Genomic DNA, 57189 nt, shown 5'->3' on the forward strand with positions numbered 1-57189 from the left:
GGCCGCGTTCTCCGAGTCGGCGCACCCCAGCACGACGCCCGGGCCGCCGTGCATCGCCTGATCCACCGCGTCGAGGAGAACACCGAGCACACCGACGCGCCACGTTCCGGGATCGAGCAGGAACTCGAGAACGGCTGCACGATCGATGATTCCGCCGGGTGCAGGTGCGTTGTCGGGGAGTTCGGCCGCAGCGACCGCGTCCGCGCCATACGGTGCGAGCCAGTCGTGCGAACCCCACCGCTCGATGGGGCGGACGGACGTGTCCGGGGCACGGTCGACGACGACGTGCGCGAAGACGTTGCCGGGACGCCCCGACGCATCGGCACCGGCGGGCGCCGTGTGCCAGTAACAGCCGCCGGTCTCGGTCGGCGCGTAGACCAGCCGCCGCGGTCGCGCCGCGATGTCGGCCGGTGTCGGGAACTGCGGGAGTGCCTGCACGGAGTCGAACCGTGTCGCGACACCGGCGCGCATGAATTCCTGCTCGGCAGCGCTGACGCCGTCGCTGACGTCCTTGACCTGCCAGCCGCCGCCCGCCCGGCCCCGATCGGGAGCGTCGAACGACGTGTAGGTGAGTTGACCGAACCGCGGCGGTTCGGGTGTCTGCCGCGGTGCGCTCATTCCACCGGTCCGGGCGGAAGGTCGAGCAGGCGAAGCTGATCGACCGGCGGATCGATCAGCGCGAGAGTCCGGTTGGTCTCCGGCCGCACATCGGCGAAGACGCGCAGGAATCCCATCTTGCCGGTCACGTCCGCGGTCCAGGGCTGACCGAATTCCTTGCGCAGACCGCGCGGGTGGAAGCTCCGGGCACCGGCCGTGGTCTGGCCCTCGCCGCGGACCTCGAGGGGCTCGCCGTCGCGGGCGCTGAGCGGGAGCCGCCCGGCGTTGAACACGACGACGAACGGCGGTGCCGTCGGCAGCTCGAGTTCGGACGCGAGCCGGATAACGGCGGTCGCGGCGTTACCGGTCGGTGAGCGCTTGGTCTCCAGCCGGTACTCGATGCGCAGCAGACCCGGGTACTCGACGGTGGCCGGGATCCCGACGATTCGTTCACCCGCCGTGTAGGCGACGGGGACGACGTGGACGGAACATCCCCGCGGCGGCAGCGGTTCGGGCAGATGCAGTCCGCCGTCCCGGTCGTACGTCGAGCGGGAGATCTCGGCCATCGGCCGCTGCTCGATCGCATGCTCGGCGGAAATCTCCGGCGCACTGAGGTATACGGATACCGACGCCGCACCCTCCGGCCACGGGAACGTGAGCACCTGCTCGGAGCAGCGTTCGACGATCCGGACGCCCCGCAGCGGCGGCAGCGGACGCGTCGCGATGAACGTGCGGCCCACCTGAACCTGCCCGTCGAGCGCCGTCACCGGGGTGAAGTACGCGCGCACCCAGCCCCGCGGCCACGACACATCCGTCATCCGGTGCGTGCCGTCCTCGCCCTCGACGGCCGGGTGCACCAGCCGCGCGGAACCGGGCAGTCCACCCGACAATTCGAGAGCGTCCGCGGCGAGCACCGCGCCGTCGAGACCGGCCCGCGGCGCCGACTCCGTGCGATACAGCACCACGGAGCCGATACCGGGCGGGGTCCACTGCAGATCGAACCGCAGGTTGTCGCTGTCCCCGTGGGTGGTGACGTGCAGGTCCTCGACCTCTTCGAGCACCGCCGACACCGCGATCTCGGCCTGCGCGACCGCCGACAGGCGGGTGTGCCCGTCCACCTCCACCTCGCAGATCGCGCGGTAGAGGTAGCGCTGCCCGCGGCGGGCGTCGCGATCGACGAACCCGCCGAGATTCGCCTGGTCCGCGAGGATGCGGTGCCGCTGGTCGTTGTCGACGCGGACGCTGCCGTCCAGCGGGATGCGCAGCACGCGGACGGTGCTGACGGTGGGCCAGGCACTCCACTGGCCGATGACGGCTCCCTCGTCCTCCATCACGACGACATCGGTGACCGGACTGAGGATGTGGCCTTCCGCGATGAGAACGGGTTGCCGTCGGACGGCGTCCCGCTCGTCGCGTCCGACGTGGCACCAGATCTGCAGGTGCCGCACCGCGGCGGCCGGGGGTTCGGTGTCGACGAGGAGTGTGCCCCGGGTGACACCGACGAGCCGGCCCGCCTCCGGCTTGTAGGCGCGATGGTTCTCACCGGATACGACCCGGTAGAGCACGGTCTGCCCCGCCTGCGCCTGCATCGGCTCCCACTCGAGCAGGTGCCCACCGGTGGGCTCGGTGCTGATCGTCACCGCGCCGACGGGGTGATCCGAGTCGGCGTGCAGGAATTCGCAGAAGTCCTCGGTGCGGAACGACACCACGTGCTCGCTGCCCGGTGCGGGTTCGGTGACCGGCGGCGGCGCGGCGGGTGCGGACGCACGGGTGGTCGCCGTGGCCGGGGCGGACGTCAACACGGCGACGACGTCACCGACGAACGGCTTCGCCTGCCGGGGCAGCATCGGTTCGATCTCCTCGGCGGTGCGCCGGTTCGATCGGAGGATCTGCTGCAGATGCGTGTCCTTGACCACACCGGGGCGCAGCCTGCCGCCCTCGATCTGCTGCTGTCGCCACTGCTGTAATGCCGCGAGGGCACCGTCGGACACTGCGGGGGAGGCAACCTCGGTCACGGTTCCACTCGCTTTCAGAAGTTGAGGCCGTCGACGACCGGGACGACGAATGCGGTTCTCACAGCACTGTCGTGGGCGGTCGAGGTCTGCCTGGCCGGACGCAATTCGAACTCGGGGATCTGCCGCATCTCCACCGGATCGGCGCGTCGAACGTGGGTCGCGCGCAGATCTTCGTCCGACAGTCCGTCGGTGTACTGGGTCGTGACGGCCACGAGCCCGCAGCCGACGCGCACGCGGGTCACCGTCTCACCCGACACGGCCGACAGGCCCTTCGTCGACGCCGTGTCACTGAAGATCGACCGGTCGAAGAACGCGACACCATCCGACCTCGTACCGATCCCGGCGACGAACTCGTCGACCCCGACCCGCCTCGGCGCACCACCGTCGAAATACTCGACCGTCTCGAGCAGGCCGTGGGCGAGTTCTTCTCGTGTGCCGGTCAATTCGGCGAGCGCCCGCTGCCACAGCACGGCGGCACCGGTCGCGCGGATCTTGCCCTGATCGAAGCGCAGCGACCACTCGTCGAGCGCCGAACCCGAACCGGCACCGGGCTTCGCGGCCAGCAGTCCCGGGTCCCGGTCGATGTCATGGCCGGCGGTGCCGAGCGCCGTGCCTGCCGAGCCCAGCACCGTGTCCCACGGGTCGGTCAGCCAGCCGACCGTGAACAGGTCGCGGCGAAGGGCCTCGGCCACCCGTTCGACCTGCTCGGGGCTGGGTGTCCCAGATGCGATCGCGGTGTGCCGGGGCAAACCCCAGCCCACGGTCCGGGATGTCGTTCGAGTCTGCTCACTGGCACCGAGCGGCTCGGCGAGGAACGCACCGAGGGCGCGGCTCCACGACAGGAACTGCCGGTAGGCCCCCGTGAGGTGCTCGATCTCCCGCAGTGCGACACGCAGATTGGCCCGATCCGCGGCATCGGCCCGCGCGGCCGCGTCCCGCTCGACCAACAGTCGTTCAAGGAATTGCTGGGTGCGCTGGCACACGATCGCCACCACCGCGGCCCACGCCAGCACACACACGGCGATCGCCGGGCCACCCCACCACCAGGAGATGATCTCGCGCCACGCGAACACTCCGGCGGCGACGGCGAGCAGCAGGAAGAGCACGGTCGCGATACGCACGCGACGGAACATGTGCGCCTGTTGCTCGGCGCACGCCTCGGCGAGGTCCTGACGCTGCTCCGACGTGTCGAGGCGCTCGAGCAGCACCCGGGACTCGTTGACGGTGGCATCGAGGCGGCTCGTCAGGATCGACCCGAACGACACCGCGAAACTGCGCTGCTTCCGGCTCCACCACGCAGCCAGGGCGGAACTCGTCCGGCGGGCGTCGAGACCGATCGTCGGGTCCTGCTCCAGTTCCCGCAGACGATCCCTGGTCTCCGTGACCCCGAGAATGTCTGCCGGCTCGACGGCGTGCAGGCTCAGCGTCGCCGACACCATGCCCGGGATGTCCGTGAACCGATCACCCGGGCCGGGAATGACATCCGCCGCGGTCCGCAGGATGGCCCGATGCGCGCCCACCTGCACCGGCGGCAGGCCCGCGGAACGCTCACTGGCGTCCGACAGCGTGAGGGCGGCGCGGGCGTAGTCGCGCCACAGCGCCGACAGGTCCGGAGTCACCGGCTGCGGGGTGGCACCGGCCGCATCGAGCATCGCACCGATCTGCTTGGACGCCGCCTCGTAGTCGGTCCACGCGACCTTGTGTCCGTCCGCGTCGACGCCGCCCACGACGACGCGATAGGCACCCCGCGTCGAGGATCCGAACAGGGTGGTCTGCGTTGCCGACGCCACCGACGCCGACGCCCGGATGGCCACCCGCGCGACCCACTGGGCCGGCGCATTCCGCAGCACCGCGAACAGGAAGGAGAAGAACATCCGCAGGGCCTGCACGAACCGGATGGTGCGCGGCTCGAGCGCACCCGGTGTGTCCGCGCGTTCACCGCTGAGCAGCGCACTGTGCTTGCGCCACAACGCCCGAGCCATCGTCGACGTCGCCGACGCGACGTCGTCGGCATACAGCACGTTGGTGCCGGAGTCGTGCGGCAGCGGCATCAACCCGCCGAAATCGAGCAGCTCCGAGCGGAGGTCGTGCTCGGCCCGGGCCGTGTCCAGGCGCCGGTAATAGGACCGGACCACCCGCAGCGCGTTGCCGGGGAGCACGGGTTCGTCGTCGAACGGGGCGTGCTGCGCGTCGTTCCACAGACCGGTCACACCCGCGATCACCGGGGCGCCGTGCCGCCCGACGGCGAGGGGATCCGCTGTCGGCGCGAGAGATTCGTGCCCCATGCCCGGTCCACGCGAGTCCTCCGGGGCAATGAGCAGGTTGTGCCAGCCGGCGAGCGCCGTCGCGCCCCCATCCTCGGCCCCGGGTCGGCGCAACAGCAGTCGCAGTCGGCTGGACCGCGCTCCGCCGGAGTTGGACGTGAGCAGCTCGGAGACGAACCGCACCGACTCGGGATCGACCTGGGTGGTGCCGGCCACCAGAACGCAGATCCGTACCCGGTCGATGCGCCGCGAGGCCAGCACGTCCTGCAGGACCACCGCCGTGTCGGTACCCGCGTTGGTCTCCCGCGCGCGCAACCGGGTGCTGTCGGCGACCACCGCGGTGTCGTCGATCCACAGGAACGGCGACACCAGCCCGGCCGCAGACAGATCTCGGAGCACGTCCCGCACACCCTGCGCCGGACCGTCCGCGGCGAGGAACACCGTCAACACGCTCATGTCAGAACTGACCGGCATCGGGGAGGACGAGGGCGTGCGCCATCGCGGTCGGCGCCGCGGCGTGCACCGGAGCGTGGTTCGGCTGCTCCGGTCGCTCCGCGCGCGCCTTGCACTCCTCGATCAGGGCGATCAATTCGCCCGTCGCCCAATACACGTCCGGTGCGATGTCGCGGAAGATCGGTGTCTGCGAGGCGTGTTCGCGCAACCCGACGACCGACAGGGCGCCACCTCCGGGTGCCCCGTCCTGACCGGGCTCCATGTAGTGCTCGCCGACGAGGTCGCGGATCTTGGACAGCCAGGCGACGGCGTTGCCGGCGCGCTCGGCCACGGAAACGTCCGGTCCGGTGTTCTCCACCTGCGACTGCCATCCCGTGACGGGCTCACCCGTCCGCAGCCAGGCGGTCAGCCGTGCCTTCGCGGACACCTCGTGGATGCCGCTGACCGGGTCTTCCGCGGACGAGTCGTAGACCGCCCGCAGCGCCCGGTAGGGCAGCATCGAGTGCATGACCGGCGGCTCGTGCGACTGCGCCATCGCCAGCAGCACCGATTCGAGCACCGCAGGCAGCCAGTCGTTGCTGACCGTGAACCGCGACGGCGGGGTGAGCAGCGGGTTCGGGAAGTCCACCCAGTCACCGATGCCGGCGTCCCACACCCGGACCGGTTCGTCGTACGGGGCCGCGGGCAACCGCACCTGCCCGATCGCCAACCCGAGGAACCAGCCGGCGGTCATCGCGCGCCGTTCGTCGCGGTGCATCGGCAGCGAGGCGGCCAGCGGACGCGACCGGCGCCACCGCCAGAACGACTCCTGCTGCGCCGGGGTCGAATCCGCCCACTGCTTCGCGGCGGGCCCGAGCACGGAGTCGTACGCCAGCGGGGAGTAGTTGGGGTACGAGCCGAAGATGTCGATGCGGGTGAGCCGGTCCTCGTCGGACAGCAGTCGCGCGAACTCCCCCTCCGTCTCGTGATCGATCATCGGGTCCTTCTGCAGCACCTGTGACAGTGTGTCCGCCACCGGCAGGTTGAGGAACGGCACCGACGTGAACTTGTAGCGGTACTCCACCTGCTGTCCCGGGTGCAGCGCCTCGAGCGCCTGCTGGTTGACGCTGGCCAACGGCCGGGCCAGCGAGAGCGCCTCGGTGAACTTGCGCTGCAGTCGTTCCCGCCGCTCCTCGATCGCATACGCGGGCACGGTGTGATCCTCAATGTACTCGCGGAGCGACACCCGGCAGAACCGGTCGAACGATTCGCCGGTGCGTCCGACGAACTTCCGCGCCCGATCGAGCAACTCGACGGGACGGACGTGCACGTCGTAGCGCGCCGAGGACGGCACCAGCGCCTCGCGCGTGTTCGGGTCGATCGGGAACGCCCGCGACCGCCAGGCCGCCGTGCGCTCGACGAGAGAGTGGTCCTCCCCCGGCGCCCGGGTGCCGTCGACCGTCGTCCACAGTCCCGTCACGACGCTCGCGACCGCCTGCTCGACCGCCGCCGCGAACGGCGGCGTCCCGGTCTCGGAGGCCGTGACGGCAAGCGGCAGGTCTCCCCGGTACTGATCCATGAAGTCCGCCGACGGGGTGAGCATCACCTCGTTGTTGGCTTCCGCGAACCGCTTCGGCACCCGATCGGCCTTGTCGGCGGGCCACGCGCCGTACTGGTCCGTCGCCAGCCGGGCCAGCCCGACATCGCTCGCGGGCTTGGTGCGGGCGCGGCGCAGCGCGGTCTGCTCCTCGTTCAACGCGTCGAGCAACGGCTGCAGGACCTCCGGCACCAGAGCCGCGATCACCTCGGCGACCTTGCCGGACAGCGACGCATACAGCTGGCGGTAGACGTTGTCGCGGCAGTCGGCGACGATCCGATCGAGGATCTCCGCGTCACTCTCGATGCTGCCCTTGAGGTTGGTGAGCACCTGCGACACGTCGGCGGTCTGCGCCGTGATGTCCTCGGGCGCCCGGCGAGACAAGTCTTCGGCACCGGTCCGCACCGAATCCTTGCAGTACGTGAGCAGACGGCTGACCAGCGCGGTGGCATACGGGAGACCCAGCTGGGCGATCGACCTGCCGACCGTCCCCTCGATCCGGTCCACCAGACCCTTGTGCCACACGTACGCGTGCGCGACCGCATGCTGTTCGGCCGAACTCGTCAGCGCCTGACGGCGGCGTCCGAGCGCCTGCCGGATCTCCGGAACCCACTGTCCCGCCACCAGACCGGAACCCGACGGAAGGTGCCCGCGCAGTTCGAGTTCCACCGTCTGGCCGGCCATCCGATTGGCATCCGTGGCCGGCAGCACCACGGACGTGAGCCAGGCGCCCACCCCCATCTGCGCGCCTCGCGCGTCGGCATGCGCGATCGGGAATCCCATCGCCGCGAGCAGGCTGTTCCACTGACCGTCGAGAATCGAGTTGACCTGATCCTCGTCGGACACCGGACTACCGGGTGAACGGTGGCCGTCGAGCAGGCGGTCGACGGCGCTGCGAGCCAGCCGCTGCGCGGAGTACTCGGCGTACCGGTCGCGGCCCATGCTCAAGCTGGAGAACCCGTAGGTTCCCCAGGGCAGGTTGTCCCACTGACCGCCCCATCCGATGTTCTCCCGCTGGCCCGGCAGTCCCGCACCGTTGGTGAGGTCGTACTGCACGAACTGACGAGTGGCCGCGCCGCTCATCATCATCCCGGCGAGGCCGCGGGCCAGGCCGCGGTAGATCGCCTTCTGTGAGCCGTCGCCAAACGGTGCGCCCTCCACACCGACCTTGCGGCCCACCGGGAACACCCGCGCGAACGGAACCTTCTCGCCCGCCCCGTGCTGCTGCCCGAGTGCGCGCAGGATCTCCACGTCGTGCTCGCGCGCCGAACCGAGCTGGCTGGCGACGATCTCGCCGAGCATCGCCAGCGCGTTGGCCCGGACACCGGTGGTCGCGCTCTTGCCGAGACCGTCGAAGATGTCCGGGGCCACCATGAACACGCCCATCAGACGCGGGTCGAGTCCCGGAATGAGCGTGAGCAGCCGGCACACGTCGAGGGCCATCGACGCACCGGCGCCGCCGGCCATCGACGACACCACGAGCACGATCGGCGACTCGCCCTGCTCAAAAGAACCGCCGCCGGGCACGTTCAGCGAAGACATCTGGCTGGCCGTCTCGACCGTCGACAGCTGATCCCACGCCCGCTGCAGGGTGTCGCGGATGCCGCCGGCCTTGCTCAGAGTGATCATGCGGCCGAGTGAGCGGTACTGGCCCGCACCCGATCCGATGGGCACCGTCACCGACGACGGGTCACGAGGTGCCCACGTGGCGATCTCGTCGAGGCTCTGCTTCGCGGTGAGCTGGTTGGTCAGCGCATTGTCCAGCACCGCGTACGAATCACCCTGAGGACCGCTACCGAAGTAGAAACCGCCCTGATCGCGGACGTTGTCGAGGCCGTCCGGTCCAGCCTCGGGTGCCGTCGGCACGTCGATGCTGACGAACTGCCACCCGCCGGGGATGCGGTCGATGCCCGCCGCAGCGAGATCCGAGCGGAGCTGATCCATCATGTACGCGAGGGTGACAGCGCCGGAACCACCGCAACCGACTACGAGAAACCGCCTCATTACGGTCCTTTCACAGAAGAGAGAGCTTGAAGTCGAGGACGATCCATGTCAGGAGCCGGGTGGCCGGAACGGATCGAACGGGTCGCCGGCGGGCGAGCGGGCCGGGGCGGCCGAGCCGCTCGGCGCCGTCCCGCCGAACGTCGGAGCCGCGTCCCAGGAGGGTGCCGCACCGAACGTCGGGGCAGACGGAGCACCGAACGGGTCGGACGACGACGGCGCACGCGGGGGCGTCGCGGACGGGGTCGACCCCGGGTGAGCGGCCCTCAGGTCGGCCACCCGGCCCGGCACCTTGCGCACCAGGTCGGCGACCAGTCGGCGGTTGCTGTCGTCCGTCGCGTCGGCGCCGACGAGCAGCAGCACGGTCGCCAAGTTCGCCGGCCCGTCTGGATCGTGCAGCACCACCCAGTTGTTGTGGATGGCCAGCGGAAGTCGCGCGCCACCCGTGCGCCGGTCGACGCCCGGTTCGGCTCCCGAAGCCGCGACGAGGCCGGGCTGCTGCGCGACCACGTATCCCGGCCCGAACGGCGACAGACCGATCCGCGTCCGCAACTCCACACCCTCGACATCCAGGCCGCGAGCGGGTTTGTTGAGCCCCCGCACGAGCTGACTCAGGTCGCTCTCTCGGATCCCGAATTCGACACCGTCCCGCAGAACCTGCCCGCCCTCGATGGTGACGCCGACGCGCATCGCCTTGAGCGTCTTCGCCGGAATCCGGGCGGTCCACCACTTGATGCCGTAGAGCACGAGCGGCGGCAGTGCGATGCTGACCAGGAGCACCAGCACGAACACGAGCCAGAACCGCCCGCTGTTGAGCGGCTTCTGCAGCTCGGCCGTGAACGCGACGGTGATCGGCAGCGCGCGGTCAGGCTCACCGGAAGGGGACATCATCAGCGGAATCGACCCGTTGAGGGAGCCGTTGCCGGGTGCCGGAACAGACAGGTCGACGGGAAGATTCGCCTGCTGGCCCTCACCGATCTCGAGGCAGTCTGCGGCGGACGGTGCGGTGCCGGCGGAGACACCGACGTCACCGACTCCGTCGGGTACGGCGTCGAGCGCGACCGGTGCAGCCTGGTCGAACCACACGCAACCGGGCCCGGTGATCGGGATAGTCGCGGCGAACTGGCCGGCGCCCTCGACGGTGCCGAAATCGACCTTCGACGGCACGGCGGGGTAGCCGATCGGCGGAGACACGGTGAGCGGGACATCGACGAACTGCGGTGTCAACGTCGTGCCCGGGGCGATGACGTCACCGGACGCGGATCGGGCGTCGGCCGTCGTCACATCGAGCGTGAGCCGCAGCGTCGCCGCTCCCGGCGGAACCTCGGTGAAGTCGAGTTCGACGGGATCGCCGATGCGCTCCTTGGCAATCCGATCGACCAACGGGTGATCGACGTTTCCCGCATCGGTCAGCGACACCGACAGGGCGGCGCTACCCAGCAGATCCGAGGGGTCGATCTCGTTCCGGTCGGAGTCGACGATGCCCAGACGGATGGCGGACGTCTTCTCGCCGCTGTGCACGGCCGTCGTATCCATCCCGAGCCAGGCCGGGAACAGATTGCCCGAGATGTGGATGTTCGTCTTGGAGCGTGCCAGCGGGCTGGAGCCGTCCGGATCGACGAACACGAGTGCCCACATGCCCTGCCACTGGGCGGAATCGTTGGACTTGGTCATCGTGAAGCTGACCGAGCGGGGCGACATCCACCGGTACGCCACCTGGGCGCCGTCCAGGGTCGCGGTCGTGGGTGCGCCTTCGCGGTCGAGTGCGAGTTGCGCCCCGCTCGGAGCGACGAGGGTCGGGATCAGCCCCTCCGCGTCGGCCGAGCCGAGCACGGTGACCGAGCTGATCGAGTCGTCGAGCACGAAGCGGTGCCGCGCCTCGTCACACACACTCACGACGCAGACACCCGTCTCACCCTCGATCGGGGCCTGACCGGGTGTGCTGAACGCGTCGAACGCGAACAAGAGGTCGTCGATGTTCTGTGCGAGGTAGAAGTCACCGGGTGACGGTGACGTGGTCTTTCCGCACGCCCCGTCGCCGCCGGTCGCGATCGACCGCATCAGGTCGAAGTCGCTGGGCTGCGCGGTCCCCGCGGCGAGGCCCACCGCGAACGTGACGATCCCCGACGAGCGCAGCTGATCGGCGATGCCGGCGGGACGACAGATCGATTCCCGGGCGGCCGCCACCACCTGTTGGACGCCCTGATCACTACCCAGGGAAACTCCCTGCGCGTAGGGCTTCTCGGCGTCGCGGACGGTGAAGTCGAGCTTTCCGTCGGAGAACCACGCCACCGCCTGGCAGCGGTTTGCCTCCGATTGGCCGTCGCGTTCCGCGAGCGTGCGGCGGGCACCGTCGAGCGCGTTCCAGTAGTCGGTATCGATGCCGTCCGTGCGAGTACGGAACCTCTCGACCTCGCCCTGCAGGGCGGGCAGCGAACCGTTGTCGAGTCGGGTCCACGGTGCGTGGACAATGAATTTTTCGGAGAATCCCGCGATCGCGACGTTGAGCTCCACACCCGCGGAGCCGCCGAACGTGTTGAGCTGTTCGAGCAGGTAGTTGGCCGCAGACACGCGCGCCGCGTCGGGGTCGGAACCCTGGAGGCTGCCGGATTGATCGACCATGAGCAGCAGGTCGCCCTGTTGCTGCGAGGCGAGACAGCCACCGAAGTCTCCGACCGCTGCGGTCGTCGGGGCCGCCGACGCGGACGGGATCGCCAGCATCAGGTGCACGAGCGTCATGGCCGCGAGGGCGGCTACCTTCTTCACAGTCGACCCGCCCATTCCGCAATGCGCCACGCGCTCGCCACGATTCCCGCCCCCGCGAGGGCGACGACCACCCAATACCCCCGCTGGGCGGCCTTCGATCGGGCGTAGACGGGCTTCGCCCGCTGCGCCGTGTCGAGCACGGTGAACCGTGAGAGGAACACGAACGCGAATCCTCCCGCCAGCACCCAGGCGAGGAAGGCGACGGCCGTGAACGAACCCGCCGTGATCGCAAGGATCAACCCCGCCGCGGCCGCCACTGCGGCCAGTGCGAGCCAGATGACAGGGGGCTTACCCTGCGCGATCGCGCCGCCGGGTCGCTGACTCTGTGCTGCAGCGAAGGGCTCCGCCGCCGCGGTCGGCGCGAACGCGGAGGGCTGAGATGCGAAGGGGTCGGCGGACGCCGAGCCGAACTGATTTGCAGCCGGCCACGACGAGGCCGAGTCGGTGGACCCGCGATCACGCGAGGTGTCGTAATCGCTGAAGTCGAAGGGATTGGTCATCGAGGCACGGATTTCTCTCGCGGTAGGGCGCAGACGCACAGGGAAGCAGGTCTGGTGATCGAACATTCCATCGCGACATTGCGACGAGCGTTACAAGAGCGATGATGAAACAATAAGCGGCACAGCGCGTTGCAGATACCACTGCCGAACGCATCGCCCGCGGACGGCACGTCGGCCACATCCGAATCGGCGGCGTCGATCACGCGCGCCCGTCCCCCTCATTTCCTTGAACGTTGAACTATGCTGCTGAAATTACACCCCGCCCCCGACACGTTTCTCGACCGACGCGGGTTAGGCGACGAGATTCATTCAGACGAATGACAAAACCACCCGCTTTCGGTCGACAGTCCACCCCGAGCGCGTTAGTTGAAACTAGTACCAGACAAACCCGACGTAACACATAACCGTGCCCGCGGTGGTGAGCTAGCTAAAAAAACTGCGCCCCAATGAATCCGAGTCAATACACCGTTCAACCGACACCACCAGGGACAAATAGGGACTTCGGACCTAGCGGTGTCGGCATCAGCGCGTCAGCAATTGTTGGGCTCGCCGATCTTCACAACCGACAGCACCGCGTCACCCTCCCCGACCAAGGCACCGGGCGACGGCTGCTGACCCACGACGACCCAGTTCGAGTCGAGCACCTGCTTCCGTCCCGCACCGGTCGCATCGGCACTGCGCGAGAAGAAGACCCCCGCCGCCTGGATCGTGTTCTGTGCCGTCTGCAGGTTCATGCAGACCACAGCCGGCATCGGCACCAGCACAGGCGCGCTCGAGGTCGGCGCCACAGGCGCAGGCTGCACCGGAACCACGGGCGCAACCGCGACCGGTGTGGTCACGGGCACCGTCGTCGTCGGCCGCATGGTCGTGGTCGTCGTCGTGGAAGCGACCGCGGTGGTGGTCGCCGATGCCGTCGACGAGGACTCACCCGAACCGCAGCCGGCAAGACTGGCGGCCACCAGGACGACGCCCGCGCATCCGACGATCGAGGAGAACAACGGCCGTCGCGCGTTCCGCGGCCGGCTCACTGTTTGCGAGTTGGCAGCGGCGGGCTGAATATCGATCGACACGGCAGTGCCCTTTCAGAAATGCAGGCGACCTGCCCGGAAACTTGCTGATTCTCGCCTGGGTAGTCGCATACGAAACTGTGTAGGCGCTCGCGCGTCCGATTTCCTATCCACGCAGCGACAGCACGATGGTTGAAACTAATACCAGACTGCCCGGGCTTTCACACAATTCCGCAACGGGTCGCCAACCAATGCATGGACGTTACGCAATCACCTGCGCGTCAACGTATCCGAGTCAATACACTGTTCGATCGACATCCCCGAATAGGCACCTCGGCTGATTTGTCGGTCCCCCACGACAAGATGTCACCGTCCCCGAGGACACCGACATTCGCCGAACCTTCATCGCCGAGGGACGCCCCTGGAAAGACGCTGTGACCGCGTACCTCGAACCGAGGTCGCCGGGCCGGCCCTGGTTCATCCGCGAACCTATTCGCAGCGGCGACGTGCTCATCACCGTGCTCGACAACGAACCGCGCACTGTCCTGTGCAAGGAGCTCGCGGGTCCGTCATCGCCCGACACCATCGGCGTCACGCAGTCGTGGCCGCTCCCCGAACTCCCGTCTGTTGCTGCCGTCGAAGCCTGCGCGGGCGTCGTTCTTCCCACCATCGCAGGTTGAGTCGACAACGAGGTCGGCGGCCGACTACTGACTCCGCTCCTCGAACATCCTGCGAACTTCGACGACCCGTTCGCCCGACGAGACGAGGCGTCGCACACCACGGCGGCCGCGGCGCGTGTGCTGCTGAAGTCCGCCGGCAAGTGCACAGCCTGCGGAGAGACGATCGACTTGCGTGGCAGTGCCGCACGGGAGCGCGTACACATCCACACTGCCGAGAACGGCGTCGACCACTGGAATTATCACGGGCCGGCGCATGACTGGCCGGCTGCCTTGTGCACTGGGTGCCAGACTGCGATGACCGAGGGCGGATTCTCCACCTTCCTCGACTACCGCTTCTCCTTCCACCCGAGCTGCTCGCGATGCGCGGCATCGCAAACCCGGTCTGCAGTGATCGGCATGCCGATCCCGCGCGAGCCGGTGCCGCCGTGGACCATTCCGTTGGGCTGCATCGTCACCGACCCAGTGCCGGACTGGATGTGCGGCGCATGCGGGTACCGCTGGGCAAACTAACGGGGCGACATCAGATCCCCATCCGTTTGGCCAACTCCGCTCCCCCGACCTCCCGGATGAAGGCCGGATCGCCACACACCACCAGCTGATCCCGGGCACGCGACAGCCCGACGTACAGCCGCTCCCGCGAACGCTCCTGCACCACTTTCTCATTGAGCGCCAGAACGACGGCACGGCGTTCCAGACCCTTGAACCCCAGGACGTGCCCGTAGAACACCTGCTCGGTGTCCCAGAAGCTGTCCCAGTAGGCCACGTTGCCCTCCGCCTGCCGGCCGACCTGCTCCGGATGACGGCTGCCCGTGGCAAGCAACGCCAGATCCTCGGGACGCCACCCCTCGTCCATCAACGAGTCGATCTGATCGTCGGCCACCGTCAGCGCATCCTCTGCGGTGCAGGGCACGAAGAGTACCTCCGGGCCTTCCCCACCGAGCAGACGCATCCGCTGGCCGACCAACGGCGTGAACGAGTCCGCGATCTGACGGGTATTGCGCAGATTGTGGTCGAGCACCAACGGGACCAATTGAATCGGCGGAACACCCTGCCGGTCGAACACCCGCTGCCCCTCGTCGCTGAACACATAGATGCCGCCGGCTTCCTCGTCACGCAGCGCCGCCAGCAACGGCCCCCACCAGTCATCGGCGAAGTCCTGCGCCTCGTCCACGACCACCGCGTCGAACCGGTCCCGCAACGGCAAGTCCGACGCCAACTCCGCCATGTGCCGCGGAAGGTCGTGTTCCCAGAACTGCACGGTGTCGGTGGTGCGGATGCTTTCGTCCGGGCCCTCCGGCGCTCCCCACCGCTGACCGAGCGCATGGAACTCCCCCACATACGCAGGCCGCTCCTCGTAGGACCAGGTGGCGGTCAACCGTTCGAGATACGACGCCAACCCGTGCGAGTAGCAGATGAGCGCCACCCGCTGCCCCTGCTTCGCAAGCCGCCGCGCCTTCTCGACCGCTAGGAATGTCTTGCCGCTTCCGGCGCCGCCCCGCACCTCGACACGGTGCAACAACCGGATCGCGTCGAGAATCACCGACTGCTGGGCAGTGAGTGCGTCCGCCGCGTCTTCGTTCGCGATCGCCCTCGCAACCACGTCGCGTTGCGGGAGGCCCCGTCCGGAGAGGACCGTCGTGAGCTGATCGACCCCGTCGGCGGGCAGGGCCGGGCGGTCCAACTGTTGACCGGACAGCACCTTCTGCAACCGCGACACCACCTCATCCAGGTTGGTGCGATCAATCACCTTCCAGCGCGGGCATTCCGGCAGGGCGAAGTCGTCGGTGATCTCCACGTTGGGGAAGACCACCACGTGGTCCCATCGCAGCCGCCCGTGACTCCACCGCGGGTCGGCCTCCACGTAGCTCCGCAGTGCATACGACGCGTCACGTGCTTGCCGGACCGGGTTGATGACCGTCGGTCCTTTTCGCTGCTCTTGGTACCAATCGGTGCCGTCGTGCCAAATCTGCCCGCCCTTCACCTCCAGGCAGACGATTCCGTACCCCTCGAGCGCCACCACGAAGTCGATCTCGTGATCCTTGAGCCGGTCGGTGACCCGCTGATTTGCCACCACCAGGTCACCGTCGCCGAGCTGACCGAGAAGCGCTTTCCACACCGATTCCTCGGAACCATTCACCAGACGCGGATTCTCGGGAATACGGATCACCATGCCGATACTGTCGCACGCCGACTTCGGTTGAGCGCGGCGATCCCCGGCTGACGTCCACGGTCAGTAGTAGTTTGGCGATGTGGACACTACGTGGCAGGACCCCAAAGCCGTCTCGTCGATGCTCGACGACTGGGAAACGTGGGCAATCGTCGGGCTCTCCGGCAATCCGGACCGGACGGCTTTCCGGATCGCGGAGCTGTTGCAGCGCCGGGGAAAGCGCATCGTCCCGATCCACCCCGACGCCCCGATGGTGCTCGGCGAGCAGGGCTATCCCACTCTCGCGGACGTCCCGTTCCCTATCGACGTCGTCGACGTCTTTCGCCAGTCAAACGCGGCCGGCGAGTTCGCGGACCAGGCCGTCGAGGTGGGCGCGAAGGGCGTCTGGTTTCAGTTGGGAGTCATCGACGAGGCCGCCTTCCAGCGAACGACCGCGAAGGGAGTTGCCATGGTGATGGACACGTGCCCGGCGATCGAGTGGAGTGCACGGGAATCAGCGTGACCGTGGTCGGGCTGAAGTCCGACCACGCGACTACGGCTACTCTGGACCGAAATCGTGCAAATCGGACAACAGTCTGACGCGCTCAGTCAATCGGAAGGTTTCCCACCTGTGGCCATCGACTACACCCGACGCCCGTCCAGTCCTGCCGCCCCGCAGGGCGGAGTCAGTCTGAGCAAAGTGACCTTGTCGAAGGCTGCGCCTTCCGTCAGCCTGACGAAGTCGGGTGAGCGGCAAGGCGCGATGCGCGTCAACCTCAACTGGTCGACGGGCGCGACACCGCAGCCGAAGAAGACCGGCTTCTTCGCGAAGCTCGCCGCCGCCGCGGGCGGCAACAACGGCATCGACCTGGACCTCGGCTGCCTGTACGAACTGGCCGACGGGTCGAAGGGTGTGGTCCAGGCACTCGGCAACAGTTTCGGATCTCTGCAGGCCCCGCCGTTCATCAAGCTCGACGCCGACGACCGCACCGGCACGGTGACCGGGGGCGAGAATTTGCATATCAATCTCGACCGACCGGAGATGTTCAAGCGGATCCTCATCTTCGCGATGATCTACGACGGCGCACCCAACTGGGCGGCCGTGGACGGCGTCGTCACCCTCTACCCCACCAGCGGACCCGAGGTGGAGGTACGACTGGACACGTCGAACAGCTCCGCTCGCATCTGCGCCATCGCGATGCTGCAGAACACCGGGCAGGGCATCACCGTCACCCGCGAGGTGAAGTACATCGAAGGCAGCCAGGCCGATCTCGACAAGACCTACAGCTGGGGCATGAAGTGGGCGGCCGGCCGCAAGTAGTAGAGACGGCGGTCGCGAAACCACATCCGCGACAGTGACGGCGGCGACGCGGCTTCCGGTATACCCGGTCCCCCCTCCGCCAAGGGAATACTTGGACCGGGCTTTGCACCGAAAGGACCCTCCATGCGCACACAGAGTAACCTGTTGCTCCGCACATGATTTCCATCCCGAGGGCGCAACCGCTGCGCGGTAGGGTCCGCCGCTCGAGCCGCGCGTAAATCCGTCGATTGATTCGAGTACCTGACATGGTCGCTCAACTAGTTGGGCCTGTCACCGAGATTGCATCCTTAGTGGTCGACGCCGCTCGATGCGTTGTTGACGATTCCGATCGCGGCAGGGCTTGGTCACATAGCACGTGCGCTGTCACGCACCAGGGCACTAACGTCAGAACTATGTTCAGTACTGAGATCGAGGTGCGGACCGGCGCCGAGCCGGTGGTGCACGACCTGACCCGTGAGATCGAGAAGTTCCTCGCCTCAGCAGGCGCCGGTGACGGCCTGTTGCATGTGTGGGTGCCGCACGCCACTGCTGGACTCGTCGTCATCGAGACCGGCGCGGGAAGCGACGACGACCTTCTGCGGGCGATCGACGAGGTGCTTCCGCGCGACGACCGGTGGATCCATCGCCACGGGAGCCATGGGCACGGCCGCGACCACGTGCTGCCGGCGTTCCTGCCGCCCTACGCGTCCGTGCCCGTCTTCGACGGAGCACTCGCGACGGGCACCTGGCAATCCGTGTGCCTCGTCGACACCAATGTCGACAACCCGGTGCGGCACGTCCGGTTCAGCTTCCTGGAGGGCTGAGCCGACGCCTGCGGACCGTCTCCGATCACGCCTGCGCGAGTCCCCTTGCCAAGGAATAGATTTCGGGCAGGCTCGCCGTCTCATCGGTGGACGATTGGTCCACCCACGTTTCCAACGCCGCACGGAGCACGGCAATCGACACATCGACTGCCAGTCGAACCTGCAAGTCGGCGCAGTCGAACCTCGTCGACACCACATCGACAAGCGCCGCGGTTCGCCGCACACTCTCGCGCGCCAGCTCCGCCCGCAGCGCCGGCTCCTTTTTGATGAGTCGGTTCACCCGCAGCAATCGTCGGCAGGCGATCGACAAACTGTCCGAGTACATCGTCAGAGCAGCAGCGAAGGCCGTTTCCAGCGCGAGCCTCGGTGAAACTTCCGAGTCGAGCTGGTCGAGCCCTCCGGCCAACACCGCCTCGAAGGCCCAGTGATCGCGGAGCGCGGCCTCTTCCTTGGTAGTGAAATATCGGAAGAAGGTTCGCTGCGACACTCCCGCAGTCTGCGCGATCTCGCCGACGGTCGTGCCCTCGACACCCTTGTGCTCGAACAGTGTGAGTGCGGTCTCGCTGATCTCGACATTCGTCTGCTCGCGTCGCCGCTCCCGCAGCCCCAGCGGGCCGGCGGGCAGGTCAGGCGACACGGAGAACGCTTCGAGTCTGGTCATCAACGGCCTTCGCAATCGGTAGGAGCACCCACCAGAGATCGTTCATATCTGGTCAGCAGTTGTCAAGATGGCAGCGTGTGCCATAATGTATGTGAAGGGTAGGTAATCTATGAATCTCAATATCGGTGATATTTTTCTGTACCCGCACCACGGGTCGGTGACTGTCACAAAGCTCACGACCCGGATGTTCAACGATTTGCCCACCGAATACGTACAGTTCGAGGTCGCTCAGAACGGGCTGTCCATCGAGATCCCGGTAGCGAAAGCCGAATCCATCGGCGTGCGAAACGCGATCAACAACGACGAAGTCGGTCGAGTCTTCGACATCCTGCGCGGTCCGACGGTCGACGACCCGTCGAACTGGTCCAGGCGGTTCAAGGCCAACCAGGAAAAGCTGACCGTCGGCGGAATCTTCACGGTGAGTGAAGTCATCCGCGATCTGATGACGCGTTCGCAGGTCAAGCCGCTGTCAGCCGGCGAGAAGCGGCAGCTCGAGCACGCAATGCAGCTCGTCATTTCCGAACTCGTCCTCGCGATGAAGTCCGATCCCGACGAGACTCGGCGCCGCATCGAAGCGATCTATGAACCCGCGTCCGCCTCTACGACGGCGGCTGTCGCAGTCTGAGAACACCATCGGCAGCAGCCCTGAACGAAAGTTCAGGGCTGCTGCCGATTTCGTGTGTCATTTCGCGGCCTGTCACGACTCCAGCGTGGAGTCGAGATCAGCTGCTGCCGAAGAGGTTTCCGAGTGACCCCGTTCCCGAACCGGCCCCGTACGTGATGACTACCGACGAAACAGCATCCGCCCCAGCGACGCTGAAGGTTCCGCCGGGCGCGTAGGACGATCCGCCACCACCTCCGCCACCACCGTAGTTCTCGGCGCCACCTCCGCCGCCGAACCAGCCGCCGCCACCACCGCCGCCCGTGCCTGCACCGGCACCACCGGCACCGGCTTCACCCGGCGAGCCATGCGGGTCAGTGCCACCGTTGCCTCCGACACCACCAGCGACGTCCGTGCCGCCTCCGCCACCGCCGCCCCCGCCGCCGGGTCCGCCAGCAGGTCCCATCAGGTTGCCTGCGCCACCGATATAGGTGTCACCCGCGCCGCCTCCGCCCGCGGCGACGATCTGACGATCCGCCAGCTCACCCGTCCCGGTGCGAACGTCGGAGGCGCCACCTCCGCCGCTCGCGCCGGTGCCGCCGGCTCCACCGCCGTTGTATCCGGCTTGACCATTGCCGTCGCCACCGTTTCCGCCGACCTGGATGTACAGCGCGTCACCGGCGGCGACCGTCAGCTGTCCGGTTGCGACGGCCGCGGCGCCGCCGAGAATGGTCCGGCTGTTTCCACCACGTCCGCCCGTCGCCGTCACCGCCAAGCTGGTAATGCCCTCGGGAACCGTGAACGACTGCGCACTGCCGGTGAATGTGAACGTGCAGGTCACCTGGGTGCCGACGCCTTGCACACAACCGGCAGGTAACGCTGCCGGCGCTGCAACCGCCACGCTGGGGGCAAGCAGTCCCGAGGCACCCACTACGGCGAGGCCACACATTCCGGTCGTGTACCACCGGCGGCGTGATCGAACGAGGTTCGTGGTCAAAGCAGTCTCCTGTCGCAGAGCGAGCATGTGAAAGCTGGTCCGGGTGGAGCATTCCACAGCGTCCGGCTTCCAGTGGGTGTTCCAGTCTCACCGTCGGCTTTCACACCAAAACACCTGGTCACGGGGCATTCCGTTCCGCTAATCGGGACCCGCGGTATCGCAAACCGCGCCGAAAGGTCAGTATGAAGGCAAGTAGAACTAATTTGTTCATCTAGGCAACGAGGTAGGCACATGAGCGACGCAGCGCCCATCGGTGACGGGATCTTCCAGATTCCGGTGCCGATCACGGACAACCCCCTCGGTCACACCCTGGTGTACGCGATGGAATCCCCCGGCGGTCTGATCCTCGTCGACGCCGGTTGGGACGACGACAACGCCTGGAACGGCCTCACCTCCGGACTCGAGGCCATCGGACACTCGGTGAAGGATGTGGAAGGCGTCGTACTCACGCACTTCCACCCCGACCACACCGGTCTGTGCGGTCGCGTCCGGGAGGCCTCCGGGGCATGGATTGCGATGCACGAATCCGATCACGGGATGTTCGAGCACATGTCGACCGGTCACGGCCCCGAGTGGTTGCACTTCCAGAAGGAGAACATGACGCGGGCCGGCGCCGCCCCGGCAGACCTCGAGGCATTCGAGAAGTCCGCGTCGGGGAAGCCGCCTGCGGGTCCCGACTCGGCGCCCGATCGTGTCCTCGTCGACGACGAACTCATTGCCCTCACCGGCCGCAGCCTGCGCGCCGTCTACACCCCCGGCCACACCCCCGGCCACGTCTGCTTCTACCTGGAAGACGCCGACGTGATGTTCACCGGCGACCACGTCCTGCAGAAGACGACGCCGCATGTCGGCAACTTCGTGTACCCACTCGAGGAACGCGACGCGCTGGCCGAGTTCATGGACTCGCTGCGCCGCGTCCAGACCATGAACATCACCCGCGGCCTCGGCGCCCACGGCATCCCCATCGACGACGTCGCGGGACGTGCCGGAGAGCTGATCGAGCACCACGAAGAGCGACTCGACCACCTGTACAAGGCTTTCGGCGACGACCAGATCACGGTGTGGCAGGTCGCCGAGCGCATGAAGTGGTACAAGCCGTGGGCCGACATCTCACCCATGGGCAAGGGCATGGCGCTGTCCGAGGCAGCGGCCCACCTTCGGCACCTCGTCGCTCGCGACCTCGTCGCCCAGGTTCCCGACAGCGAACCCGCAGTCTTCGCCCGTCGCTGACACGTGAGTGGCAAAGCGTGCCCGAGCACGCCTTGCCACTCACGTGGGCGGCGTCATCTCGAGCCGCACGCCGAGGAGTCGCACTTCCCGGTCGTGGTCCAGCCTGTCGACCAATGCTGCTGCCGCGTCGGTGATCACGTCCGGATCGAATGTCGGCTCCGGCAGTGGTTTGCTCGTCGTGTGGGTGTCGAACGGGGCGTAGCGCACCTTCAATGCCACGCGCACCGCCCTGCGGTTCTCCGCGAGGATGTCCTCCCTGACGCGGGAAGCGAGACGTATGATTTCCTCGGTGACGGCCTCCCGGCCGGCGAGGTTCTGCTGAAAGGTCGTCTCCCGGCTGTGCGACCGGGCCACCCAGGGCTCCGCCGAGACCGGGGAAAGATCGATGCCACGACCGATCCTGGCGTACCACGGTCCCATGTTCGGACCGAGGGTCGTGGCCAACTCCTGATCCGAGGCGTCGGCGAGTTCTCGGACGGTGCTGATGCCCAGCGCGGCAAGCTTCTTCGCTGTCTTCTTGCCGATCCCCCACAGCGCGTCGGTGGGGCGCTCCCCCATGACGGCGAACCAGTTCTCCTCCGTCAGCCGGTAGATGCCCTGCGGTTTGCCGAAGTCCGTCGCGATCTTGGCTCGTAACTTGTTGTCGCCGATACCGACTGAGCAGTGCAGCCCGGTCGCGTCGAGGACGGCGTCGTGGACGGTTCGCGCGAACGCCTCCGGGTCTTCGGTCTCGACACCCAGAAACGCCTCGTCCCAGCCCATCACCTCGACGACGACGCCCAACTTACGCAAGGTGTCCATCACGACGCCCGACACCTCGGTGTAGGCCTCGGCGTCGACGGGCAGGAACACCGCGTCGGGGATCTTCCGTGCCGCGATCCGCATCGGCATCCCGGAACCGACACCGAACTCACGCGCCTCGTACGACGCCGTCGATACCACCGCGCGCTCGGTGGGATCGCCGCGACCGCCCACCACGACGGGACGTCCCCGCAGCTCAGGGTGCCGCAGCACCTCGACTGCGGCGATGAACTGGTCGAGATCGACATGCAACACCCACCGACGACGCGGCGGAGTGCTCATGGAACCAGTGTGCCGGAATCGTCGAACCGGGACCCTCGAATCCTCGAGTTCGGCCGCGGCGGAGGTCAGAACACGTCGTCGGCGTCGACAGACGGTATCAACTCGTCGGGGAACCGATACGAGCATCCGAGTTCACTGGTGGACCGGGTGCCCCAATTGTCCCGGAACCAGGCTACGCACGTGTTCGCGATCAGGTTCACATCGCGACTGAAGAGATAGCCGTCGGTGCAGTCTTCGAAATGGCCGTCGAAATGCCACCTGTCGAGGGTCAGGTGCTCGGCGGAATAGTCGGCGAGCAGCAGGTGCCCGAGTTCGACGCGTGATCGCCGGAGCATCAACACACCGTCCGCCAGTACCTGAATCTGCGCGCAGACAACTTCTTCGTCGTCGTCCTCACCGACGTAACTGTTCGGGCCGATCTCGACGATGAGCGCAACTGGTTGATCGACCAGCGAGCCGGTCAACCACTCGACCATTCCCGCCCACGAAACCTCGGGCACCTCGGTGGAATCGACCATCGTCGTCAACCTCCCTCGCTCGCGACCGACTATTGCATGGACGTATCAAAGCAGAAGATTCCGACAGATGTGGCCCGAAATCGTTCTGCATCGACGAGTGTCGTTTGCGTGACCGTCCGGCGACGCCTGGAGGCGTCGGCAGCGCGCGATGCCATACGTCTCGAAAGCACCTGCGCCCAAAAAGGTTCGGGCGAAATCCAGTACTGTGGACCTACATCGACAGCACCATCTGCGCGAGGAGCCGACCCCATTCGGGGTCCATGGGCTGGTCGCGTTGGACGTAGCCCTCGACCATTGCGCCGATCAGTTCGAGGAACGAGATCGTGGGACGGCCCATCCAGAAGACTTCTTCCCGGCCGACGATCGTGCCGTCGCTGGTCTGCCAGCCGAGGGCGGCGAGTCCTTCGGCGATCACGTCCCTGCGTTCGTCCGACGACGTGCCTGCGGCGAGTGTGAGAAGCACGAGGTATCCGGCCTCCCGCTCGATCTGTTCGGTGCCCAGCGGCAGGCGCTCGAGCAGGTGACGCCACATCTGGTTCGCGTTGTCCGCCATCGCCGTTCCGAGATTGGTTCGAACGAGTTTTCCCTTGTACTTGCGCACCAGTCCGAGGGTCTTGGCGTACTCCCGGAGCAGGTGGACCGGCCGTTGGTCCGTCTCGCGGTTGCTGGTGGCGGGCCAGTCGTCGAAGCCCGGCAGCGCCTGCCGCATCTCCGCCACCACGGCCGGGGGCAGGTAACCCGCCTGAGTCAACGTGATGCCGTCGGATCCGATGCGCTGCAGAAGCCACCGCAGATGAAACGTCGCCGCTTCCTGGGCCGCAGGAAAGTCACCCGTCCGCGTGGTGAGCTGGGCGTGCTCGAGAAGCGAAAAGACGTGCGGGGCAGCCTGATGGGGTATTCGTCGCAGCAGTTCGGCGAACTTCGAATCCGTCACCGGCCCGTGGTCACGGATCACGACTTCGATCCGCAGATTACGGTTCACGGCGTCGACGCCGAACGATTCGGGCGCGAAGCCGGGCCCCACCCACGCCCCGGCGTCGTGATGACCGGGGTGCGACGGGGTGGCCAGGACCGTCAGCAGGTCGGCGTATCCGCCCGGTCCGCCGCAATCCTCGGGTGGGCAGGCGCGGGCACCGGCGAGGCAGGTCACCGTCGGCGCGGGCCCGCCGGCCTCGATCCGTTCGAGGACGATCGTGTGGTCCCAGCCGTCGCCGAAGTCGTATTGATACGACAGCAGCTCGCCAGGCTCGGCCAGAACCTGATCGAGCCGCACCGCGTCCTCGCACAGCTCGTCGTCCTCGTCGGCGAAGCCCTCGTCGATGCTCTCACGCATCTCGTACCGCTCGGAGGCGGGCGGCTCGCCGCCGACCCACGAATGCAGGTGGCTGTCCTGCCAGCCCATGACCGTCTGCACGATCGGATGCAGCTCGTTCAGCCGCAGGTTCGACGGCACGACGAACTGCCGCCAGATGGTCGGCGACACGTCGTCGAGCTCGATCCGCAGGTGGAAACTCGCGACGTCGCGGCGACCCGGCCGCTCGGACGGCCGGACGATCACCGGTGTGTCGGGAACGACGGACAGGTGTCGGCGTTTACCTGAAGCGGTCATGGCGTCATGGTAGGTGGGAGGCAGCGGTGTCCGGCACAAGTGCTGACGATAGCGTGAGCGCATGTCGGTGTCCGCAGTTCTCGCAGGTCGGTACGAGTTGCGGGGAATGCTGGGGCGCGGCGGAATGGCCGATGTCCACGACGGATGGGACCTGCGCCTGCAGCGACCCGTCGCGATCAAAGTGCTGCGCCCGGAGCTCACCTCCGTCCCCGACACCCGCCGCCGGTTCGAGGCCGAGGCCCGGCTGGCCGCCACGTTGAATCACCCGAACGTCGTCGCGGTGCACGACTGCGGCGAGGACGCCGGTGTGGCGTTCATCGTGATGGAGCGCCTGCCCGGGCGGACCCTCGCCGACGAGATCGCCGCCGGTCCCGTGCCGGACGCGCGGGTGCGGTCGATCCTCGCCGACGTGCTCGCCGCCCTCGGCGCCGCCCACGGAGCCGGGATCCTGCACCGCGACATCAAACCGGGAAACGTGCTGTTCACCGCCGCGGGCACGGTGAAGGTCGCCGACTTCGGCATCGCGAAGAGCGCCGCATCCGACCACACCGCGACAGGTCAGGTGCTGGGCACCGTGGCCTATCTCAGCCCGGACCGCATCCTGGGCACACCCGCCACCACCGCCGACGACCTCTACGCCGTCGGCGTCGTCGGCTACGAAGCCCTCGCCGGGCACCGGCCGTTCGCCGGCGACAACATCCTGTCGCTCGCCCGGGCCATCACCGACGGGGCGGCCCGACCGCTGCGCGACGCCCGCCCGGACGCCGATCCGAACCTCGTCCACACGATCGAACGGGCGATGGCCCGCGACCCGCAGCAGCGGTACGCCGACGCCCAGAGCATGCGGGACGCCGTCCTCGGGGCGCCCGGCCCGCATCCGCCGCCGACGAGAACATTCACACCGACGACGGTTCATGAGCTGCCACCCGAGCCTCGGCGGCCACGGCGCACCGGGCTGATCATCGCCGCGATCGCCGCCGTGCTGGTGGCCGTGGCCGTGGCTGCGCTGGCCATCGCGTCGCAGAACCGGGACGGCACGGTCGGTCCCGGGCCGAGCACCACCGCCGTCGTCCCCGCCCCGGCACCCGTCTCCGTCCCGAGCAGCGCCGTCGAGGTCAACCCGGTTGCGCCTCCCCCACCAACCGTCGCACCGGTACCGAAGCCCGGACCGGGAAACAACAACGGCAACGGCAACGGCAACGGGAACGGGAACGGGAACGGGAACAACAAGACCAAGGAAAAGGACAAGGAGAAGGACGGCAACTGAGCGAGTCGCGGTGGCGTCAGGCGTGGGCACCCACTCCACGGCGCTCATCCACGGCGGCCCGAACGGCCGGCGCGACATCGGTCGCGAATCGTCGGACCTGGGCGAGGTTGTCGCCGTCGGTGCCGAAGACGAACGTGTCCATGCCTGTTTCCACCGCGAGTTCCGTCAGTTGGCTCACCCACTGCTCGGCGGTTCCGCGGAACAACGTGTCCGACGGTGTGTCGCTCACCTGACCGAACACGTTGTAGGCGCGGACGATCGAGCTCGGGTCCCGGCCCGCATCCGCCGCGCCCGCGTCGATCCTCGCGTGCATGCCGGGCAGGACGTCGGGCGGAAAGTACGAGCTCGACGGGACCCACCCGTCCGCAGAGCGTCCCAGCGCCCGCAGCATTCGGGGGCCGCCGACGCCCAGCCAGATCCCGATGCTGTGCGCCGGGACCGGTCCGGGATGCACACCCTCGAGGCGGTAGTGCTCACCCTCGGAATACACGGCACGCTCGCCGGACCACATCAGGCGGATCACCTCGACCGCTTCCTCCAACGCCTTTGCGGCCTGCCCGGGCGTGCGCACGTCACCGCCCATCGCCCCGATCGCCTCCCAGAACGCGCCGGCACCCAACGCCAGTTCGAACCGGCCTCCCGACATCACATCGAGGCTGGCCGCGGCCTTCGCCATCGTCGCCGGTGGGCGAAGCGGCAGGCACGCGACGTCGGGAAACACACGCACCCGCTCGGTTCGGGCCAGCAGTGCGCCCATCAGCGACCAGCAGTCGAGGAATTTCGCCTGGTACGGGTGGTCCTGCACGCCGATCAGGTCGAGGCCGGTCTCGTCGGCGAGGGCGGCGAGTTCGAACGTGTTGGCCAGCAACTCCACCGACGGGGTGACGAACGCCCCGAACTGGATCGCCCTGCCGTAATCGGTCATGGTGGTCGCGTCTCCTCTCGGATCGCTGGACTCTTTCGATCATCCACCTCCGCGACGTCCGGGAACACCCGCCGCGCAGTCGGAACCCCGCCGCGCGGCATAGTGGGTCCATGACAGACGACACGAAAGACGGCCCCGCACCCGACGTCCGGAACGCCCCCGAACACCACCGATTCGAGGTCCGCGTCGAGGGTGAACTGGCCGGGTTCACCGAGTACCTCGACGACGGGAATCAACGGATCTTCTTCCACACCGAGATCGGTGAGCAGTTCGGGGGGCGTGGCCTCGCCAGCACCCTGATCCGCAGCGCGCTCACCGAGACCGTCCGGGACGGCAAGCGGATCGTGCCGATCTGCCCGTTCGTCGCCGGCTACCTGAAGAAGCACGACGACTTCGCCGACGACGTCGACCCGGTAACCCCCGCCGCGATCCAGGCGGTGCAGCGTTCGAAGGGTTGATCAGGGTGCGCCGTCGGCGCCTCGCGCCTCTTCGAGCTTCCGGATGAGGGTGGCGGCGTCGTAGGGGCCGCTGTGCCGGGCGAGGTCGGTGCCCGTCGCGCCGAGGTAGAACGTGGGGGTCCCCCGGAAATCGCTCGACTCGGCGTCGAGTTCGTCGTCGTCGATGCGGTGAACGTACGTGCCCCTGCGGATGTCTTCCTCGAACCGGTCCATGTCGAGCCCCAACTCGGCGGCGTAACCGAAGATCTCGTCCTCGGCGAGGGCGTCGCTGTTGGCGAACAGGTGGTCGTGCATCTCCCAGAACCGGCCCTGCGCGGCCGCCGCTTCGCTCGCCTGGGCGGCGAAACGCGCGTGCGGATGCACGTCGTCGAGGGGGAGATGCCGGAAGACGTAGCGGAGCTCGTCCCCGAAATGGGCCCGGACGTCCCGGATGCTGCCGGTGGCCTTGCTGCAGAACGGGCACTCGAAGTCGCCGTACTCGACGAGGGTGAGCGGCGCATCCGCCGGCCCGCGCAGGTGATCGCGGCCGGGGTCGACGGGCCGGAGCAGGGTGAGTCCGACGACCTCCGTCGGCGGGTGCACAGTGTCCGACAGCCGGAACAGCGCCCAGCCGAGGACGGTGGCGATGACGGCCGCCGTCAGGACACCCACCCGAGCCTCGTTGGCGAGCTCGGGTGAGTCGATGGCCAGGTCGACGATGAACAGCGAGATCGTGAAGCCGATGCCGGCCAGCGCACTGCCACCGGCGATCTGTGACAGCGTCAGCCCGGGCGGCAGGCTGCCGGGACGCAGCTTCGAGAACAGGGCCGTGGCCGCGGTGATGCCGACGAGCTTGCCGACCACCAGGCCGAGCACGATGCCCCACGCCAGCGGAGACCTGGCCGCGTCCGCGAGGGTCTGCCCGGTGATGACCACACCGGCATTGGCGAGCGCGAAGATCGGGACGACGAGGAACGCCGTGTAGGGCTGGTAGAAGCGCAGCAACCGCTCGTTGACGGACACCGCGCGCAGCACGCCGAGCTGGGCGGCGCGGGCGTAGTCGGAGTTGGGTGACTGCCGGAACGCGCGCGTGAGTTCACCAGCCCGTTCCACCTCGCTGCGCCGCGGCGGATAGACGGGCAGGATCAGCGCGATCAGCACGCCGACGAGGGTGGGGTGGACGCCGGACTCATAGAACGCGACCCACGTGCCTGCCGCGACGATGAAGTAGGCGACGCCACGCCACACCTCGAGCTTGCGCAACTGGATGATCAGCAGCAGCCCGACGCACCCGAGTAGCAGCGGTCCGAGCCGGAGGTCGTCGGTGTAGAAGAAGGCGATGAGGGCCAGGGCGCCGATGTCGTCGGCGACGGCCAGGGTCAGGATGAAGACGCGCAACCGGGCGGGGCACCGGGGTCCGACGAGTGCCAGTGCGCCCAGCACGAACGCCGTGTCGGTGGAGACGACGACGCCCCACGCAGTGGCCTCGTCCCCGCTGGGGTTGAGGATCAGGAACAGGACGGCGGGCAACGCCAGACCCGCGATCGCGGCGAGGAGGGGGACGGCGGCGCGGGCACGGTCGGTGAGTTCGCCGATCGTCAGCTCACGTTTCACCTCGAGCCCGACGACGAAGAAGAACAGCGTCATCAACCCGTCGTTGACCCAGTGCTTCAGGTCGAGGCTGATGCTGTTGTCGCTGATCTGGATGGTCACCGGGGTGTGCCAGAACGACTCGTACGAATCGCCGATGTTGGCCCACACCAACGCGAGGATCGTGGCGACGAGCAGAAATCCGGCCGACAGCTTGTCGTCGTCGGTGTCGTCGCGGATCAGGGCCAACCGCGCCGACAGTCGCCGAAGTGTGGTGGGGCTGCTCTGCTCGACCGTCATCGGGTCCTCGTCAGACGTAGTTCTCGAGAACGAACTTGGTGAATCCCTTGCGGATCAATCGCACGGCCTGCTTCTGGCCCTGACGCAGCACCGACTTCGGCACCCACACCTTGGGCTCGACCGACATCGTGAGGTGCACCGACGTCCCGCGCGCGGTGGGGGTCAGCCGGTACTCCCCCTCCTGGCACTTCTGCTTCTCGCTCTCGAGGAGCGTCCACGACATCTGCTCGTCCCCCAGCCACTTGTGCTCGGCCAGCTGCGTGTCCGCGACACCGAGGACGGCGAGCGTCATCCGCACGGTGCGGGGGCGTCCGTCGTCGAATCGGGACTCGACGACCACCTTCTTGTGCACCGCCGACCACTCGGGGATGCGCTCGACGTCCGCCAGCGCCGCCATCACCTGGTCCTGGGGAGCCTCGATCTCGAACTCGCCCGATACCGACAACGCCATCGATTGCTCTCCTTCTCGTCAGATCCACATGCCCTACAGTTCGGACGCGTAGCGCTCCAGCATGGCAGCAAGTTCGCCGGGGCGCGCGAGTGCCGCCAGATGACCGGTGTCGATGACCTCCGGTGCGATGCCCAGCCGCTCCCGGACGATCCGCTGCATGAAGTCGAGCGGGAACAGCCGATCGCGCCTCCCGGCGACGACACGCGTCTTCACGTGCGGCCACGCGTCCGCCTGCCACACCGTCTCGAACGGGGTGTTCGAGACGACGGGCTCCTCCTGGCTGAACGCCTCCTCGGTGACGTCGTCGGGCACGTCGTGGAAGAACAGTGCCCGCAGGTCGTCGGGCGCGTCCGGGTCGCGACCCTCCAGCACGTCGAACGCCCGTTTCGCCTCCGGCTGACCGGTGGTCTCCCACCACTGCCCGGGTGCCTCCCCCGGCGCGGGCAGCATCGGTGCCAGCAGAACCAGCAGGTCGACGTCGACCTCGCCACGCTGACAGACGATCGCCGCGGTGAACGCGGACATGGACTGCGCGACCAGCACGATCGCCCCCTCGACGTCCTCGACCGCATCGACGACGACGTCGGCGAACTCGTACTGGCCCGCGTCGTCGTCGCCGTACGGAAGGTCGACGGCGATCACCGAGTGCCCGCTCCCCTCCAGGATCGGTGCGACGCGGTGCCAGTACCACGAGTCCGAGCCGGCGCCGGGCAGCAGAACGAAGGTTGCGGGCATCTCGACTGATCTCCTGTTTCCGGGACACGAACGGTCGAGTCGAGCCTAAGCGCTACGTGCGCGGGAATGCGCGCCCGGACACACCTTGCCACTCACCTGCGGGGATCTGAAACGGAAGCGCCGCCGAGGGCGATACACCAGTAGGTCGGACAGGAAGCTCCGACCGTGCCGGGATCCACCACACGTTACGAGAACTGAGCTGACATGTTCACCAACCACCTCTTCGGCGGAATGACCGAACAGGAAATCGACATCGAAATCGCCGACGAGCTGGCGGCCTGACGCACGGTCCCCGCACGTGAGTGGCGATGTGCACCCCGGCACGCTGCACCACTCCTACGAATGACGTTCACGCTCAGCCCTTCGCAGGCTACCGGTGCCGTTGACCCTCCCGGTTGCCGCCCTCACGGGAGTTCGCCGTCAGGCCGGCTCCCGCATCACGCCGAAGTGGCGCACCGTCCCGGAAACGCCTGGAAGCTCTTGCACGGGCGACCAGGTGCGCAGCCCATCCGTGCTGTCGGAATAGAGATACTTTCCTTCGGTATAGGCGTCGAGATAGATCCGCCAGGTGTCGTTCGGCAACTGAACCAGGGCTGGGCCCTCCACCAGCGAGCCCCAATTTCCAGGCGGGACGAATGAATAGGGCCCCGTCACCGACGACGCGACCGCATGCTCGACGACCTTCTTCGTCTCGTTCTTGGTAAACGCATGGTAGGTCGATCCCACCTTGACCACGGTGGTGTCGATATGGTCCGCGCCGATCCCGGCGAGCGGAACAGGCGGGCTCCACAACCTGAGCGATGGTTCCAGCGCCGTCATCAGATACGGTACGAATCCTCCCCCGGTCGACAGCGACAGGATGACGTTGACCCGGTCGCCGTCCACGAACCATTCAGGTGCCCAGGCCTTGGTGGTGAACGGCGACAGCGACGGTCCGTCGCTGAACCCGGCCGACCCCGAGGAACCCGGCGGGCTCGCTGAGCCCGTTCCGTCTCCCGTGCCCGGCAGGAAGGCGCAGCAGAACGGGACAGGCCAGGCCCCAAGGAACTTCCAGTCCATGCGGTCACTGCTGCGTGCGAAGCCGATGTTCGCCCCGTCGACCGTCGTGTAGGTGAGGTAGTAGAACCCGTCCGTGTGCCGGAAGATGCTCGGGTCACGCACCACCCCTGACGGAGGCCGATACGCAGACAGTCGGAGGGGCTGGAACCCCGTGCCGTCCTCAGACTCGTATACATCCAGGTCGCGGTCGCTGACGTTGCTGAACGCCACCATCGTGGTTCGCCAGGCGAGCGGTGCGGCGCCGCTGCTCCCCGGGGCGGCGACCAGCAAGCCTGCGACAGCGAGCATCACCATCGATAGGGCGGAAAAGCAGGTTCGTTTGGGCAGCATCACCGGTGCAGTATCTATCACAGCAGGCGCACCATGCGTAACTTTGGCCGCAGGCAGCGGATCGTTACCGACGGCCGTGCAATGACGCCGTAGACGAACCCGAGGGCGCCACCCGCAGCAGCGGCAATCAATACCCCTGCGGCGCGGTCGGTCTACGCGCGCGCCTTATGCATGAGGGCATCCCGGCGTAGCGTCACGGGGACACTGTAGACGGAGGAGTGCTCATGTCGGGCGAACTGTCGTTCTTCGAATTGGGTGTGGCCAACGCGGAGCAGGGCCGAAAGTTCTACTCGGCGTTGTTCGGCTGGGAATTCGAATCCGGGCCCGGCGGGTCGGGTTACTCCATCAACACACCGAACGTCCCGGGCGGGATCCACGGCGGCGACGAGGGCGCCGGCCCGTATGTCTTCTTTCGGGTGCCGGACCTCGACGCCGCGGTCGAGCAGGTACTGGCGCTGGGCGGCACCGTCGACGCCGTCGAGCTGGGCGAAGACACCGAGTCGGTGGCGAAATTCGGGCGGTTCAAGCTGTGCCACGACGATCAGGGTTCCGCCTTCGGGCTGCACGAACCGCCGTCCGGCAACTGAATCAGCGCGCCCCAACAGAGACTCCCGGGGCGCGCTGATTCGGATCGGTCGGTTACGGCTCGTTCGGCGAGTCGCCTCCGCCCTCGTCACCGCTGAAGGTGGCCGGTTGCGGCAGACCGTCCTCGGGTCCGTCGCACCAATTGTCGTACTGGTTGTACGGTTCTGCGCCCCACGCCGGGACGTTGTTCTCGTACGGTTCCGCCCAGTCGTCGCAGCCGGCCGGGCCGGTCGGCGGAACACCAGGAGGCAATGGTGCAACCGTGTCCGGTGCGCGCACCGGTACGACCGCCGAGTCGAGCGCGTCACCCCAGGCGACACCGGATGTTCCCAAACCGATCGAGGCCGCGAACACAGCGACCGCAGCCAATCTCGAGCCGACCTTCATCGTTGCCTCCCATAGGTGAATAACGCTGCCTAAGGGCTGTACCCAAAGACAACGTAAACAATCCTCGGAGGGCGAATTTCGTGAATGAAATTTGACGGACGGTCGGTTTCAGTTCACGACCGAGCTACACGACGGCACATGCCTCGTGCGAACATTCACCGTCGAATCAGGGATTGACCGTCCGGCCCTGCTGGTCATTGACCGGCGGCTGCTGCGCGGAAAGGCCGTCTTCGGGGCCGTCGCACCAGTTGTCGAATTGGTTGTACGGATCGGTGCCCCACGCCGGAACGTTGTTCTCGTACGGTTCCGACCAGTCGTCGCATCCGATCGGACCGTTCTGCGGGAATCCGGGTGGCATCGGCTGAATGACGTCCGGCCGACGCACCGGCACCGCCGAGTCGAGACTGCCGCCCCAGGCGACACCGGATGCTCCCAATCCGATCGAAGCCGCGAATACCGCCACCGCGGCCACTCTCCTGCCCATTCTCATGACTGCCTCCGTTGGTTCCATGGCCTCTCGGGGCGGTACCCAGAAACCCGGAAAACAATCCTCGAAGAGAGCGTTTCGTCCAAGAATTTCGACGATCAGTCGGTTTCCGGTCGGCATCGCATGTACATCTCGGTGACCGAGGTCAGGACCTGCTTGCCCGACCCGTTGAGAATCTCCGCCGCGACCGTCACCAAGGCCCGACCGCGATCGTCAGGCGTCACCTCCTCCACAACCAGCTTTCCGGTGAGCACATCACCCGGCTTCACCGGCCGGAGGAAGTTGACGTCGCGCATCCGCACCCCCGCAATGACGCTCCAGCCTGCATAAAGAGTGGTCGCGGACAGTCGCTGACACACCGCGATCGTGTGCACACCACTCGCGATGAGCCCACCGAAATAGCCACCATCTGCAGATTCACGGTCGATGTGGAACGACTGCGGATCCCACTGCCCTGCGAACTCGACCAACTCCTCCTCCGTCACCGTGTACGAGCCCAGCTCGAACTTCTCGCCCACCCGGAGGTCGTCCGCATAGACGACGTCACATTTGCTGTCCACTACCAACCGTCCGATCATTCGCTCACGCCTCCACCGAACACGGAGGCTGACGTCGAGGATATGACTGGACGCCGGCAGCGGCGACAGTGCCCTACCGCCGAGGGTGGAGGTCGCCGTCAGTTCTCGTCGTAGCGCGGCCAGCCCGGATACGGAGCAAGCGTCGGGTAGGGGGTGTCGTGCGGGAGGTCGCGTTTTCGCGGGCGGTTCTCTGGAGGATCGGGCATCCGCGAACGACACTGAAGGAACGCATCCTGATTACGAGCCGACTTCACGTGGTCGATGAGTTTCCAACCTCTGAACACATCTACCTCTGGAGCCCGCTCGGGCCCCTCCGCGGGAAGTGAGGCGTTTGCAATTGAACCTGTGAAATCGGGAGCCGCGATCTCGACCGTTTCCGCATGCACGTTGGTGGAACCAACGTTGTAATACTTCCCGTCCTCATCGATTCTCATCACGGAGTAGTCGCCCGTACATACGGTCGCAAGCCAACCACGGTCTGTTGGACTCATCAACAACAGATGCTGAAATTGCGTCCCCACATACTCGCTCTTCTTCAGCTGGTCAGGATTGCCATAGTCCATTCGAAGACGCTCGTCGACAGCGTCCTCGAATCCTGGATAACCGGCCGACGTCGCGAGCGCCCTGACTGTCAGGTAATACGACTCCACATACGCCCTGACAGCTGTCGCCTCCGGCGTGAGCAAGTTGATGCCTGGATCTGCCGACCAACGGTAGTTGTATTCAGTGTTACCGGGGACCGCGTACGGCGTGACGACGGTTGTCGACGAAGCCGGCGGTTCACTTGGGTGTTCCGGTCCGCAGGCCGAAACAGCCAGCACAACGACGACCCACGGGCCGAGCATTACCCTCACTGCCCGTACCTCATGTTCGTCACTTGTTCACGCCCGGCATTCAATGCATCGATAAAATTGCCGAGTCCTCGTACCCCGGTGTCGTTCATGTAACCCGCCAATCCTGATTGCAGCTGGGGCAGGCTTTGATGCGGATTATCCGATGCGAGCTGGTCGTATGAAAGCAGTGGTCCGTCTGATCCGTCGCGGAAATCATCGAGCGCTGAGTACGGTTCGAGCGACCCTCCATTCGCCGCCTGAAGGCCTAATCCAATCTGGTAGTACTGATTCACCAACATCGCGTTGTCGGCGAAGTCTGTATTGGCCTGAAGTGTGCTGTCCGGTATTGAACCCATGACCGCGCTCTTGAATGACGGGTCGGCCAGATCGATACCACTCGAAATCAGAGGGCCTGCTACAGGAATGAATTCGACGCCTTTGCTGATCACTGTCCTGATGGTGTCGTATGCAACTCCCTTGCTCTCGAAACCAGCAGCGTTCTGGGATGTTTCGTCGCCGAGTCGGTCGGCGAACTCGAGGTCGAGCCCCTTGTCCACAACGCCCTGAAGATTGCCTGCCCACGTCCCGTATTGGTAGTGGGGGTTCTGCGGTGTCTGGCCGTCGACAGCCCACGCCTGCTCCAACTGAGCAGACAGCCCCAAGGCGTGCGCATTGAAATACGAGGCACCGTCGGCGTTGGAATCGATTACCGAGAATATTCTCGGCGCATCCTCGAGTCGGAGGTACTCATGGCCCGTCAGGCCGGTGAAAGAGTTGGTTCCCGTGAAGGACTCGGGCACCCCCACCATGTTGCCGATGTACGGCGCGAGCGTTGTGCCCAACGCCTGCGTGATTTCGGGGTTCACCTCACCGATTGCCTGCCCGTTCATCCCGGGGATGTCGAGTAGCTCGGCGTCTTTCGCGGCGAGGATTTGTGCGAGGCCGAATGCCGATTCCCCGGCTTGTGTCGACCGGAATATTTCGCCGGGATCGGATGGATCGGAGGGCCTGGCGTCGTCGGCGATCCAGTCGAACATCCCGGCGACGTTCTGTTCGCCTCCGTCGGTCCAATCACGTTGGAGCAGGGGCATGATGACGTCGTCGCGGTTGTAGTCGGCCGGCATGCCTTCACCGGACAGGATGTTGTGGACGGCGGCATGGTCGCGGCCACCGACGCCGACCATGTCCTGCAGGAGCGTGTCGACGCCGTCGCGGCCCAGCGCGTTGTGGTCGAAGGAGTCCCCGATGAGGAGACTCTTGTCGTTGGTGGCCGAGGCGATCTCGCCGGCACGGGAGAGGAGGCTCTCGCTCAGCTCACTGCCCTGCTGAACGCCCGGGTTCGCGAGACCGAACGCCTTGGTGAATCGTGCCAGGTCATCTCCGTTGTTGACGACCACAGACGGTTGCGGGGCGTCGTGCGCACCCTTCATCAGGTTGCCGGCCGACGTCACCGGGCCCTCGAACAGTCCTCGAAGGCTGTCCGGAATGTGGCTCTGGCCGCCGACGTCGCCGCTGGCACTACCGATGTTGTAGTTCGACACCACGGCGAGGCCGTTGGACAGCGCGCTCGCGGCCTCGGTGCGCCCGTTCTCGCTGTACTGCTCGGACAGTGCGAGGAACCCTTCCTTGCCGGCCGCCGTATAGAACTGTTGCAGGAAATCGATCGTTCCCTGTGGCAGATCGGTGACCTTGCCACCGTCGGCCAGCGTCTGCACTTGTGCGGGAGTGAGCCCTGCGGCCACGATCTCCCGGGCAACACGGTCAAGGACGTCCTGTGCGATGTCGGAACCACCCCGCGCGACCTGCTCACCCAGCGCGGTGCCCTCGTGCCCCGACAGGCCTGCGGCCGCCGGGGCACTCGCCGCCACGGCCCCGAGCGCGTCCCGGATCGCCGTCGCCATGTCCCGGTCGGCAGTGTCGAGTTCCGTCAGCGCTCCACCGAGTTGGTTGCGCCAGTACTCCATCAGCTCGGCACGCTCGGCGGCTTCGGCCTCGCTCATCGTCTTCGGCGGGCTGACGATCTGCCAGTCGTCGGAGACGGTGAATCCGTCGGTTGCCGCCTTGTCGATCACGGTGGCGACGTAGTCCCGCGCATGCCCGAGGCGATCGGCCCCGCCCGCAAGCGCGTTCGATAGATCCTCCAGATCATCTGCGAGCCTGCGGATTTCCGTGCGCTCACTGTTCGCCCGCTGCTCGGCGGCCGCCTGCGCCGGACCGCGCCAGTCGTCATGTCGGCCCAGATCCGCGACAGCACGCTGGACGTCGTCCGCCCGGCTCCGCGTGTCGTCGGCGGTCCGTCCGATTTCCTCACCCGCCAGTGTCAGGTCCTGCGGGTTCCACACATGCAGTTGCGACCTACGCGGAATCACAGCTCCCCCATCGCCGACAGCTGCGACGCGAACGAGGTGTCGGTGACCTCGTAGTTCTCGGCCCCGTCGCCCGCGATGAACGCCATCTCGTCGATGCGACTGGCCGCGACTCCAAGCGCGGACGCGAGGATGTCGCCGGCGTCCTTGCATGCCGCCGCGGTGTCGGACCCCTCGACGGCCCGGACCGCGTGCTCGAAGCTCCGCCGGCCGCCCAACGCGTCGACCTCACGCGCAATGGCGCCGAGCGCGGTGGACATCGCCCGCAGCATGTCGGGATCGACCTTGACGACCGCGACGTCCGGTCCACCGAGCACCGGCGGCAGCCCGGGGACGGCGGCCAGCGGAGGCTGCGTCGCACCGGTCCCGTCCAGCGACGCAATGACACTCTCCGGCCATGACATATCGCCCTCTGACATCGACATCTCCCCCTGATAGCCGCATCGAGATCCACCCCCGGATCCGGGTCACCGACACGCTCGGCGACCGTGGAGACAATAGCGGACGCCGTCACACGGACGTGTGACCACAACACGGTTGCGCAACGGTTCGGCGGATTCGCTGATTGAGAATCGGGTGAACCGGGTATCGAGACCAGATGGCCATCACCGATATCAAGGAGTACAGCCACCTCACCGATGCGGATGTGGAGGCGCTGGGCGCGGAACTCGATGCGATCCGGGCAGACATCGAAGAGTCCCGCGGCGCCCGCGACGCGCGGTACATCGACCGGACGATCAAACTGCAGCGGTCGCTGGCGATCGCGGGCAGGGTCGTCCTGTTCGGTAGCCGGAAGAGACCTGCGTGGATCCTGGGTACCGCCTTGATGGGTGCGGCGAAGATCATCGAGAACATGGAACTCGGCCACAATGTCATTCACGGTCAATGGGATTGGATGAACGATCCCGAGATCCACTCGTCGAACTGGGAGTGGGACAACACGTGTCCGTCGTCTGGGTGGAAGCACTCGCACAACTACGTCCATCACAAGTTCACCAACATCGTGGGTCTCGACAGCGACGTCGGTTACGGGATCCTGCGTATGACCCGGGACCAGAAGTGGTCGCCGGTGTACCTGGCGCAGCCGTTCTACAACCTCCTGCTGGCGTTGCTGTTCGAGTGGGGTGTCGCGCTGCACCACCTGGACGTGGCGAGCATCCGGCGCGGCGACTACGACCGCGCCGAAACCCTCCGCAACGCGAAGGAGGTGGGACGCAAGATCGCGCGGCAGGTAGGCAAGGACTATGTGGTGTTCCCGGCGCTCACCGGCCCGGCATGGAAGAGCACGCTGACGGCGAACATCACCGCCAACGTGATCCGCAACCTGTGGGCCTACGGCGTGATCTTCTGCGGTCACTTCCCGGACGGTGCCGAGAAGTTCACCAAGGAGGAGTTCGAGAAGGAGACCAAGGCCGAGTGGTACCTGCGGCAGATGCTGGGCTCCGCCAACTTCAACGCCGGCCCGGTGCTGGCGTTCATGAGCGGCAACCTCTGCTACCAGATCGAGCACCACGCGTTCCCCGACCTGCCCAGCAACCGCTATGCCGAGATCGGTGTGAAGATGCGGGAACTGTGCGACAAGTACGACCTCCCCTACACGACGGGTTCGCTCCCGCACCAGTACGGGCTCACCCTCCGCACCATCTTCAAGCTCGCCCTGCCCAACCGCTTCCTGTCGGCGTCCGCGGACGACGCACCGGAGACGGCGTCGGAACTCCGATTCCGCATTCGGGGTGGGATGAAGGAAGTGTTCGGGGTCGATCCTGCGACCGGGAAGCGACGCGGACTGCGCACCGCGCTGGCGATGATCCGCAACTGACTACGACGTCCACGCGTACCGGAAGCGCTGTGCGACCTCGTCGACCGGTTTGTCCCGGTATTCGGCGAGCTCGTACCCCGTGACCGCCGCGAGCGCCTCCATGATCAGCGGCCCGAACAGATCCCGCGCGAGCGCCGACGACTCGAACATTCCGAGCACGTCGGACGGCTGGGTCGGGAGGAGATCGACGGCGTGGGCGCCGGTCAGTTCCGCCGGGTCGACCGACACCTCGTCCGGGAGGGGAAGCCCAGTGCCGATGCCGTCGTGGGCGGCGCCGAGAATGGCGGCGCTGCTCAGATACGGGTTCGCGGACGAGTCGATGGGTTTGATCTCGACGTTCGCGCCGTGCGGGTTCCCGGCGGTGTCCGCGCAGAGGCGGACGGCGGCCTCCCGGTTTTCCAGGCCCCAGCAGCGGAACACCCCCGACCACATGCCCGGGCGCAACCGCAGGTGCGACAGCGCCGACCCGGCGAGAACGGCCGTGAACTCGGGTAGCGCCCGCAGAATCCCGGCGATGGCCGCACCACCGGCGGGAGTCAGCCCGTACTGGCCCGGGCCTCCCGACAGGATCGGCAGGTCACCCTCGGCGATCGACACGTGCTGGTGGGCGCCGTTTCCCGCCCCTCCCGCGACGGGCATGGGTGAGAACGACGCCCGCAGCCCCTGGGCACGCGCGACCCTGCTGATCAGGGCGCGGGCAAGCACCGCGTTGTCGGCCGCCGTGACAGGATCCGCGGGGGCGAGCGACACCTCGAACTGGTTCAGCCCCGCCTCGGCGTGGACCTGTTCGATCGGTAGCGCGGCCGTCGACGCCGCCGCGAGCAGATGCTCGAAGAATTCATCCTGCGCGAGAACGGCATTGAGGCCGTAGGCGGACCATTCTTCGGCGGTCGCCGCGTCGAAGAGGGTGAACTCGATCTCGTGACCGATCCGCGCGGTCAGTCCGGATTCCGCCAACCGCGTCGACACCTGCCGCAGCGCACCCCGGGTGCAGGCGAGCGACGGCGTCCCGTCCTGCTCGGTCAGGCACGCCGGCGCCCAATACGTGCCGTTGCCCAGATCTCGCACGTCGTCACCGTCGATACGCAGACGGAGGTCGCCCACGACGGAGAAGGACGGCGTGAACGCGAGATGGTCGTCGACGCAGAACACATTCCAGCTCGGCGATGCTCCAGCACCGGAGTCGACGAAGGAATCCAGTCTCGAGATCGGAAATACTTTCGCCCGGGACACCCCGGCCATGTCGACGATCGAGCCGACGATGCGGTCCGTGTGGCCGAACCCGCCCTCTGCGCCGCGCATCACGCCCTCGCCACCGCGGTGGTCCGCGCGAGGAAGCCGAGCACGCTGTGCACCGCTTCGCGCTGCGCCCGGCCCTGACCTGCGCCCCCGCCACCGAACGCGATGCCGCCGGTCCACTGCGCGTCGGCGGGGAACATTCCGAGGCGGAGGAGGTGGCCGGCGCCGTCGAACGTCCGGTGCTCGTCGCGGGTGCCGGATCGACGCCCGAGAAGCGCCGTGGCCATCTCGTCCGACGGCCACAACTGGTCGTCGGCGCCGGTCAGACACAGCACCGACGCGGTCGCCTGTTCGGCCCGCAGCGTCGCCTCGGCCGGTGCGGCCGCGAGCCCGGCCCGGTAGGCGGCACCCAGCCGCAGCAGGCTCGGCCGGTGCGCGGTGACATCGTGGTGCGCCCGCCACGCGTTGCGGATCAGCTGGGGCATCAGCGTCCCACCCGGCAGCGGCGCCCACGGCACGGGCCCGCCGTTCCATGTCCACGACGGGGTGGCGGCGATCTCGCCGTCGGGGCCGATCGCCTGCCACGACACCGAACTCGGGCTGATCAGGATCAGCCCGGCGACGGGGAGGTCGCCGACGCAGGCGGAGGCCAACAGTCCCTCCGCGCCGCGCGAAATGGCCATCGCGGTCAGCCGGTTTGCGTCCACCGACGGCTGCGCACCGAGAGCCTCGACCGCAGACGCGAACCGCTCGAGCGGAATGTTCACCAGCGTCGCGTCGGTGGTCGATTCGTCCACCCACGAATAGGCCAGTGCGGCATACCCGTTGGCGGCGAGCATCCCGATGGTGGAACGTTGGGAGTCGACGGCGCCCTCCGAGCCGCCGAAGCAGGCGACGCCCGGCCACCCGCCGCTCGGCGCGTCGCCGGCGGGCAGTGCGAGCAGGGCGGGCCGGCCGCCGACTTCGAGGGAGCGGACGGACACTCCGGGGGCGCTCACGTGACGCGTCACCGTCCGCCGCGACGTTCCGTCCGGAGTGCTCGCCTCGACGGTGACCAGCCAGGCGTCGGGCGGCGGTACGAAGAGGTCGGGTACCCGGTCTTCGGACACGAAACGCATGGCCCACAGCGGGGCGTCGGCGTCCGCCACGTCCCAATCACCGTGGTCCGGAACCTGTCCGGCGAGGTCGACGATTCCGTCGGCCGGGACGGTGAACGTGGCCTCGGACCGCCACTGCCCACCGAACAGGTCGGTCCCGGTGGTGCGGACGGTCACCGACGATCCGGGCCGGGCGCCGCGGACGATCAGCGAGAACGCCTCGTCGTGACGCGACCACGCCGGAACGTCGAGTTCGAGGGACCCCGCCGACACGTCCGCGGCCGGCGCGGGCTGCTCGGCGACCGCCGGCTCCGCCGAAGATTGCGTCTCCAGCAGCTGCGACCGCTTCTCGAACCATCCGGGAAATACCGCGGACACCAGCCCCGCGATGCCCATGAGGGTGAACGGCAGCACCCAGTAGCAGACGACGGACAGGGTGTCACCGGCGTCGCGCATGGTGGCGTCGCCGTCGACGATCGGCGGGATCAGCGAGATCACTGTCATCAGTCCGAACGCGGCCACCCACATCCACGTCATGGCCGTGGTGATGTACCGGAAGCCGCCGCTCGCCGCCGTCCGGGCGTCCACGGTTGCCGTCGCGTACTCGCGCACGAAGGGCCGCCCGATCACGACGCCCACCGCCGCGATCGCGAACAACCCGAAGTTGCTGAGCGGCTGAAGCCAGCGTTCGAGGACGGCGTCGTCCAGGGTGAGTGCCGCGATCAGCAGCAGCGCGAAAACGGCGACGGTGCCGACCTCGAGGGTCCGCCACGGCTGGCCCCGTAACCGTTGCAGCACCTGGCCAATCGCCGCGATACCGAACGCGATCGCGACGGCAGCGACGAATCCCGTGTTGCCCACCAGGATCCAGTAGACGATCCACGGTGCGAATCCGATGATGAATCCCATTGCACTGCCCCACTGCTCGGCACACCCGAGCGGACGACGGCCGACCCACACATATTGTCGGCTCTCGGGCGGGCGCGGGGGCCGGATTCACCGAGCCGAGCGGGTGCCGCTCAGGTCACGCACCGAGCAGCTGGTGCGCCCGCAGACCGACGTACAGTTCGGCGGCGTCGATGGGGTCGGAGAAGTCGCGTCCCGTGAGGGTGTGGATTCTGCGCAGCCGGTACAGGACTGTGTTGCGGTGGTAATGCAGTTGGGTGGCCGCCGCGGTGGTGGATCCGCGACAGGAGAACCACGCGTCGAGAGTGGCGAGCAGGCTCTCCTGTTCCTCGGCGGGCAGCGCCAGCACCGGTCCGAGGATCTGGTTCGACGCCAGCTTGCCGGCGTCGGGAACGCTGACCAGCAGCAGCGACACCGGCACCGACTCGTAACGGGTGGGGGTGCATCCGCCGTGTCCGGCGCAGCGACGCGCGATCCGTGCCTGCTCGACGGCCCGGCTCGTCCCGCCGGGACGTCCGAACACCGAGCTGACCCCGATCCGTCCGTGACCGGTGCGGCCGAGGAGGTCCAACGCGGAATCGAGTACGTCGGCGGTGGCGGCCCACAGCAGTCCGATCCGGCCGTCGACCTCCGTGTCCCACACCGAGTCGACACCCACACCGCGGAGGTCCGACTGCACGACGTCCGCGGCGGACGGAGAGGCCGCCGCTTCGACGGACACGACGAGGAACGTGCTGTTCTCCGGAATCCGGAACGTGCGGAGCGCGTCGGCGGCACCGGCCGGGTTGGCCGCGTGGTCACCGAACAGGGTTCTGATCAGCCGGCCCCGCGACTCGGCGTCCTCGCGGGCGCGCAGGTCGGCGGTCTCCCGGTATGCCTCCGCTGCGCTGTCCGAATAGTCGTCGACGAGCGCCCACACCTGGGCGGCCATGTCGAGCAGCGCGTTGGTGGCGCGGCCCTCCGAGCGATCCATCAGTTCGTCCCAGATCAGGCGGCCGCCGAGCCGGAACGCGTGGAGTAGCGCCGCGAGCGGCACACCCTGTTCGGCCTTCAACTGTCCGGCCGCGCGCGCCGCCTCGAGCCGGATCGGCGCACTGCCCGCGAGGTTGCCCAGCATCGCCGTCAGATTGTCGACGCACGCCGCGTACAACTGCTCTGGAGTGAGGAGGGTCGCCTCCACATAGCCGTGCTCGGCCGACAGGATGCGCGAGACGAGTCGCTCGGACAGCTGGTCCACCGACTCCAGCATCGATCCGAGAAGATCGGTGGGCGACGGCGCGACATCCGAGCTGACAGTCATCCGGCAAGACTATCCACCGGACGTGGTCCGCGCCATACCCTTTTTGTGCGACGGCATAGCCCGCATGTTCACATTGACAGCCGCTGCCTATGGCGCGACGCCCGGAACTGGGACGAGAATCAGTGTTCTACGCCACAGTAGTTTTTCGTTTCTGCGGCGCGGTCCTTCATGTACTCGACTCGAGCGGAGCTGTCCACAGTGAGCACTTCAGAACCCGAGGCCACCTCCCCCACCCCCGGCGCGGCCTCCCCACATCCGGAGGTCGACGCCGCCCTCGCCGACCTCGCCGAGGGCGAGAAGACCTGGGCCGACCTCTCCCTCGCCGATCGCAGGAAACTCCTCGACAAGGTGCACGACCTCACCGTGCAGCACGCCGCCGACTGGGTGGACGCCGCGGTCGCGATCAAAGGACTGGACCCCAAGTCGCCGCTGGTCGGCGAGGAATGGATGTCCGGACCGTACCCGCTGGCCACAGGCACCGCGGCGCTGTCGGCGAGCCTGGCGAAACTCGAATCCGGGACCAGCCCGCTGGACGGCGCCACGTTCGGCACCGCCCCCGGCGGCCGCACCACCGTCAAAGCGCTGCCCCTGAACATCTTCGACAAGCTGCTGCTCAGCGGATTCAGCGCGGACGTGTGGCTGCAGCCGGGAATCGATCGTGCGACGGCACAGCGCGACGCCGGCCTCGCCCAGCGCGACCCGTCGCGGACTCAGGGCATCGGCGTGGTTCTGGGCGCCGGCAACATCACCTCGATCGCCCCGCTCGACACCCTGTACGAACTGATCGCGCACAATCGCGTCGTCGCACTCAAGCTCAACCCCATCACCGACCGCCTGCTGCCCGTGCTGACGCGTGTCCTCGAACCGCTCATCTCCATCGGCGCGGTCCGGTTGCTGACCGGCGGTGCGGAGGTCGGGACGTATCTGGTGCACCACGACCTCGTCGACCACGTGCACATGACGGGCAGCGCGCTCACCCACGACGCGATCGTGTTCGGCACCGGCGAGGAGGGTGCACGGCGCAAGGCGGCGAACGAGCCCATCCTCGGCAAGGCCATCTCCAGCGAACTCGGCGGTGTGTCCCCCACCATCGTGCTGCCCGGTGAGTGGAGCCGCGCCGACATCAAATTTCAGGCCGAACACATTGCGACGCAACGACTCCATAATGGCGGCTACAACTGCGTCGCGGCGCAGGCCGTGGTCGTGTCGTCCGAGTGGAAGCAGCGCGACGAGTTCGTGGCCGCCCTGAAAGAGGCCCTCGACACGGCACCGGACCGCGCCGCGTACTACCCCGGCAGCGACTCCCGGGTCGCCGGCGCCACCGCGTCGTTCCCCACCGCCGCACGCCTGGGCGAGAACGGTGGACGCGTCCTCGTCACCGATCTCGAGCCCGGCGCCTACGCCCCGCTCCTGCAGACCGAGTACTTCGCTCCGGTGCTCGGCGTGATCGACCTACCCCACGGAGGCGCCGAGTTCGCGGCACACGCCGCCGACCTCGTGAACGAGGACTTCATCGGCACCCTCGGAGTCAACATCGTCGCCGCACCGCAGACCATCCGCGAGCTGGGCGCGGAGTTCGACTCACTGCTCGAGAGCCTCCGCTACGGGACCATCGCCGTCAACGCGTGGACCGGCGTCGGGTACCTCACCGCCACCGCGACCTGGGGAGCCTTCCCCGGCCACACCCTCGACGACGTCCAGAGCGGCATCGGCGTGGTGCACAACGCCCTCCTCATCGACCGGCCGGAGCGCACCGTCGTCCGGGGCCCGTTCCGCCCGTCGCCGCGGTCGATCCTGAACCGTGAGATGTCCATCTCGCCCAAGCCCCCGTGGTTCGTCACCAACCGAACCGCCGCCACGACCGGCCGATTGCTGACAGGATTTGCCGGTGCACCCTCATGGACCCGGCTGCCGGCGATCTTCGCGTCCGCGCTGCGTGGATGAGGCTGCATGTCCTCGATCCCTCACCCTCGTCGAAGTGGAGATGAACGATGAATCAGGAACTGTCTGTGGCCGACTACGTGATCGTGGGGTCGGGTTCGGCAGGTGCCGTGCTGGCCGACCGGCTCAGCGCCGACTCCGGCAGCGAGGTCGTGGTCCTCGAGGCCGGCGGTGAGGACAAGGACAAGTTCGCGCACATCCCCGCCGCATTCTCGAAACTGTTTCGCAGTGAGTTGGATTGGGACTACCTGACCGAGCCGCAACCCGGGCTCGGCGGACGGACGATCTACTGGCCGCGCGGCAAGATGCTCGGCGGCTCGTCGTCGATGAACGCGATGATGTGGGTGCGCGGGTTCGCCGCCGACTACGACGAGTGGGCCGAACTCAGCGACGACTCCTGGTCGTTCAAGGAAGTGGTCAAGTACTTCCGCCGCATCGAGAACGTGCAGGACGCGTCGGACGCCGACAGCGGAACCGGCGGACCGATCGTCGTCTCGCACCAGCGGAGCCCCCGCGCTCTCACCGGGTCGTTCCTCGCGGCGGCCGAGGAGACCGGCTACCCCGTCGAACGGGCGAACACCACTCGGCCCGAGGGCTTCTCACAGACCATGGTCACGCAGAAGCGGGGCGCCCGGTGGAGTACCGCCGACGCCTACCTCCGGCCGGCGCTGAAACGGAAGAATCTGACCGTCCTCACCGGCGCCCAGGCCACCCGGGTGCTGTTCGAGGGCACCGCGGCCGTCGGCGTCGAGTACGAGAAGGACGGGGTGCGACGCACCGTCCGCGCCGCGAAGGAAGTGATCCTCGCCGGCGGGGCGATCAACTCCCCGCAACTCCTCATGCTGTCGGGCATCGGCGACGAGGCGCAGTTGCGTGAGCACGGAATCGCGGTGCAGCAGCACCTACCGGAGGTCGGGAAGAATCTGCTCGATCACCTGGTGTCGTTCCTCGGCTACAGCGTCGACTCGGACTCGCTGTTCGCCGCCGAGAAGATCCCCGAGCTGCTCAACTACCTGACTCGTCGCCGCGGCATGCTCACGTCGAATGTGGCCGAGGCGTACGGCTTCACGCGCAGTCGGGACGATCTGGCACTGCCCGACCTCGAGATGATCTTCGGGCCCGCGCCGTTCTTCGACGAGGGCCTCATCCCGGCAACAGGTCACGCCGCGGTGATCGGCACCATCCTCGTGAAACCCGAGAGCCGAGGCGAGATCTCGCTGCAGTCGGCGGATCCCCTCGCCAAGCCGATCATCGATCCCCGCTACCTCAGCGACAGCGGCGGAGTCGACCGGCAGGCGATGCTCGAAGGACTGCGCCTATGCGATGCCCTCGCATCGGCCCCGGCACTGAAGTCGCGGCTCGGCAACATGATTCGCCCGGCGGTCACGCCGAGCACGCCACTCGACGAGATCCTCGCCCGGGCACTGCAGGAGAATGCCCACACCCTGTACCACCCGGTCGGGACATGTCGCATGGGCAGCGACGACGCCAGCGTCGTCACGCCCGACCTGCGGGTCCGCGGGGTCGACAAACTGCGCGTTGCCGACGCGTCGATCATGCCCGCCATCATCCGCGGGCACACCCACGCACCCTCCGTCCTCATCGGTGAGCGGGCGTCGGATCTGATCCGCAACTCGTAGGGCGCTTCGCGCCCCGTGCGTGGTTTGCGAGTGCAGAGACTCGTTAACCACGCACGGGCGGCGGAGCCGCCTCAGTACCGGCGCGCCGCGTAGAACGGCATCGAATCGAGGGGCGCCTGCTTCACGGGCTGCCCGGCGGTGGGCGCGTGGACGACCGTGCCGTTCCCGGCGTAGAGCCCGACGTGGTTCGCCCCGTTGAACAGGACGAGATCACCCGGCTGCAGGCTCCCCTTGTCGACGGGCGCGCCACCGTTCAGCTGGTCGTAGGTGGTGCGGGGTACCGAGATGCCCGCCTGCTTGTACGCCCACTGCACCAGACCCGAGCAATCGAAGGCATTCGGCCCGGTGGCGCCCCAGACGTAGGGCGATCCGATCTTCGATTCGGCGGCCGCGAGAGCCTGCGCACCGTGGGTGGACGGCAACGCCGGCGGGGCAGGCAGGGGTCCCGGCAGGGGTCCCGGGAGGGGCGCTGGGTTCGGAGCCGGAGCCGGAGCCGGAGGCACTGGCGGCACGCCTGGTACCTCGAACGTCCCAATCCCTGGGATCGTGATCGGCTCCGCTGCAGCGGGAGCAACGGGAAGCAGAAACGCTCCCACTCCCACACCGGCGGCGATCAGAAGACCGCCGGTCGAAAACTGCAGACGATTGCCCCGACGCAATCTATGCTTGGCCATTGAGCTGAGTCCTTCAATTCATGAGGTTCCGGCGACATCAGTGCCGCTCGGACGAGACGTTAGATAACATCCCGGTCACGGACTCAGCAGACAACGGCCGAATGGCCCATACACATACCTGTTTTCGCAATGCAGGTATATAACGATCAGATCTCGAACCGACCGGTCCGTCATGAAACCCCAGAAACAGGTATGCCTTCAGGCAATTCGGCCCGTTACCGAAGGCATGCGCGTCGTCCACGCTGTTGGGCGTGTCACTGATCCAGAACTCAGAACCCGAGATCTTCGGGGTACCCGCAGGTGCGGACGCCGCGACCCTCACCGTCGTGGGGCGCGGCTCACCCGTCGTCTTCCTGCACGGATGGGGGCTCACCCCGCGGGTGTACGGCCGCAGCCTGTCGATGCTCGCCCAGCATGGGCATCGCGTCCTCACTCCGACACTCCCCGGCTTCGGCGGAACTCCCGACCATCCGCCCGAGGCGCGGACCTTCGCCGGTTACGCGGCCTGGCTGGGACGGTTCCTGGACGAGGCGGGAATCAGCGAACCGATCACACTGATCGGCCACTCCTTCGGCGGGGGCGTCGCCATTCAGGCTGCCCACGACCTTCCGGAGCGGGTCGCGCGCCTGGTGCTCGTCAACTCCGTGGGCGGTGGCGCCTGGTCGTCCGACGGCTGGGGAATACGGCCCATCGGCGAGAGGCCGCTGTGGGACTGGGGCGCGTCGGCCCTGGGTGAGGCACTGTCGATCCGGACCATCGCCCACACGGCGGCGTCGCTCGTCAACGGCTTCCTGCCCAACACGCTGCGGGATCCGGGTGCGGTCTGGCGCACCGCACACCTGGCCAGGCGGGCGGACCTGCGCCACGAACTCGGCGTCCTCGCCGACCGGGGACTACCGGTGTCCCTCGTCTGGGGTCGCGGGGACCGGACGATTCCGCTCGCCAGCTTCGAGTCGATGCGGAAGGCACTCCGCAATCCGCCCGTCCTCACCGTGACGGGCGGCCACGGCTGGCTGATTCACGACCCCACCACGTTCGCCGATACCCTCCGCCGGGCACTCCGCGGCCCGTGAGCGGTTGACGAGTCCAGAGACTCGTTAACCGCGCACGGGCGGCGAAGCCGCCTACGCGTACGGGTTGTACTCGTTCGTGAAGAGGTCCTCCGCCGCCGCGCCCCCGGGTTTCAGCACCCCCAACCGCACGCCCTGGTCGATCCAGATCTGGAACTCCCCAGGGGCGATCACTCCCCCGGGCGCGGGCACGCCGGCACTCTTCCACTGCCGGACGAACTCCGTGGACTCGTTCCGCCGACGCCCCTCAACGATCTTCACGAACCGGTCGACCACCTCCTCCTTCGGGACCGTCTGCGTCCATCGCACGGCACGCGCGACACCCTGCACGAAGTCGCGGGTCGCCTCCTCGTTCTTCGCGATGAAGTCGTTCCGGAACACCACCGACCCGATCCCCAACGGTCCGGTGAGATCGACATCCGTGAACAGCGGCGTCAACCCGCCCCGGCCGAGCGCGGCATCCTTCACGATCCCGCCGAGATTCCCCACGTCGATCTGTCCCGACCGCAGTGCCTGTTCCGTGTTGTTCGGGGGCACGACGGTCAGCTCGACCTGGTTGATCTCGTCGTCGGTCAGTCCGGCACGAAACAGCCATTCCTTGATGACGTACTCGTGGTAGGCGCCGAGGGTGTTGATACCCACCTTCTTGCCGATCAGCTCACGGGCCGTCCGGATGGGGCTGCCCTCGAGGACGTAGTAGCCGTTGAAGCTGTCGGCCTCGGTGTCGCCGTCCGAACCGTACACCGACACGACCCCGGTCAGCGGCGCCCCGGCGTCGACGAGTTTCGCGATGGCGCCGTTGAACGCGGACCCGAAATCGGTGTCTCCGGTGGCCGCCGACTGAATGCTCTGCGGTCCACTCGTCGTGTCGCCCTGCCACTCCAGCTGCACCTTCTCGAAGTAGCCGAGGTCCTCCGCGAGTTCCGGGAAGGTGACACTGGCCGGGCTGCCCTCGTACCGCAGCACCGTCATGCCGTCCGCCGTGGTGCCCCCGCCGAACGCCGACCCACCACATGCGGCCACCACCAGCGCCACGGCGGTGCCCAACACCGCCGCAACGATCGATCTGTTGCCGCGCAACCCGATCGGCAACTCAGCCCTCATGTCGTCTCCCGTGGCTCAGTCGGCGCCGTGGAACGCGCTGCCGACCACCGACCGCGACGGCTGACCGTCGACGCCGACCGGAACATCACCTTCGACGGTGGTGCGGTAGAGAACCCGAACGACGTCGAGGTGGTCGAGATCCGCCGGCGCGAGGTGCGCGGTGATGCGGTTGTCCCACACCCCGATGCTGTTGTTCTGCCAGCGAACCCGGACGGTGTAGGCCGGGTTCGTGACCTCCTCGAAGAGCAGGTCGAGAATCCGGTCGCTCTGCGCCGGGGAGACACCGAGGATCCGGCTCGTGAAACCGGGGGTGACGAAGAGCCCGCGCTCACCGGTTTCGGGATGCACCCGGACCACCGGATGCTCCGTCACGATCGGCTTGGTGGTGACGTTCTGCTCGGCATCACTGCCCGCCTCCCATCGCTTCTGCCGTCCCCCGAAGCGGTGCTCGGCGCGCAGGCCGTCCACGAACGTCTTCAACGATTCCGGCAGGTTGGCATACGCCGCAGCGAGATTGGTCCAGGCGGTGTCGCCCCCGACGTCCGGCACCAGCTCCGATCGGAGGAAGGTGATCGCCGGCGGGTTCACCAGCGCCGAGACGTCGGTGTGCCAGAAGTTCGCATAGCTGTATTTGCGGGCACCGCCGCGGGCCGCGTACTTGCGGCTGTCCACCTCCAGGATTTCCGGGTAGCCCTCGGGGGCGTTGTAGTCGTACGGGTGGGCGGGTGTCACCTTGCCGAAGTGTCGGGAGAACCGGATCTGCGCCGCGTGGTCGAGAGGCTGGTCGCGGAAGAACAGCACCTTGTGGTCGAGCAATGCCTGCCGCAGTCGTGCGGCGGCGGCCTCGTCCAGGTCACCCGCAAGATCCACACCGCTGACCTCCGCGCCGATATAGCCGGCGATGGGAGCGATCCGGAGCTCGGTGACGACACCGGGACGGTCGTCGATAACTGTCATTTCTGTTGTCTCCTTGGTTCTGTGAGTGGCTGACGAGTCCAGAGACTCGCTAACCGCGCACGGGCGGCGAAGCCGCCTACTTCTCGCCGCGGAACGCCGCACCGGCGATGGACGTGGACTCCTTGCCGTCGGGGCCGACGGGAACGTCGCCCTCGAGGGTGGTGCGGTACAGGACGCGGGTGACGTCGAGGTGGTCGAGGTCGGTGGGCGCGAGGTGGGCGGTGGCACGGTTGTCCCAGAACGCGAGGCTGCCCGGCGCCCAGCGGAACCGCACCGTGTAGGCGGGATTCGTCACCTCGGCGAACAGCAGGTCCAGCAGGCGGTCGCTCTGCGACGGCGAGACGCCGACGATCCGGCTGGTGAAACCGGGCGTGACGAACAGTGCCCGCTCCCCCGTCACCGGGTGCACACGGACCACCGGGTGTTCGGTGACGAGCGGGTTCTCCCGCGTCTTCAGGGCGTAGCTGCTGTCCTCGGCCCACTGCGGGTGCCGTCCGCCGAACCGGTGCTCGGCGCGGAGACCGTCGACGAGCCCCTTCAGCGAGTCCGGCAGACCCTCGTACGCGGCGACGAGGTTCGTCCACTGGGTGTCGCCGCCCTGCTCCGGGACGATGTGGGCGCGCAGGATCGTGCCGGCAGGCGGATTGATCAGCGCGGTGACATCGGTGTGCCACTTGTTGTCGTAGCTGTACTTCTTGCGCCCGAAGCGCTTCTCGTACTTGCGGCTGTCGACGGCGAGGATCTGCGGGAAACCTTCGGGGGCTTCGTCGTCGTACGGGTGCGACGGCGTCACGTCACCGAACTTCCGCGAGAACGCGATCTGTTCGGCGTGCCCGATCTCCTGGTCGCGGAAGAACAGGACCTTGTAGCGGTGCAGGGCGTCGCGCACCTGCGCTACCTCGTTGTCGGCCAGCTCTTTCCGGAGGTCGATTCCGGAGATCTCGGCGCCGATGTGCCCGGCGACGGGACGGACCTCGAGCGCGGTGTCGGCGGTCTGATCCGAGTCGGCGGGCGCGGCGGTGGTGAGTGTCATGAGTACTCCTGGTTTCGGGCTGAATCGATACGTCGCGATCATCATCGAATTCCGAACCACTTTGCTACAACGGTATTTTCACAATGCGAAAAAGGTTCACCCTGAGTTTTTCCCTACCGGAACGCGGGAAATGCGGTTCCGGCCCCCGCACCGATCCGCGCCGCGACGCCGCGCATCGGCGGCACGATCTCCCGCACCAGTTCGTCGGTGAGTCGCCGGCGCAGCGCCTGGACCCCCAATGCGCCGCGGGGCCGTCCCTCGGGGTCGAGAACGGGAACCGCGACGGCGAGGATGTCCCGGTTCTCCGAGGAGAAGGCCGCGGCGTACCCCAGCCGCCGGACCCGTTCGAGGTCGGAGGACGCCGTCACCGAACTGCTTCGCCGTGCGGACGCCGTCCCGAACGCCAGGATCGCCATTCCCATCGCGCTGCTCTGCAGCGGTTGACGTGCCCCGGGCAGCTGATGCGTGCAGAACCGTTCGGGTGGGCGGGCCGAGAAGACGGTGACCGCGACGTCGTCCTTCGCGACCCCGAGACTGGTCGTCAGCTTCACACGCGCGGCGAGCGAATACAGGTGAGGGGCGAACGATTCGGCGTCGAGCCGCCCCAGCGACGGCAGGGCGAGGGAGATCAGGCTCGGCCCCACCCGATAGCAGTCGGTCCGCTCGTCACGCTCGAGTAATCCGCCGCGGACGAGGGCCTGCACGATGCGATACGCGGTGCTGACGGCCAACCCGGTGCGGGCGGCGAGCGCGCTGACGGTCAGGTCGGTCGCCCCCTCGAAGCAGGCGAGTACCGCGATCGCCCGTTCCACCGCCTGCGAGCCCGACCGCGGTGACGTCACGAGCCCCTCCTTACCGTCTGAACGAACTCAGGCCGAGCGTGCGGCGCCGTACTCGGGAAGCGGCACCGCGAAGCGCTCACGCAGGGTCTTCTCCGCGTATTCGTGACGGAAGAGCCCCCGCTTGCGGAGCAGGGGCACCACTTCGTCGACGAAGGTGTCGAGTCCGGACGGCAACGCGTCGGGCATCAGGTTGAATCCGTCGGCCGCCTCGGCACGGAACCACGCCTCGATGGTGTCGGCCACCTGATCCGGTGTGCCGATCACGGCGCGGTGCCCGCCACCGCCGTCCAACTCGCGAAGAAGCTGGGCCACGGTCAGATTCCGCTCGCGCGCCAGCCCGACCACTGATTCGCGGAACCCGAGGGAACCCGCGAACGTCGACGGGGGGCGGCCCGTCCAGCAGCGACGCCGGGATCGGCTGGTCTAGGTCGAGTTCCGCGAGCGGGACGCCGAGGGTCAGACTCAGCCGGTCCCAGCCGAACTTCGCCGGGACGTGGGCGCGGAGCTGTTCGTGTCGCGCGACGGCCTCCGCTTCGGTCGAGCCGATGACCGTGATCAGCCCGGGCAGGATCTTCACGTCGTCGGGGTTGCGGCCGGCCGCCCGCGCCACGTCCTTGACGTGCTTGTAGTGTCTGCGCCCGGCGTCGAGCGTCAGCTCCGCGGAGAAGACGCCGTGTGCGGTGCGGCCGGCGAGGTCACGCCCGGCGGGTGACCCGCCCGCCTGGATGAGCGGCGGCTGCCCCTGCTCCGACGGCGGCACCTGCAGCACGCCGTCGACGTCGAAGAATTCGCTGTGATGAGACACCGGGACACCGCTCCGGGCGCTCTCCCACAGCGCGGTCACCACACCGACGAACGCCTCGGCACGGCGATAGCGGTAGTCGCGGTCCGGAATCTGGTCGAATCCGAAATTGGCTGCGGCCGTCGGCGAATACGTGGTGACCACGTTCCACGCCACCCGGCCGCCGCTCAGGTAGTCGAGGGACAGGAAGCGTTCGGCGAGATCGCGCGGGTCGTTGAACGTGGTGGAGGCGGTCCCGATCAGGCCCAGGTTCTCGGTGGCCGTCGCCACGGCCGCCAGGATCACCGACGGTTCCAGCGCCCGGGTCGGCTTCACCCGGGGGTTCTCCCAGAAGCCGGGACCGTCGGCGAGGAAGAACGCGTCGAGGGTGCCACGCTCGGCGATCTGCGCGATCCTGGTGAAGTGATCGAGGTCGACGAACGAGTGCGCGTGCACGTCGTCGAGCGTCCACGCTCCGGGGGCGATTCCCACGTCGAGGACGTTCACGTTGAGCACCAGTTGGCGTCGGGATCTACTCACGGCAGTGCCTTCCGAATCAGAAGAATCCGGTGTCGGGAAGCGGGGTCTCGTTGACCACGAGGTCGCCGATCACCCGCGCCTTGTACACCGTCGGGTTGTGGGAGAACAGGGTTCGCAGGTTGCGCCAGTGCCTGTCCAGGTGCGCCGACTCCCGGGTGGCCGAGGCGCCGCCGACCTCGAACAGCCGGGTGGCCGCCCGGAGCGCGATGTCCTCGATGGCCACCTTCACCTTGGCGGCCAGTACCGCGGCCTCCTGCTCGAGCCTCGTGTCGACGCCGGAGGTGCGCGCGACGTCCGCGGCCACATCCTGTGATGCGGCGGCCGCCCGGACCACGGACTCCGCCGCGAAGGCAGCCGCCGAGAGGGTTCCGACGATCTCGAGCAACTGCGGGTCGTGCCGTGGTTCTTCGGCGACTGCAAACACGAAGCTGCGCTTGCGGCCGCGGATCAGCTCGGCGGACTCGGTCGTGACGGTGCGGAGGATGCCCGCCGCGATCGCGTGCAGATACAACTGGGGAAGCGCCTGCCGCGGCCGGGTCTCCTCGTCGCCACCGCGGAACGGCAGCGTCTCGGACTCCTCGACGGCGACGTTCTCGAACACCGTCGTCCCGCTGCCGGTGTGGCGCTGGCCGATTCCGTCCCAGTCGTCCTTGTGGACGATCCCGGCCCGGTCGGCGGGAACGATGGCGCTGAGCACCTTGCCGTCCGGGAGGTTGGCGGAGACCCGGATGAAATCGGAGTACAGCGAACCGGTGCTGTAGAACTTGACCCCGTTCAGGCGGTATCCGCCGGGATCCGGTGTCAGAGTGGATTCGAAGCTGTAGGAGCCGACGGCGCGGGTGCTCAGTTCCGACGACGCGCCACCGAACAGTGTGCCCGACAGGATCTCCGGCAACCATGCGTCCTTGCGCTCCGTGCGTGGGGCCCGCAGCACTTCCTCGACGAACGCGTAGTGGACCCGGACGATGTGTGGCACATCGGGATCGGCCTCGGCGAGGTCGATCACCAGATCGAAGAGATCCTGCAAGGTGTAACCACCGCCGCCGTGTTCCCGCGGCACCCGCACGGCCCCGAGCCGGTGTTCGCGGATCAACTCGACGGCCCGTCGCGGGCCCTCGGTCCCGCCACGGGTGCGCCGCCGCGCGGCGTCCTCGGCGATCTCGGCGATCACGGCCGCCAGCTCGGCGGAGCCGCGGGCAGGCGGACGCACCGCCTCCGGCGCGGGGGCCTCGGATACCGCTGTCATGGTGAATCTCCTGTCTTCGGTGGAATGCTCAGCTGACCGGGAAGGCGCTGCGGCCGCCGGACAGTACGGTCTCCGCCGTCTGCAGGCCCAGGCGGTCACGCAGGGTGCGCCGCGGGTCCTGGAGGATCGGCTCCCGCCGCACCGCGTCGAGCAGGGCGGGCAGGGTTGCCGTGGTGGCCCCTCGGAAGACCACACCGTCGGCCTCCGTCGCCAGCGTGGAACCGCCGCCGGGCGCCCAGTGCCGGTCGGTCAGTACCACCTGGTCACGGGCGGCATCGGGGTCGAAGTGCGCTCGATAGCGGCGCACCGCATCCTCGTCCGCGAGGATCACGGCGTCGGCCGTGCGCCGCGCCGCCACCAGTTCGGCCTCGTTCGCGGGGCGCCAGAACACGGGCGGCTTGCGTTGCGGTGGCTCGGGGACGTTGAGCGGGCCCGACACGGAGAACGTACCCGCATGATCGATGTAGACGATCCGCTCGGATTCCGCGAAGATGCCGCGCTCGGCGTCGTCGACGATGCTGTCGGCCGGCCAGCTCTCCCACAACTTCCGGACGACCGACACGGCATCGACCGCGGCGTCCACCGGGCCCGAACCGATCAGCCATCCGGCCCTGCCGTGGGATCCGTGATCGAGCGAGCCGAGGCGGCGCGCGAGATTGAACGGGTGATCGCGGACGGGAGCACCGGCCACCACCAGTCCGACCGACGTCGTGTGGCGAGCCAGGACGGTGGCGGCCACGGTCGCATCGATCGTCGCGTGACTCGACTGCCCAGCGTCCAGGCGGTCACCGCCGAGAACGACGAAGTCGATTCCCGACTCGTCGATGCCGCGCCCGAACTCTTCTCGCCGCGCCGGCTGCCTCGGGTCGAGCAGTTCGGTGACGACTGCGGCATCAACGTGCAGTCCGACGACGGAATGTCGGCTCATGACGGTTCCCCTTTCCGCGATAGTCGTTACCTTCCCAGAGCATCGCTCACGGGACGAGCGTTGCGCTCAGTCTGATTCTGGACTGTGTCGACATGAAACTTTGTGTCCCCCATGATCAGTCAGTTGCGTTCCGTCACGTGTCGTAGAACCAGGGCACGGAGTTGGCCGCGTTGCCGAAGTCGTGGATGTGCGGAGCGACGGCGAATATCTGGGTATCCAGCAGCAGGGGGATCGTGTAGGCGCTGTCGATCACGTGATCCTGGATCTGTTCGATCAACGCGATCCGCTCGGCCCGGTCCGTCTCGGTGACCTGCGAACGGAGCAGGCCGTCGAGATACGGGTCGGCGCCTTCGAGCTGGAACAGATCCCCCTGGTCGCTGTCGTAGTTCTGGCTGCGAAGTTTTCCTGCCCGGCAACCGTAGGCCGTCGACCGCCCGTTTTCCGAGTCTTCCGCTCGTCTTGATTTCAACGACATTTCTAAATGTCTGGCGGACAGAGCTATTCGAGCCATTTTCACCTACCGGGAATCGAACGAGACGCGCAGGTTTCGTGTTCCGCTCACGCTGCGGAGAAGGCTGTACGACACACCGACGCGGGCCGTAACGTCACCCGTGTGATCACCGTCTGGATCATCGCGGGCGCGTTCCTCCTGTTCCGTGGGGTTCCGGGCGTCCTCGCGCTGTGGAGATCCCGGTCGTGGACCGGGTCCGAGTGCTCGGTCGTCGACGTACGGCCGTCGATCACCTACTCGTATCGGGTCGGAAGCGACGAGTTCGTCGGTCAGCGGCGGACATTCGATCCCGGATCGACGCTCGGCGCCTCGCTGTCCGATGGGGGTAGGGGCGAATTCGTTGTCGGACAGTCTCTCTGGCTGTGGTATGACCCGCGGAATCCGCGGTCCAGCGTTCTCCGGC

Annotated in this window: 51 protein-coding genes and 1 pseudogene (2 of these 52 running past the window's edge); 16 read left to right on the forward strand and 36 right to left on the reverse strand. The window is 67.5% G+C overall.

Features of this window, described 5'->3' with window-relative positions:
* From RHA1_RS08175 to RHA1_RS08205, 7 genes are all read right to left on the reverse strand, one after another.
* A protein-coding gene (locus tag RHA1_RS08175; RefSeq protein ID WP_011594626.1) for a GAP1-N2 domain-containing protein crosses the window boundary here: on the reverse strand, positions 1 to 618 show its 5' portion. The gene continues 2124 nt to the left of window position 1, outside the view; 618 of the gene's 2742 nt are visible here — the first part of the coding sequence; it begins with the start codon at positions 616 to 618; its stop codon lies beyond the left edge, outside the window.
* Positions 615 to 2612, reverse strand: a complete 1998-nt coding sequence (locus tag RHA1_RS08180; protein ID WP_011594627.1) for a SaeA-related protein — start codon at positions 2610 to 2612, stop codon at positions 615 to 617. The genes RHA1_RS08175 and RHA1_RS08180 overlap by 4 nt, the downstream gene beginning before the upstream one ends.
* Before the next feature lie 14 nt (positions 2613 to 2626).
* The gene (locus RHA1_RS08185) at positions 2627 to 5332 is read right to left on the reverse strand and encodes a hypothetical protein (protein ID WP_050787263.1); all 2706 of its coding nucleotides are present in this window, start codon (positions 5330 to 5332) and stop codon (positions 2627 to 2629) included.
* 1 nt (position 5333) lies between these two features.
* Positions 5334 to 8909 carry a tubulin-like doman-containing protein gene (locus RHA1_RS08190; RefSeq protein ID WP_011594629.1) on the reverse strand — a complete coding sequence of 1192 codons (3576 nt, stop codon included), beginning with the start codon at positions 8907 to 8909 and terminating at the stop codon, positions 5334 to 5336.
* Between the two features lie 48 nt (positions 8910 to 8957).
* Complete coding sequence (locus RHA1_RS08195) at positions 8958 to 11672, reverse strand: vWA domain-containing protein (protein WP_011594630.1); 2715 nt, start codon at positions 11670 to 11672, stop codon at positions 8958 to 8960.
* The gene (locus RHA1_RS08200) at positions 11669 to 12172 is read right to left on the reverse strand and encodes a hypothetical protein (protein WP_237726859.1); all 504 of its coding nucleotides are present in this window, start codon (positions 12170 to 12172) and stop codon (positions 11669 to 11671) included. The genes RHA1_RS08195 and RHA1_RS08200 overlap by 4 nt, the downstream gene beginning before the upstream one ends.
* 530 nt (positions 12173 to 12702) lie before the next feature.
* Positions 12703 to 12906, reverse strand: a complete 204-nt coding sequence (locus tag RHA1_RS08205; RefSeq protein ID WP_041811249.1) for a hypothetical protein — start codon at positions 12904 to 12906, stop codon at positions 12703 to 12705.
* Between RHA1_RS08205 and RHA1_RS08210 the strand changes: the two genes are divergently transcribed.
* From RHA1_RS08210 to RHA1_RS51665, 3 genes are all read left to right on the forward strand, one after another.
* Complete coding sequence (locus RHA1_RS08210) at positions 12905 to 13228, forward strand: hypothetical protein (protein WP_011594632.1); 324 nt, start codon at positions 12905 to 12907, stop codon at positions 13226 to 13228. The two genes, RHA1_RS08205 and RHA1_RS08210, sit on opposite strands and share 2 nt — an antisense overlap.
* A 385-nt stretch (positions 13229 to 13613) precedes the next feature.
* Positions 13614 to 13859, forward strand: coding sequence for a hypothetical protein (locus RHA1_RS08215; RefSeq protein ID WP_011594634.1), 246 nt, complete (start codon positions 13614 to 13616; stop codon positions 13857 to 13859).
* Positions 13860 to 14153: 294 nt separating this feature from the next.
* Positions 14154 to 14369: a hypothetical protein gene (locus RHA1_RS51665; RefSeq protein WP_237726860.1), complete on the forward strand. Its 216-nt coding sequence runs from the start codon at positions 14154 to 14156 to the stop codon at positions 14367 to 14369.
* A 10-nt stretch (positions 14370 to 14379) separates the two neighbouring features.
* Here RHA1_RS51665 and RHA1_RS08225 read toward each other — a convergent pair whose 3' ends face one another.
* The gene (locus RHA1_RS08225; protein WP_011594636.1) at positions 14380 to 16029 is read right to left on the reverse strand and encodes an NERD domain-containing protein; all 1650 of its coding nucleotides are present in this window, start codon (positions 16027 to 16029) and stop codon (positions 14380 to 14382) included.
* Between the two features lie 79 nt (positions 16030 to 16108).
* Between RHA1_RS08225 and RHA1_RS08230 the strand changes: the two genes are divergently transcribed.
* From RHA1_RS08230 to RHA1_RS08240, 3 genes are all read left to right on the forward strand, one after another.
* The gene (locus tag RHA1_RS08230; RefSeq protein WP_011594637.1) at positions 16109 to 16528 is read left to right on the forward strand and encodes a CoA-binding protein; all 420 of its coding nucleotides are present in this window, start codon (positions 16109 to 16111) and stop codon (positions 16526 to 16528) included.
* Between the two features lie 108 nt (positions 16529 to 16636).
* Positions 16637 to 17326 carry a TerD family protein gene (locus tag RHA1_RS08235; protein WP_011594638.1) on the forward strand — a complete coding sequence of 230 codons (690 nt, stop codon included), beginning with the start codon at positions 16637 to 16639 and terminating at the stop codon, positions 17324 to 17326.
* Between the two features lie 392 nt (positions 17327 to 17718).
* The gene (locus tag RHA1_RS08240; protein ID WP_009474393.1) at positions 17719 to 18129 is read left to right on the forward strand and encodes a secondary thiamine-phosphate synthase enzyme YjbQ; all 411 of its coding nucleotides are present in this window, start codon (positions 17719 to 17721) and stop codon (positions 18127 to 18129) included.
* A 25-nt stretch (positions 18130 to 18154) separates the two neighbouring features.
* Here RHA1_RS08240 and RHA1_RS08245 read toward each other — a convergent pair whose 3' ends face one another.
* Positions 18155 to 18790, reverse strand: a complete 636-nt coding sequence (locus RHA1_RS08245; RefSeq protein ID WP_050787264.1) for a TetR family transcriptional regulator — start codon at positions 18788 to 18790, stop codon at positions 18155 to 18157.
* A gap of 157 nt (positions 18791 to 18947) precedes the next feature.
* Between RHA1_RS08245 and RHA1_RS08250 the strand changes: the two genes are divergently transcribed.
* Positions 18948 to 19415, forward strand: a complete 468-nt coding sequence (locus tag RHA1_RS08250) for a CarD family transcriptional regulator (protein WP_231914481.1) — start codon at positions 18948 to 18950, stop codon at positions 19413 to 19415.
* Positions 19416 to 19512: 97 nt separating this feature from the next.
* On the opposite strand, the gene RHA1_RS08255 is transcribed toward RHA1_RS08250, so the two are convergent.
* Complete coding sequence (locus RHA1_RS08255) at positions 19513 to 20340, reverse strand: glycine-rich protein (protein ID WP_337505189.1); 828 nt, start codon at positions 20338 to 20340, stop codon at positions 19513 to 19515.
* A 279-nt stretch (positions 20341 to 20619) separates the two neighbouring features.
* On the opposite strand from RHA1_RS08255, the gene RHA1_RS08260 reads away from it, so the two are divergent.
* Positions 20620 to 21618, forward strand: a complete 999-nt coding sequence (locus RHA1_RS08260) for an MBL fold metallo-hydrolase (RefSeq protein ID WP_011594642.1) — start codon at positions 20620 to 20622, stop codon at positions 21616 to 21618.
* Positions 21619 to 21657: 39 nt separating this feature from the next.
* Here the strand turns inward: RHA1_RS08260 and RHA1_RS08265 are convergent, their stop codons facing one another.
* The 3 genes from RHA1_RS08265 to RHA1_RS08275 form a co-directional block, all read right to left on the reverse strand.
* Positions 21658 to 22701, reverse strand: coding sequence for a DNA polymerase IV (locus tag RHA1_RS08265; protein ID WP_011594643.1), 1044 nt, complete (start codon positions 22699 to 22701; stop codon positions 21658 to 21660).
* Positions 22702 to 22766: 65 nt separating this feature from the next.
* Positions 22767 to 23219: a hypothetical protein gene (locus RHA1_RS08270; protein ID WP_011594644.1), complete on the reverse strand. Its 453-nt coding sequence runs from the start codon at positions 23217 to 23219 to the stop codon at positions 22767 to 22769.
* A 211-nt stretch (positions 23220 to 23430) separates the two neighbouring features.
* Complete coding sequence (locus RHA1_RS08275) at positions 23431 to 24828, reverse strand: plasmid pRiA4b ORF-3 family protein (RefSeq protein ID WP_041811250.1); 1398 nt, start codon at positions 24826 to 24828, stop codon at positions 23431 to 23433.
* A gap of 61 nt (positions 24829 to 24889) precedes the next feature.
* Here RHA1_RS08275 and RHA1_RS08280 point away from each other — a divergent pair, with 61 nt between their 5' ends.
* Complete coding sequence (locus RHA1_RS08280) at positions 24890 to 26095, forward strand: serine/threonine-protein kinase (RefSeq protein WP_041811252.1); 1206 nt, start codon at positions 24890 to 24892, stop codon at positions 26093 to 26095.
* Positions 26096 to 26111: 16 nt separating this feature from the next.
* On the opposite strand, the gene RHA1_RS08285 is transcribed toward RHA1_RS08280, so the two are convergent.
* Positions 26112 to 27020 (reverse strand): LLM class flavin-dependent oxidoreductase, encoded by a 909-nt coding sequence (locus tag RHA1_RS08285; RefSeq protein WP_011594647.1) that lies wholly within the window; start codon positions 27018 to 27020, stop codon positions 26112 to 26114.
* Positions 27021 to 27130: 110 nt separating this feature from the next.
* On the opposite strand from RHA1_RS08285, the gene RHA1_RS08290 reads away from it, so the two are divergent.
* Complete coding sequence (locus tag RHA1_RS08290; protein ID WP_009474404.1) at positions 27131 to 27478, forward strand: GNAT family N-acetyltransferase; 348 nt, start codon at positions 27131 to 27133, stop codon at positions 27476 to 27478.
* Here RHA1_RS08290 and nhaA read toward each other — a convergent pair whose 3' ends face one another.
* The 4 genes from nhaA to RHA1_RS08310 form a co-directional block, all read right to left on the reverse strand.
* Positions 27479 to 29347 carry a Na+/H+ antiporter NhaA gene (gene nhaA / locus RHA1_RS08295; RefSeq protein ID WP_011594648.1) on the reverse strand — a complete coding sequence of 623 codons (1869 nt, stop codon included), beginning with the start codon at positions 29345 to 29347 and terminating at the stop codon, positions 27479 to 27481. It abuts the gene before it with no gap.
* A gap of 10 nt (positions 29348 to 29357) precedes the next feature.
* On the reverse strand, positions 29358 to 29798 hold the full coding sequence (locus tag RHA1_RS08300; RefSeq protein ID WP_009474406.1) for an SRPBCC family protein: 441 nt from the start codon (positions 29796 to 29798) through the stop codon (positions 29358 to 29360).
* A 33-nt stretch (positions 29799 to 29831) separates the two neighbouring features.
* Positions 29832 to 30533: an alpha/beta fold hydrolase gene (locus RHA1_RS08305; RefSeq protein WP_011594649.1), complete on the reverse strand. Its 702-nt coding sequence runs from the start codon at positions 30531 to 30533 to the stop codon at positions 29832 to 29834.
* A 420-nt stretch (positions 30534 to 30953) separates the two neighbouring features.
* On the reverse strand, positions 30954 to 31922 hold the full coding sequence (locus tag RHA1_RS08310; protein WP_237724105.1) for a glycoside hydrolase family protein: 969 nt from the start codon (positions 31920 to 31922) through the stop codon (positions 30954 to 30956).
* Positions 31923 to 32146: 224 nt separating this feature from the next.
* On the opposite strand from RHA1_RS08310, the gene RHA1_RS08315 reads away from it, so the two are divergent.
* Positions 32147 to 32509, forward strand: coding sequence for a VOC family protein (locus RHA1_RS08315; RefSeq protein ID WP_009474409.1), 363 nt, complete (start codon positions 32147 to 32149; stop codon positions 32507 to 32509).
* 52 nt (positions 32510 to 32561) lie between these two features.
* Here the strand turns inward: RHA1_RS08315 and RHA1_RS08320 are convergent, their stop codons facing one another.
* The 6 genes from RHA1_RS08320 to RHA1_RS08345 form a co-directional block, all read right to left on the reverse strand.
* Positions 32562 to 32894 (reverse strand): hypothetical protein, encoded by a 333-nt coding sequence (locus RHA1_RS08320; protein ID WP_009474410.1) that lies wholly within the window; start codon positions 32892 to 32894, stop codon positions 32562 to 32564.
* Between the two features lie 166 nt (positions 32895 to 33060).
* Positions 33061 to 33384, reverse strand: a complete 324-nt coding sequence (locus RHA1_RS08325) for a hypothetical protein (RefSeq protein ID WP_011594651.1) — start codon at positions 33382 to 33384, stop codon at positions 33061 to 33063.
* A gap of 95 nt (positions 33385 to 33479) precedes the next feature.
* Positions 33480 to 33959 carry a MaoC/PaaZ C-terminal domain-containing protein gene (locus RHA1_RS08330; protein WP_009474412.1) on the reverse strand — a complete coding sequence of 160 codons (480 nt, stop codon included), beginning with the start codon at positions 33957 to 33959 and terminating at the stop codon, positions 33480 to 33482.
* A 98-nt stretch (positions 33960 to 34057) separates the two neighbouring features.
* Positions 34058 to 34804 carry a hypothetical protein gene (locus RHA1_RS08335; RefSeq protein ID WP_041811255.1) on the reverse strand — a complete coding sequence of 249 codons (747 nt, stop codon included), beginning with the start codon at positions 34802 to 34804 and terminating at the stop codon, positions 34058 to 34060.
* A 5-nt stretch (positions 34805 to 34809) separates the two neighbouring features.
* Positions 34810 to 37161, reverse strand: a complete 2352-nt coding sequence (locus RHA1_RS08340; RefSeq protein WP_011594653.1) for a WXG100 family type VII secretion target — start codon at positions 37159 to 37161, stop codon at positions 34810 to 34812.
* On the reverse strand, positions 37158 to 37583 hold the full coding sequence (locus RHA1_RS08345) for a hypothetical protein (protein ID WP_011594654.1): 426 nt from the start codon (positions 37581 to 37583) through the stop codon (positions 37158 to 37160). Before RHA1_RS08345 ends, RHA1_RS08340 begins: the two co-directional genes overlap by 4 nt.
* A gap of 173 nt (positions 37584 to 37756) precedes the next feature.
* Here RHA1_RS08345 and RHA1_RS08350 point away from each other — a divergent pair, with 173 nt between their 5' ends.
* Positions 37757 to 38977 (forward strand): fatty acid desaturase family protein, encoded by a 1221-nt coding sequence (locus tag RHA1_RS08350; protein ID WP_011594655.1) that lies wholly within the window; start codon positions 37757 to 37759, stop codon positions 38975 to 38977.
* On the opposite strand, the gene RHA1_RS08355 is transcribed toward RHA1_RS08350, so the two are convergent.
* The 3 genes from RHA1_RS08355 to RHA1_RS08365 form a co-directional block, all read right to left on the reverse strand.
* On the reverse strand, positions 38978 to 40279 hold the full coding sequence (locus RHA1_RS08355; RefSeq protein WP_011594656.1) for a type I glutamate--ammonia ligase: 1302 nt from the start codon (positions 40277 to 40279) through the stop codon (positions 38978 to 38980).
* Positions 40279 to 42222 (reverse strand): acyl-CoA thioesterase/bile acid-CoA:amino acid N-acyltransferase family protein, encoded by a 1944-nt coding sequence (locus RHA1_RS08360; protein ID WP_011594657.1) that lies wholly within the window; start codon positions 42220 to 42222, stop codon positions 40279 to 40281. The genes RHA1_RS08355 and RHA1_RS08360 overlap by 1 nt, the downstream gene beginning before the upstream one ends.
* Positions 42223 to 42337: 115 nt before the next feature.
* Entirely contained in the window at positions 42338 to 43519 is a 1182-nt protein-coding gene (locus tag RHA1_RS08365) for a PucR family transcriptional regulator (protein ID WP_011594658.1), read from the reverse strand.
* A 198-nt stretch (positions 43520 to 43717) separates the two neighbouring features.
* Here RHA1_RS08365 and RHA1_RS08370 point away from each other — a divergent pair, with 198 nt between their 5' ends.
* Positions 43718 to 45463 (forward strand): aldehyde dehydrogenase family protein, encoded by a 1746-nt coding sequence (locus tag RHA1_RS08370; protein ID WP_011594659.1) that lies wholly within the window; start codon positions 43718 to 43720, stop codon positions 45461 to 45463.
* A 47-nt stretch (positions 45464 to 45510) separates the two neighbouring features.
* Positions 45511 to 47100: a GMC family oxidoreductase gene (locus RHA1_RS08375; protein ID WP_011594660.1), complete on the forward strand. Its 1590-nt coding sequence runs from the start codon at positions 45511 to 45513 to the stop codon at positions 47098 to 47100.
* Between the two features lie 71 nt (positions 47101 to 47171).
* Here the strand turns inward: RHA1_RS08375 and RHA1_RS08380 are convergent, their stop codons facing one another.
* Positions 47172 to 47774, reverse strand: coding sequence for a C40 family peptidase (locus tag RHA1_RS08380; protein WP_011594661.1), 603 nt, complete (start codon positions 47772 to 47774; stop codon positions 47172 to 47174).
* Positions 47775 to 48019: 245 nt separating this feature from the next.
* Between RHA1_RS08380 and RHA1_RS08385 the strand changes: the two genes are divergently transcribed.
* Complete coding sequence (locus tag RHA1_RS08385) at positions 48020 to 48847, forward strand: alpha/beta fold hydrolase (RefSeq protein WP_193384927.1); 828 nt, start codon at positions 48020 to 48022, stop codon at positions 48845 to 48847.
* Between the two features lie 51 nt (positions 48848 to 48898).
* Here RHA1_RS08385 and RHA1_RS08390 read toward each other — a convergent pair whose 3' ends face one another.
* From RHA1_RS08390 to RHA1_RS08425, 8 genes and pseudogenes are all read right to left on the reverse strand, one after another.
* Positions 48899 to 49948 carry an ABC transporter substrate-binding protein gene (locus RHA1_RS08390; RefSeq protein WP_011594663.1) on the reverse strand — a complete coding sequence of 350 codons (1050 nt, stop codon included), beginning with the start codon at positions 49946 to 49948 and terminating at the stop codon, positions 48899 to 48901.
* Positions 49949 to 49963: 15 nt separating this feature from the next.
* A complete protein-coding gene (locus RHA1_RS08395; RefSeq protein WP_009474426.1) occupies positions 49964 to 50905 on the reverse strand; it encodes a TauD/TfdA dioxygenase family protein in 942 nt (313 codons plus the stop codon).
* Between the two features lie 76 nt (positions 50906 to 50981).
* Positions 50982 to 51938, reverse strand: coding sequence for a TauD/TfdA dioxygenase family protein (locus RHA1_RS08400; RefSeq protein ID WP_011594664.1), 957 nt, complete (start codon positions 51936 to 51938; stop codon positions 50982 to 50984).
* Between the two features lie 113 nt (positions 51939 to 52051).
* Positions 52052 to 52780, reverse strand: coding sequence for an IclR family transcriptional regulator (locus RHA1_RS08405; RefSeq protein ID WP_011594665.1), 729 nt, complete (start codon positions 52778 to 52780; stop codon positions 52052 to 52054).
* Between the two features lie 27 nt (positions 52781 to 52807).
* Positions 52808 to 54101: pseudogene (locus RHA1_RS08410) on the reverse strand (LLM class flavin-dependent oxidoreductase).
* A 16-nt stretch (positions 54102 to 54117) separates the two neighbouring features.
* The gene (locus RHA1_RS08415; protein ID WP_011594667.1) at positions 54118 to 55347 is read right to left on the reverse strand and encodes an acyl-CoA dehydrogenase family protein; all 1230 of its coding nucleotides are present in this window, start codon (positions 55345 to 55347) and stop codon (positions 54118 to 54120) included.
* A gap of 28 nt (positions 55348 to 55375) precedes the next feature.
* A complete protein-coding gene (locus RHA1_RS08420) occupies positions 55376 to 56275 on the reverse strand; it encodes an LLM class flavin-dependent oxidoreductase (RefSeq protein ID WP_011594668.1) in 900 nt (299 codons plus the stop codon).
* A gap of 133 nt (positions 56276 to 56408) precedes the next feature.
* On the reverse strand, positions 56409 to 56750 hold the full coding sequence (locus tag RHA1_RS08425) for a transporter (protein ID WP_050787267.1): 342 nt from the start codon (positions 56748 to 56750) through the stop codon (positions 56409 to 56411).
* Positions 56751 to 56888: 138 nt separating this feature from the next.
* Here RHA1_RS08425 and RHA1_RS08430 point away from each other — a divergent pair, with 138 nt between their 5' ends.
* A protein-coding gene (locus RHA1_RS08430; protein WP_011594670.1) for a DUF3592 domain-containing protein crosses the window boundary here: on the forward strand, positions 56889 to 57189 show its 5' portion. It continues 92 nt past the right edge of the window; only the first 301 of its 393 coding nucleotides appear in the window; its start codon is at positions 56889 to 56891; its stop codon lies off the right edge, out of view.

Source organism: Rhodococcus jostii RHA1 (assembly GCF_000014565.1).
Classification (GTDB): domain Bacteria; phylum Actinomycetota; class Actinomycetes; order Mycobacteriales; family Mycobacteriaceae; genus Rhodococcus_F; species Rhodococcus_F jostii_A.

Excerpts from the sequence above, each read along its gene's own strand:
- RHA1_RS08280 (WP_041811252.1), top strand. The coding sequence starts at position 24,890 with ATGTCGGTGTCCGCAGTTCTCGCAGGTCGGTACGAGTTGCGGGGAATG.
- RHA1_RS08290 (WP_009474404.1), top strand. The coding sequence starts at position 27,131 with ATGACAGACGACACGAAAGACGGCCCCGCACCCGACGTCCGGAACGCC.
- RHA1_RS08285 (WP_011594647.1), bottom strand. The coding sequence starts at position 27,020 with ATGACCGATTACGGCAGGGCGATCCAGTTCGGGGCGTTCGTCACCCCG.
- RHA1_RS08270 (WP_011594644.1), bottom strand. The coding sequence starts at position 23,219 with ATGGTCGATTCCACCGAGGTGCCCGAGGTTTCGTGGGCGGGAATGGTC.
- RHA1_RS08225 (WP_011594636.1), bottom strand. The coding sequence starts at position 16,029 with ATGGTGATCCGTATTCCCGAGAATCCGCGTCTGGTGAATGGTTCCGAG.
- RHA1_RS08210 (WP_011594632.1), top strand. The coding sequence starts at position 12,905 with ATGCAGACCACAGCCGGCATCGGCACCAGCACAGGCGCGCTCGAGGTC.
- RHA1_RS08265 (WP_011594643.1), bottom strand. The coding sequence starts at position 22,701 with ATGAGCACTCCGCCGCGTCGTCGGTGGGTGTTGCATGTCGATCTCGAC.
- RHA1_RS08360 (WP_011594657.1), bottom strand. The coding sequence starts at position 42,222 with ATGGGATTCATCATCGGATTCGCACCGTGGATCGTCTACTGGATCCTG.
- RHA1_RS08260 (WP_011594642.1), top strand. The coding sequence starts at position 20,620 with ATGAGCGACGCAGCGCCCATCGGTGACGGGATCTTCCAGATTCCGGTG.
- RHA1_RS51665 (WP_237726860.1), top strand. The coding sequence starts at position 14,154 with ATGACCGAGGGCGGATTCTCCACCTTCCTCGACTACCGCTTCTCCTTC.
- RHA1_RS08320 (WP_009474410.1), bottom strand. The coding sequence starts at position 32,894 with ATGAAGGTCGGCTCGAGATTGGCTGCGGTCGCTGTGTTCGCGGCCTCG.
- RHA1_RS08350 (WP_011594655.1), top strand. The coding sequence starts at position 37,757 with ATGGCCATCACCGATATCAAGGAGTACAGCCACCTCACCGATGCGGAT.
- RHA1_RS08390 (WP_011594663.1), bottom strand. The coding sequence starts at position 49,948 with ATGAGGGCTGAGTTGCCGATCGGGTTGCGCGGCAACAGATCGATCGTT.
- RHA1_RS08375 (WP_011594660.1), top strand. The coding sequence starts at position 45,511 with ATGAATCAGGAACTGTCTGTGGCCGACTACGTGATCGTGGGGTCGGGT.
- RHA1_RS08365 (WP_011594658.1), bottom strand. The coding sequence starts at position 43,519 with ATGACTGTCAGCTCGGATGTCGCGCCGTCGCCCACCGATCTTCTCGGA.
- RHA1_RS08355 (WP_011594656.1), bottom strand. The coding sequence starts at position 40,279 with ATGCGCGGCGCAGAGGGCGGGTTCGGCCACACGGACCGCATCGTCGGC.
- RHA1_RS08245 (WP_050787264.1), bottom strand. The coding sequence starts at position 18,790 with ATGACCAGACTCGAAGCGTTCTCCGTGTCGCCTGACCTGCCCGCCGGC.
- RHA1_RS08185 (WP_050787263.1), bottom strand. The coding sequence starts at position 5,332 with ATGAGCGTGTTGACGGTGTTCCTCGCCGCGGACGGTCCGGCGCAGGGT.
- RHA1_RS08415 (WP_011594667.1), bottom strand. The coding sequence starts at position 55,347 with ATGACAGCGGTATCCGAGGCCCCCGCGCCGGAGGCGGTGCGTCCGCCT.
- RHA1_RS08310 (WP_237724105.1), bottom strand. The coding sequence starts at position 31,922 with ATGCTGCCCAAACGAACCTGCTTTTCCGCCCTATCGATGGTGATGCTC.
- RHA1_RS08255 (WP_337505189.1), bottom strand. The coding sequence starts at position 20,340 with ATGTGTGGCCTCGCCGTAGTGGGTGCCTCGGGACTGCTTGCCCCCAGC.
- RHA1_RS08420 (WP_011594668.1), bottom strand. The coding sequence starts at position 56,275 with ATGAGCCGACATTCCGTCGTCGGACTGCACGTTGATGCCGCAGTCGTC.
- RHA1_RS08200 (WP_237726859.1), bottom strand. The coding sequence starts at position 12,172 with ATGACCAATCCCTTCGACTTCAGCGATTACGACACCTCGCGTGATCGC.
- RHA1_RS08395 (WP_009474426.1), bottom strand. The coding sequence starts at position 50,905 with ATGACAGTTATCGACGACCGTCCCGGTGTCGTCACCGAGCTCCGGATC.
- RHA1_RS08345 (WP_011594654.1), bottom strand. The coding sequence starts at position 37,583 with ATGTCGATGTCAGAGGGCGATATGTCATGGCCGGAGAGTGTCATTGCG.
- RHA1_RS08325 (WP_011594651.1), bottom strand. The coding sequence starts at position 33,384 with ATGAGAATGGGCAGGAGAGTGGCCGCGGTGGCGGTATTCGCGGCTTCG.
- RHA1_RS08380 (WP_011594661.1), bottom strand. The coding sequence starts at position 47,774 with ATGGCCAAGCATAGATTGCGTCGGGGCAATCGTCTGCAGTTTTCGACC.
- RHA1_RS08335 (WP_041811255.1), bottom strand. The coding sequence starts at position 34,804 with ATGCTCGGCCCGTGGGTCGTCGTTGTGCTGGCTGTTTCGGCCTGCGGA.
- RHA1_RS08205 (WP_041811249.1), bottom strand. The coding sequence starts at position 12,906 with ATGAACCTGCAGACGGCACAGAACACGATCCAGGCGGCGGGGGTCTTC.
- RHA1_RS08300 (WP_009474406.1), bottom strand. The coding sequence starts at position 29,798 with ATGGCGTTGTCGGTATCGGGCGAGTTCGAGATCGAGGCTCCCCAGGAC.
- nhaA (WP_011594648.1), bottom strand. The coding sequence starts at position 29,347 with ATGACGGTCGAGCAGAGCAGCCCCACCACACTTCGGCGACTGTCGGCG.
- RHA1_RS08425 (WP_050787267.1), bottom strand. The coding sequence starts at position 56,750 with ATGTCGTTGAAATCAAGACGAGCGGAAGACTCGGAAAACGGGCGGTCG.
- RHA1_RS08330 (WP_009474412.1), bottom strand. The coding sequence starts at position 33,959 with ATGATCGGACGGTTGGTAGTGGACAGCAAATGTGACGTCGTCTATGCG.
- RHA1_RS08275 (WP_041811250.1), bottom strand. The coding sequence starts at position 24,828 with ATGACCGCTTCAGGTAAACGCCGACACCTGTCCGTCGTTCCCGACACA.
- RHA1_RS08305 (WP_011594649.1), bottom strand. The coding sequence starts at position 30,533 with ATGCCCGCAACCTTCGTTCTGCTGCCCGGCGCCGGCTCGGACTCGTGG.
- RHA1_RS08240 (WP_009474393.1), top strand. The coding sequence starts at position 17,719 with ATGTTCAGTACTGAGATCGAGGTGCGGACCGGCGCCGAGCCGGTGGTG.
- RHA1_RS08400 (WP_011594664.1), bottom strand. The coding sequence starts at position 51,938 with ATGACACTCACCACCGCCGCGCCCGCCGACTCGGATCAGACCGCCGAC.
- RHA1_RS08190 (WP_011594629.1), bottom strand. The coding sequence starts at position 8,909 with ATGAGGCGGTTTCTCGTAGTCGGTTGCGGTGGTTCCGGCGCTGTCACC.
- RHA1_RS08315 (WP_009474409.1), top strand. The coding sequence starts at position 32,147 with ATGTCGGGCGAACTGTCGTTCTTCGAATTGGGTGTGGCCAACGCGGAG.